Raw genomic sequence first — 57,671 nt, 5'->3', positions numbered from 1 at the left:
GCGCAGACTTATTATTTAGGGGTTCTGGCGCCGCAGGGCGAGGCAGTAGCTCAGCAGCGTTGGCAGCCGTGGTTAGATGAGCTAAATAGCACTTTGCCACAGGATACTATTGTATTGGTACCGCTTGCGCTGGAGAATTGGCAACAACAGATAGAGGCCAAACAATTTGCGTTAGTGTTAGGGCCGCAGATACAAGTCATCAAGATGGATACCGCAGGCTGGCGCTGGCTCGCGACTTTACAAAGTAATGTCAGCGCTGCTAAGCCTAGTGAGTTTCAAATCTCAGATATCAATCAATCCGACTTTCAAACCGCCGCGCAATACAAGTTATATAAGCAGCTCAAAAACGACTTGGCGCTGTTAGAGCAACAAAAAACCAATAAGGCTATCGGTCAGCCTAATGCTATGGAGCAGATTGCTAGTACGCTATGGGTCAATAAAGACAGTGATATTCAGCAGCTAGGTGATTTGGAGCGGCGCAAAATAGTCGCCGTGGCCCCTGATGCCTTTGGCGGTTATCTGCTGATAGCCCATCTGCTCAAACAAAACTCGCTAACCCCAAGCGATTATCAAACGCAGTTTGTCGGTTATCCCATTGAGCTGACTTTGAGTACGCTTGCCAGCGGCGCGGTCGATGCCGCCATTGCTCCTTTGTGCCTGATGGAGGAGATGGCAAGTCAAGGTAAGATTGATCAAGCTCAGTTTCGGCTTATTCATCCAATCACTACTGACTCAAGCTGTCAGTCTTCTACTAAGATCTATCCTAACTGGACGCTCGCGGCGACTGATCAAGCGCCAAACGCTCTTATTAATCAGATCAATCAGCAGTTATTTTCAGATCATGCTAATGATAGCTCTAATTCATCCTTAAGTTGGTTATCCCCTGAATCGAGCGTTGACGCCGAGCGTATCTTATATGAGATGAATGAGCATCCCGCGCAAAAAACGCTAGGCAGCTATATTATTGAGTGGATACGATCGCATCGCTGGTGGATGAGTATCATCGTGCTGATTATACTGGTATCGACTATCAATTATGCTTGGATGAGCTGGCTGGCTTGGCGTCGGCAACAGCAGCTATTGATTCAAAACCGCCTTATTCGTGATTATGATCGGCAGCTGCGTCATTCTGAGCGTTTTGCAGTAATCGGAGAGATGAGTGGAGCGATTGCCCATGAGATCAATCAGCCGCTAGCCACTATTCAAAATTACGCGCAGGGTTTGCTGATTCGTAGTGAAAATTTAGTGCAGGGTGGCGATAACAGTCACGAGGACCGTACGGATAAACAACAACTAGATAAACAAACTACCCAAAAAGCCCTCAAGCAAATTGTGAATGAGACTCAGCGAGTAGCGGCTATTATTAGCAATATCCGGCGCTGGGCTGGGCGTCCAGCAGCAGATGAAGTCAGTGTTGATATTGCGGCGACTTATAAGCAGTGTATTTACTTTATGGGGGAGCGCGCAGTCGATATTAGCTTTTGGCTAGCTTCTGATTATCAAAAGCTGCAACTGCCTAATTTGCTGCTTGATCAGCTGCTCATTAATGCCATGCTCAACGCGCAGCAGCAGGGCGCTCAGCATATTATCTTACGCTGTAGCCAGGAGCAGTATCAAGGTAAAGATTGGCTAGCAATAAGCATTATAGATGATGCGGGAGGGTTTGAGCAGAAGCGTTTGAGCGCTAATCAAGCCGCTTTAGCGAATGGGCCTAAATACAGCGAGAGATCCACTAAGCTCGAGGGTATGGGCTTAGGGCTGATGATTTGTCAGCGCTTATGCAAGTCATTGGATGGCATGATGCAGTTGAGTAATATTGAGGTGCCAGAAGAGCTTGCTATCATAAAGGATTTGCCCATGAGCTATCAATTAAGGCTTAAGCATACGCTTGATAGCAAAAACCAGCTGATCCAAACTCAAAGCTATTATCCTCTTAAAGAAAAAGTAGGCGCAAAAGTCACTCTATATCTGCCTTTGTCTTTAGCCGATGATAAGTTAACTAAAAATTAGCTATAATAAAAGAGCTAAAAAGAGACCGCGCGATTTAGATAACGGTTTAATTATAAAAAGTATAGCAAGGTAGCCTATGACTTGTGCCAAGATAAATACTGAGCCACTGCTTATCCATATCATTGATGATGAAGAAAGCGTGCGCACCTCCTGTGAGTTTTTACTCAGTAGTTTGGGCTTATCGAGCCAAACTTGGGCCAGCGCCGTAGATTTTTTGGCAGCCGTAGATATTTATCGCCCTGCGGTGGTGATTAGTGATTTGAATTTACCTCATATGACAGGGCAAGCGCTACAAGCTCATTTGAATGAGCATAAAAGTCCAATAGCGCTGATTGCTTTGACGGGTAATGGCGAGATTAGCGACGCGGTTAAGATGCTAAAACAGGGGGCGGTAGATTATCTAGAAAAGCCCATTAGTAGTCAGCGCTTGCAACAAGCTATCCGCTCCGCTAAGCAGCTAACTAATAAGCGCGCTAAACTTTATGATATTGCTAAGTTATATGAGCAGCTCACGGATAAAGAGAAGGAGGTCGCTGGCGAGCTGATGCAAGGCAAGCTAAATAAAGTCATAGCCGATCATTTAGAGGTGTCAATGCGTACCGTAGAGGTGCATCGCTCGCAAGTTATGAAAAAAATGCAGGCTCAGCATATCAGTGAGCTGATTCAAAAGTTGGCTTTATTAGAAGAGTAACTAGATTAGAAAGCAGTTAAAGTGTTAAGGCTAATTGGCAAAAACGCCTACTATTAAGTAGGCGCTTATAAGGTTAACAATAATAAAAAATAACTCAAACAAGCAGTTAGCTCAAAATCAAGCTATCATCATCGATCTTTTCGCCGCGCGTCTGCTCAAACATATCGAGTAGATCATGCACCGTCATACCTTGACGTTTCTCTCCTGCGACATCTAGTACCACTTGACCTTGATGCAGCATCACCGTACGCGTGCCATGGGCGAGGGCTTGCTGCATAGAGTGCGTCACCATCATCGTCGTCAGCTGATTATCAGTAACGATTTTGTCCGTAAGCTCTAAGACAAAAGCGGCGGTCTTAGGATCAAGGGCAGCGGTATGCTCATCGAGCAATAAAATCTTTGAAGGCTGCAAGGAAGCCATCAGCAAGCTGACCGCTTGGCGTTGTCCCCCTGATAACAGCCCCATTCTATCCGTAAGACGATTCTCTAAGCCTAGTTTCAAAACCGCTAACTTCTCTTTAAACAGCTCGCGATTATTATTATTTAGCGCAAAGCTCAAACCACGTTTACCGCCGCGTTTAAAGGCCAAAGCCATGTTCTCTTCGATGGTCAGCGCTTCACAAGTACCTGCCATCGGATCTTGAAACACGCGCGCGACCCAATGCGCCCGCTCATGCGCGCTCTTTTTGGTGACATCGATACCGTTCAATAAAATAGAGCCGCTATCAACCCGAGTGGTGCCACTAACGGCATTTAAAAAAGTCGATTTGCCCGCGCCATTGGTACCAATCACCGTCACAAACTCGCCATCAGCGATATTGAGATTGATACCGCGCAGCGCTGGGTTCTCGATAGGCGTACCCGGATTAAAAGTTAAGCGTAAATCTCGAGCTTGCATCATAATCATTATTCCTTATGCTTATAAGCGGTTATTTGCCAGCGGTTAGACTTTAAGCTTACGACTCAAAATTCTATTTTTGGCTTTGGGCAGGACTAAAGCGATCACGACCAGCAGCGCGGTAATTAAGTTGAGATCTTGCGGGCCAAAGCCGATACTTCTGAGAGTATCGCTCGATAGCGCCACTTGAATAAATAGCTTATAGAGCACCGCGCCGAGGATAACTGCTAAGGTGATCAGCCAAATACGCTTAGCCGGAATGATAGTCTCGCCGATGATGACCGCCGCTAGACCGATGACGATAGTACCGATACCGATAGAGATATCCGCGCCGCCCTGAGTCTGTACAAACAGCGCGCCCGCTAAAGCGATCAAACCGTTGGAGATCGCCATACCGATGATCGTCATCTTCGAGGTATTAATCCCTTGCGCTTGCGCCATGCGCAAATTAGATCCGGTCGCGCGCATCGATAGACCGGACTCAGTACTATAAAACCAGTCCAAAAACAGCTTCGCCAGTAACACCACCACACCAATAATGACGCAGCGCATCCAAAAGCCATTGTCATTGGTAACTAATGAGCTAAAGACCGTTGTTTCGCCTAATAGCGGCAAATTCGGTGCGCCCATGATACGCAAGTTGACCGAATACAGTGCGACCATTACCAAAATACTAGCCAGCAGCTGCAAGATACCAAGCTTGACATGGAGCCAAGCGGTGACGATACCAGCGACTGAGCCTGCTAGCATACCAAATGCGCAGGCTAACCAAGGATTGATACCAGCGACAATGGAGATACCAGCAATAGCGCCGCCTAAAGGAAAGCTACCATCAGCGGTTAGATCCGGAAAGTCTAAGGTTCGAAAGGAGATCAGTACCCCAAGGGCGACTAAACCGTAGATTAGACCACTCTCAAGCGCACCAAAAAAAGCAATTAAGGACATAAGCAAATCAATAAGTCATAACCAAGCGCTATAAGACAGTCATAGCAGCCAAGAGGTGAATTTAACAGATTAGGCAATCTGCAGTTAGGGTAAACCAAAAGACGTTATAACCAACAATTATCATAAATGACTATGGCAAAATTCGATATAAACTTCAATAAACAATAACAGCTACAGATTATAAGATAGATTTTATCAAGCTAAAACGACAAGCCCAGTCTATAAAAAGATAGCTGGGCTATTTATTAGAGCGTATTATAACGTCAAATTAAGCAAAAATGCGGCTAGATACTGAGGAGTTAATAATAAATTTATACTCTGTAGTATCTATAAATAATAAAAGCTATTCTACCACTTCTTTAGCTTTATCAATAACCGCTTGTGGCAAAGTAATCCCTTGCTCTTGAGCGTTTTTGGGGCTGACGTATAGGTTTAGATTTTGCGGGGTGTATACAGGAATAGCGCCTGGGTTTTCACCATTTAAGATACGCACAACGATTTTACCGGTCTCGCGTCCTAAGCTGTAATAATCAACCCCTAAAGCAGCAATAGCACCACGCTCAACTGAGCTGGTATCAGAGGCGATTAATGGGATTTTGCTTTCTTTAGCCACTTGATAAAGCGCTTCATAAGCAGAAACGACGTTATTGTCGGTTGAGGTATAGATCATATCGACCTTACCCTCAAGACTACGAGCAGCCATAGCAATATCGTTACTGCGCGCTGCTGGCGCTTCTAGGACATTGATGCCCATTGGCGATAGTTTTTCTTTGAGGTTTTTGAGGGTGATAGTCGAGTTGACCTCGCCTGGGCTATAGACATAACCGACGTTCTTTAGGCTTGGGATGATTTGGCGCATCAGCTCGATTTGCGGCTCATAAGGAAGCGCGTCAGAACCCCCAGTGACGTTAGTACCAGAGCCATCAAGCTTGGAGACGAGCTTGGCTTCTACCGGATCCGTTACCGCTGAGAATACTAGCGGGATACTGCTAGTGGCGGCGGCGACAGACTGCGCTGATGGGGTACCAATAGCGACGATTACATCAGCATTATCAGCGACGAATTGCTTGGCGATCTGACCGGCGGTCGCGGTGTTGCCTTGCGCGCTTTGGAAGTTCAGCGTCAAGTTTTCACCTTCTTTAAAGCCTGCATCGTTTAGCTCATCGATGACGCCTTTACGCACATCGTCAAGCGCAGGATGCTCAACGATAGCAGTGATTGAGACCGCTTTCATCTCTGTGGCGACTTCACCACCAGCCGCGCCATCAATGGTATCTGGGTTATCGGTTGGCGCTTGATTACAGCCAGTCAAAATAGCAGTACAAACGCCGCCTAGCATCAAGGCTTTGGTAAAATTAAAACGGCTAGCACGGTTTTGGTATAACATGGGTCTTACTCCTAAAGATATAAATGTATCCATACAACTATTAAGGGTGAATAGAGGATTAGGTCGGTAGTCATTAGCAGATTGGCTGCTAATCTCCAGCTTTAATTTGCTACTAATATTATTAATTAAATTAATTGCTGACTTGTTTATCGCCTAGATAAATAAGCACTTTAGCTTTTGCTATAAACACTATTTCTTATCGACATCATCGACATTGATAGCGTCCTTGAGCAGATCAGCGGATAAGCTTACGCCTTGAGCTTGCGCGTGTTTAGGACTGACATATAGCGTCAAGTCGTTCATGACTTGCGGCTTAATCGTGTTAACTGCTTCATCATTGAGTACGCGATAAACCATCTTGCCTGTTACCCGGCCAAAGTCATAATCGTTAACCCCAAGTGCGGCAGTTGCCCCGCGTCTGACACTAAATTCATCAGAGGCAATCACCGGTATTTTGAGCTCGTTCGCTGCGCTTGCCATCGCCTCAAACGCAGAAACCACGTTATTATCAAGCGAGGTATAGATAACATCGGCGCGGCCACCAAGGCTACGAGTCGCCATCGCTACATCGGTTGGACGATTGGCCGTCAAATCTAGTATCTCAAGTCCACGCGCAGGAGCCGCTTGCTTTAATTGGTTGAGCACCGTAACCGAGTTGGCTTCACCAGGGCTGTAGACATAGCCAATAGTCTTAGCATTTGGCGCAATTTTTTGGATAAGATCTAGCTGCGGCTCAATAGGCAGTTGACTTGATAGGCCGGTAACATTTGACTGAAAAGGTACGTTTTTGTCATCGATAAGCTTTGCCGCTAAAGGATCTGAGATGGCCGTATAAATCACAGGCACCGTCGTCGTTGAGGATACTATCGACTGCGCAGATGGGGTAGAGATGGCCACGATGGCATCAGGCAGGTCGCCTGCGAACTGCTTGGCAATCTGTCCAGCGGTAGCTAAGTTACCTTGCGCGCTTTGAAAGTTAACGGTTAGATTTTCGCCTTCCACATAACCGTTATCCGCAAGCTCTTCTAATAGACCTCGTCTGATCTCATCTAATGAGGGGTGCTCAACAATCTGAGTAATGGCGAGGGTTTTTGCAGGTTTATCTGTGGTTACCACAGCATCGTCTGTCGCGGTTTCAGTCGCCGAATTTGAGCAACCTACTAGACCGAACATACTGATGGCACTGACAGCTGCAGTACAGAGACTCAAGCGTAAAGTGGAGGCAATAGTCATTATAAATTTAACTCTCAGATTAGAAGGGATATAAATCAACACGCTCTATATTATGACAGTAATGTAACTAATCGCAATAAAAAATTACACGTTATAAGTCACGCTAACAAATAAGCTTTCAAACCTTATGAGAGTAAACCATTCTTGCATAAAAAAGATGCCACGCTAGGCATCCTTTTTATCATCTACCCTTTATAAGACATTAAATACAGCACTAAGCTAATAAAATCTAAGTTACTAAAATCTAAGTTACTAAAACCTAGCCAAGCAAATCGCCCACTACACAGCTATCAGGCAAGGTAACCACCGTTAGCTGCGTTTTTGAATGACCAGTTGAGAGTACCATCCCTTCTGAGAGGCCAAACTTCATTTTACGCGGCGCAAGATTAGTGACGCAGATGACTTTTTTGTTCATTAATTGCTCAGGCTCATAAAACTTGCGAATACCGCTAAAGACATTACGCGGCTTGTCTTCGCCGACATCGAGCGTGAACTGGAGCAGTTTGTCCGCGCCTTCGACATAATCACAGGCTAGGACATGCGCCACTTTCATCTCAACTTTGGCAAAGTCTTCAATACCAATATAATCGGTTTGCTCAGCGCTATCGTCAGCTTCACTAGTCGTGGTAGCTTCTTCGCTTTGCGTAGCTTCTTGAGCGTCGCCTAGTGATGCTTTTGAGGCTTCAACCATCGCCTCGATATCTTTTTGTTCGATACGCTGCATGAGCGGTTTGAACTTATTGATCTGATGACCTAATAGCCACTCATTGCGGCTATGGAAGCTCAAATCATCAATATTCAAAAACGCTTTGGCATTGGCCGTCAGCTCAGGCAGCACTGGCGCTAGATAAACCATTAATTGACGGAAGATATTAATAGCCACGGAGCAGACTTCTTGCACCTCTTGCTCAGTGCCCTCTAGTTTTGCTAATGTCCAAGGCTTTTTCTCATCGATATACTCATTGGCTTTGTCCGCGCACTGCATGATCAGGCGCATAGCCCGCGCAAATTCACGGTTCTCATAAGCGGCGGCAATCTCATCACCGGTTTTGGTAATGTCTTCTAACAGCTTAGGCTCAGCGCAAATCTCAGTCAGCATACCATCGTATTTTTTGACGATAAACCCAGCACTGCGACTGGCAATATTGACCACTTTACCGACTAAGTCTGAGTTGACCTTTTGCATAAAGTCTTCAAGATCAAGATTGATATCTTCAACTTTATCCGACAGCTTACTAGCAAAGTAATAGCGCAGATACTCAGGATGCAAGTGTTCCGCGTAAGTTTCAGCCTTAATAAAAGTACCGCGCGACTTACTCATCTTCTCGCCATTGACCATCAAAAAGCCGTGCGCAAACACGCCAGTAGGGGTGCGAAACTCACTACCGGCGAGCATCGCTGGCCAAAACAGCGCGTGAAAATAAACGATGTCTTTACCAATGAAGTGATAAACCTCGGTTTTATGCTCATTCTCCTGCGCCCAATAATGATCAAAATCTAGCGCGTTGTCCGTACCCGCAAGCTTATCGCAAAGGTTTTGAAAGCTTGCCATATAGCCGACAGGCGCATCTAGCCAGACATAAAAGTACTTGTCAGGCTCGCCCTCAGGGGTATCTGGGATCTTAAAACCAAAGTAGGGCGCATCCCTTGAGATATCCCAGCTGGCAAGACCGGCATCAAACCATTCTTGCAATTTATTAGCGACCGAAGGCTGCAAACGATTGTCGCTACGAGTCCAGTCTTTTAAGAATTGCTCAAACTCAGGTAAATCAAAAAAGTAATGTTTAGAGACTTTGAGTACTGGCGCGGCGTCCGATAAGGTGGAGCGTGGGTTTTTCAGCTCTGTGGCATCATAAGTAGTGCCGCAAACCTCGCAGTTGTCGCCGTACTGATCGGCAGAGCCGCACTCAGGACACTCGCCTTTGACAAATCTATCGGCCAAAAATAGCTGCTTTTCAGGATCAAATAATTGCTCGACATCGCGCGTTGAGATGTGACCGGCGTTATTGAGACGGCGATAAATCAGCTCTGAGTAATGCTTGTTTTCTGGCGAGTGCGTGCTGTGATAATTATCAAATTCAATCAAGAATTTGGCGAAGTCGGCTTCGTGAGAGGCTTTAACCGAAGCGATCTGCTCCTCAGGAGTAATGCCATTAGCCTCAGCTTTTAGCATGATAGCCGTGCCGTGGGCATCATCAGCGCAAACGTAAGTGACTTTATGGCCTTGCGCCTTCATTGCCCGCGCCCAAATATCGGTCTGAATATACTCTACAAGATGCCCCAAATGGATATAGCCATTAGCATAGGGCAGGGCACTGGTTACTAAAATCTCACGCACTCTTATCACCTTTGTTTTTAATATAAATCGATTGGTTGTCTTTTAAAACAAGCTGTATTAGGGCTAATTTATAAAATAAGACAACTAGATACTTTAAGCTAAAAAATTGTGTCTATGATACCGCAAATTATGCAAATATGTGATAGTGCTTAGTAATTATCTCGATAATGATTACTTATATAGCGCTTTATAATCCACAAAAACCCACTTAGTGATGGACTAAATGGGTCTTGATTATGGTGAGCTCTCTTAACGTTTATTTAAAGTTAAAAAGAGCCAAATAGCGTGCCTAAGATAATAATAGAGATGACCGCACACAGTGGAAAAATTATAGTGACCATCGCTAAATTCAAATAAGACTGTTTGTGAGTTAAGCCGCAAATCGCTAGCAAAGTGATGACCGCGCCGCTATGCGGGAGCGTATCAAGGCCACCGGCCGCCATGACGGCCACACGGTGCATCAATTCTGGATCAATACCAGCCTCGACCGCCATCCGCAGATAATCCTCTCCTAGTGTCGATAGCGCAATACTCAAACCGCCAGAGGAGGAACCGGTAATACCCGCTAAAGTGGTCATCGCCACCGCTTCTGATATTAGCGGATTATTAGGGCTCAAATTAAGAATGCTATCACGAATAATAAGAAAACCTGCCAGTAAAGCAATAACCGCGCCATAACCCACCTCTGAGGCGGTATTGAAAATCGGTAACATCGAATCGTAAGTACCACGGTTGATGGTCTTTTGCAGATTCGTCCAGTGACCTAGACGCAATAAAATCAATACTAAACAAGCAATCACTAGCGAGATGATGATCGACCACAGTCCTAGCGAGCCTGCCACGTTGAGATCAGGGAACTGAGTTTGTAGACCATCAAAATTCCTTGAAGGAAATATCACATAGGTCAATAAAGCGTTAAGCGCAATTACTAATACTAACGGAATCATCGCCACTATAAAGGACGTCTGATGAGTATTACGCGCCTCAACAGTAGTGGCTAGATTACTTTGCGCCACCTTAGTTTGGGCGCTATCGACTGCTGGATCGTTAGTTGACACGGCGGTGTTCGCTGATTTTTTGGCATCGATACCACCAACGCCGACATCTTCATCATCATGCTGACCATAGCCTTCGCCCGCTGCATTGGCTTTGTTAGCGCGCGACTGTAGCCACCACCAGCCCAGCATAAACATGATGGTGCCGCCGATGATACCTAAGATAGGCGCGGCAAAAACGTTAGTATTGTAATAAGGAATGGGAATAGCGTTCTGAATCGCTGGCGTACCAGGCAAGGCAGTCATAGTAAAGGTAAAGGAGCCTAACGCAATCGCTGCAGGGATTAAGCGTTTGGGAATATCAGCAGCTTTGAATAAGTCTTTGGCAATAGGATAGATGGCAAAAGCCACAACAAAGAGCGAGACGCCGCCATAAGTCAAAATAGCGCAGACTAAGATAACGGCAAGGATAGCTTTGCTAGCGCCTAGCCTTCGAACCACCGTATCAGCGATCGCGGTAGCAGCACCAGAGTCGGCCATCAAGCGGCCAAACAGCGCTCCTAATAAAAATATCGGGAAGAATTTGAGTAAAAAGCCACTCAATGCGCCCATAAACACATCAGTGTAAGCAGGAATACTGCTCAAAAAATCACCGGATAATAACACTGCTAAAGTAGCCATGATCGGCGCTAAGATTAGCACCGAATAGCCACGATAAGCGAAGAACATCAGTAATAGCAGCGTGATAACAATAGCAAAAGTGCTAAACATAAGAGCCTCTCCTTGGCATAAACTAGATTGTGAGTTGTCATGACTCACAGTGATAAAGTGCAGAATAAAACCATTAGCATACAGATAACAAATAAGTTATCTTGATACAAGATGTATTGTTTTAATCAATAAATCTTACCACAAGCGAATAATAGTGTGTTATATTTTTTAGAAAATACTAAACAGGGAGTTCGTTATGAGTCGATCAAAAATATATGCTAGTAGTGATGAGGCGCTAAAAGATATCGTGCAAGACGGTCAAACCTTTGCGATAGGCGGCTTTGGTCTATGCGGTATTCCTGAGGCTTTGATTGCCGCGCTACGTGATAGCGGCGTCAAAGATATCACCTGTATAAGTAATAATGCTGGCGTCGATGATTTTGGTTTAGGGCTGCTGCTACAAACGCGGCAAATCAAAAAAATGATCTCCTCCTATGTCGGCGAAAATAAAGAATTTGAGCGTCAATACCTAGCAGGCGAGCTTGAGGTGGAGCTGACTCCGCAAGGAACGCTAGCGGAGAAGCTACGTGCAGGCGGTGCCGGTATCCCAGCCTTTTATACCGCAACCGGCGTCGGCACCTTAGTCGCTGAGGGCAAAGAGACCCGCGACTTTGACGGTCGTAGCTATATCCTTGAGCACTCGTTAACCGCTGATGTAGCACTGATTAAAGCGCAAAAGGCTGATAAAGCCGGCAACCTGATCTTTAATAAAACCGCGCGCAATTTCAATCCAGACTGTGCGATGGCTGGCAAAGTGACTATTGCTGAGGTCGAAGAGATTGTCGAGATTGGCGCGCTTGATCCCGATGAGATCCATCTGCCAGGTATCTTTGTGCAGCGTATCATCTTAAATGCCGATCCTGAAAAACGGATTGAAAAAACCACTACTAAAGCTACCTCAGCAAGCTGATACGGCTTTGCAGAAAACTAATTAAATAAGCGACAAGCTCAATTAAAACTATTGGCTAAGGCGCTTTGATGCTTTATTTAACTAACAGTATTAAGCGAAGAGTATTTAGCGAAGATTCTAAATCAGATAAAAAGGAAGAATCAACATGGCATGGACAAGAGAACAAATGGCGCAGCGCGCTGCCCAAGAGCTAGAAGATGGCTACTACGTCAATCTTGGCATTGGCTTGCCCACTTTAGTGGCCAACTATATCCCTGAGGGTATCGATGTTTGGCTTCAGTCCGAAAACGGTCTATTAGGTATCGGCGAGTTTCCTACAGCAGATAATGTCGATGCAGACTTGATCAATGCAGGCAAGCAAACCGTTACTGCTAGCGCCGGCGCTAGCTATTTTGGTAGCTCGGACTCATTTGCGATGATACGCGGCGGGCATGTCAACCTTGCCATACTAGGCGCGATGGAAGTCTCAGAGCAGGGCGATTTGGCCAATTGGATGATACCCAAAAAGATGGTCAAAGGTATGGGCGGGGCGATGGATTTGGTCGCTGGGGTTCAGCGCGTGATTGTACTGATGGAGCAAGTCAACAAGCATGGCGATCCCAAAATATTGGCAGAGTGTCAGTTGCCCCTAACAGGTAAAGGCGTGGTCGATCGTATCATTACCGAGCTTGCGGTGTTAGATGTCACTGATAAGGGGCTAAAACTGGTTGAATTAGCTGAAGGAATAAGCTTTGAGGAGCTACAAAAAAAGACTCCCGTCACTATCATTCAGTAAATGACTGATGACTATGAACTAACGGTATAGCAGCCCATAAATAATTCAGCTAAAACAATAAAGGATAGGTTATGGCGACACAATTACAACAGGATTTAAGCGGCAAAGTCGCGCTAGTGACTGGCTCTGCTAGTGGCATCGGTCAAGATATCGCTGAGACTTATGCCAAGGCGGGCGCCGCTGTCGGTATCGCCGATATCAATCTAGATGCCGCGCAGCAAACCGTCGACACCATAAAAAAAGCAGGCGGCAAGGCATTAGCTATCGTGATGGATGTCACCTCAGAGGCGGCGGTCAATGCAGGCATACAAAAGCTAGTCGATAGCTTTGGCGGTATCGATATCTTAGTCTCTAACGCCGGTATTCAGATTATCGATCCGATAGATAAAATGGCTTTTACAGACTGGAAAAAAATGCTGGCCATTCATTTAGACGGCGCGTTTTTGACGACGAAAGCCGCTATCAAGCATATGTATCAAGACGATAAGGGCGGTACCGTTATCTACATGGGCTCAGTGCACTCGCATGAAGCTTCTCTTTATAAAGCGCCTTATGTTACGGCCAAACATGGTTTGTTAGGGCTTTGCCGAGTATTAGCAAAAGAGGGCGCTGAGCACAATGTGCGCTCACATGTGATCTGTCCGGGGTTTGTCAAAACGCCATTGGTTGAAAAGCAAATCCCGCAGCAAGCGGCTGAAAAAGGCATTAGTGAGGAGTCGGTGGTCAATGACATTATGCTAGTCAACACTGTGGACAAAGAGTTTACCGATGTAGATGACATTGCACAGTTGGCGCTATTTTTGGCGGCATTCCCAACTAACGTATTCACCGGTCAATCTATCGTTGCTAGTCACGGCTGGTTTATGAACTAATAAACTTAAGGTAAGCTATAAATTGACACTCGTTTACTTGCTAATAAAAAGCGAATCTATTAGCATCTAATAGCTATTAATTACCGCTCCTGTTACTAGATAGCAGGAGCTTTTTTTCGATGCTTAATGTCTCGCTTTGAGTGGTAGGAGTAAAACTATGCATAATGAAGCTTTTGCGTTGAGATTAAGCAACGCCATTGAACAACAAGACTTTGAGCAAGCAGCGAGTCAAATCGAAACGCTACGCCCCATTGACACCGCTGATATTTTGGCGCTCATCAATCCCACTTTAGCATGGCAACTACTGCAGCGCCTGCCCAATCGCTCAACGATATTTTCTTATTTTGATGTTGACGCCCAGGTCGCTATGGCGCTCAAATTACCGCGAGAGCAGATGGCAAAGCTAGTCGGCGAGATGCCTGCCGATGAGCGCACCGACCTTTATAAAAGCTTAGATCAAGAGCAGCGCGATGCTTTATTGCCAGCTTTAGCACAAGCGCAGCGTGAAGATATCCGTCGCCTTGCCGCTTATGAAGAGCGTACCGCAGGCGCTTTGATGACCTCAGACTACGCTACCCTAAGCGCGCAGATGACCGTCAATCAAGCCTTAGAGGCACTGCGACTAGAAGCCCCTGATGCTGAGACTATTTATCATGCTTATGTCATCGATGCGGCGCGTAAATTACAAGGAGTTGTGTCACTGCGAGTACTGATTTTGGCCGCACCCGAGCAGCTTATTAGTGATTTGATGGTCAATGATCCTGTCTCTTGTAATGTCAATGACGATCAAGAAGACGTTGCCAAAATGGTGGCACGTTACGACTTGATTGCTCTACCTATTATCGATGAGATGGGCGCTCTAGTCGGTATCGTCACTCACGATGACGCGATGGATGTGGCGAGTGATGAGGCCACCGATGACTTTCATAAGTCGGGCGGGGTCTCAACGATGGTGGGGCGTTTAAAAGACGCAAGCATTACCGTGCTCTATCGTAAGCGCGTGTTTTGGCTAGTATTTTTGATCTTTGGTAATTTGCTTTCAGGCTTTAGTATTGCTAACTTTGAAGAGGTGATTGCCGCCAATTTAGTTTTAGTATTCTTCTTACCTTTACTCGTTGATAGTGGTGGTAACGCCGGCTCGCAGTCCGCAACTTTAATGGTGCGAGCACTAGCTACCGGCGATGTCGTGATGCGCGACTGGTTCTCACTATTAGGCCGAGAAGCCCTAGTTGCCTTACTATTAGGCGCTACTATGGCGGTAGCTGTCGCTGCTATTGGTTATGTTCGCGGAGATGCTATAGTCGCCTTAGTACTAGCGCTAAGTATGGTGTCGGTAGTGCTGATTGGCAGTGTGATTGGTATGAGCTTGCCCTTTATCCTTAATAAACTAGGCTTTGACCCTGCTACCGCTAGTGCGCCTTTGATAACCTCGATAAGTGATGCCTCAGGCGTGCTTATTTATTTATTTATTGCCTCAAAGTTTTTGGCGATAAGCTAAGCCAAACGTTTGACTGATAAGTATCCCTATCCTTACTGTAGCCAACACTAATAAATTATTAATAGAGCCATGATGACGTTATAATAAGTATAGAGAGTTATAAATAAATACGTATAAATAGACACTCATAAATCGATACTTATAAAAAAGATAAAGGCTATTATGTTTAATTTTATGAAGAAAAAAGATAAACCTGAGACAGCGCAGCAGCAAGCTGAGCGCGATAGTGCGGTAGATAAAGTGCTGCTTGGTTATCATGTAGGCGAGACTAGTATTGCTACTATGGTCACCGGTCTTGAGCGACAAGGTGATGAGCTGACTTTGGACTTGCGCCTGCCGCATGGTAGTGATCCTGAGATCATTCAGCAAGAGCTTGGCTCAATGCTACACGTGCACGGTATCAAAACCATCCATATGAATGTGCGCTTGCCTGCTCCTACTAAAGCCGATAGCTCTAGTTTGCCTAAATCCGCTGCCAAAACTATGCCAAAAGCAATGCCGAAAACGATCGATGCTATGGCTAATAAATCAAGTACTCCTACTGTCTCAAAACCCGCTAGCGCCAAGGCAGAAGCACCTATTACTAAGGCCGCTCCTACTCAAGCCTCACTAGCGCCGCATCCGCGTATCCGCCATATCATTGTAGTAGCTTCTGGTAAAGGCGGTGTGGGTAAATCAACGACTACCGTCAATATTGCCTTAGCTTTGCAGCAATTAGGTAATCGTGTAGGTGTGCTCGATGCTGATATCTATGGTCCTAGCATGCCAACGATGCTAGGGGTTAGTGATGTCAAACCCGAGCTTGAAAACGAGCAGTTTGTGCCGGTAGATGCGCGTGGTTTGGCGATGCTGTCTATTGGTAGCTTGCTCGATGGCGATAATACCCCAGTCGCTTGGCGCGGACCTAAAGCCACTGGCGCACTGATGCAGCTATTTAATCAGACTATGTGGCCACCCCTCGATTATTTAGTGATTGATATGCCGCCCGGTACCGGCGATATTCAGCTGACTCTCGCCCAGCGTATCCCAGTTACTGGCGCAGTCATTGTCACCACCCCGCAGCACATTGCACTGCTAGATGCACAAAAAGGCATTGAGATGTTTAATAAGACCAATATTCCCGTGTTGGGCGTGGTTGAAAATATGGCACTACATACTTGTAGTAATTGTCAGCATACCGAAGCAATCTTTGGTACAGGAGGCGGCGAGAGTATCGCTAAGCAATATCAAGTGCCACTATTAGGGCAGCTGCCGTTAGCTAGTGGTATTCGCGCGCAAGTGGATAAAGGCGAGCCTAGCGTATTAGCCAATGACGAGTTTGCTTCTTATTATATAAATATTGCCAAAAACATCGAAGCGAATATTGATAAATTTGCCAAACCTGTCGATGACAAGCGCATTTTTTGAAATGATAATCGTTTTTGAAAGTATAAAAGGTAAGGATCACCAGTGAGCTTAATCCCCTATAACGAGTACTTAGAAACACTACCTAAGCAGTATAAATTATTGAAGATAATGCGTCCGCCCGTATATGAAATTGAGATATCAAATAATCAGCTGAGTACAACGGCTTACTATAAAGATGGTAGTGATAAAAACTATGAACTTAAAGCTAAGTTTAGTAATAGACGTTTAGTAATTGCTGATTTCTTATTAGCTGTAGAGGCTTTAACTGATTTATTGCTTAAATTTCCTAAGCATTCATTTGCTCTGAACGGTTTTGCAATAGTCAATGTGACTGAAGAGCTAGCGGATGGTTTGACTGCAATAGAAATAAAAGTCATTAGAGAAGCGTTTTGGGCAGCGTCAAACAAAGCCAAAAGAAGAGTAATCAGTAGTAAGGTTCACTATCAGGGACAACCGATCCATCAGTAGTTAGCAAGTCAGATAAATGATAAAGGCACCAATGAGCCTGATAAAAACAATTTTTTATATCTGCTATAAAACCTATAAATCAACGTCTGAGTTCCGTATAATCACCAGTATTAAAATCTCTCACAAATATATAAATTACATATTGTACTCAATAATTAAGGATAACAATGTCTATTAAGTCCGACCGCTGGATTCGTGAACAAGCCCGAAACCATGGCATGATTGAGCCATTTGAGGCCGGTCAAGTACGCTTCAACGAGGCAGGCGAGCGCCTAATCAGCTATGGCACTTCAAGCTACGGCTATGATGTGCGCTGTGCTCCTGAATTCAAAGTGTTTACTAACGTGCATTCAGTCGTCGTAGACCCCAAAAACTTCGATGAAAAGAGCTTTATTGACATCATTGGTGACGAATGTATTATCCCGCCCAACTCTTTTGCGCTTGCACGTACTGTTGAGTATTTTCGCATCCCGCGTGATGTCTTGACCATTTGCTTAGGTAAATCAACTTATGCACGCTGCGGTATTATCGTTAATGTCACCCCATTAGAGCCAGAGTGGGAAGGGCATGTAACGCTTGAGTTTAGTAATACCACTAATCTGCCAGCGCGTATTTATGCGGGTGAAGGGGTAGCACAAATGCTGTTCTTCCAAAGCGACGCCGATGATGTCTGCGAGACCAGCTACAAAGATCGCGGCGGTAAGTATCAGGGTCAGCGCGGCGTAACTTTGCCTAGAACCTAATGGTACTCAATAGATAACAAGATTAGTTTTTAACTCGCTTGGTTTTTGTAGGTTGTGGCTTTAGCCCAGCTCAATATCTTGCAAAGTTACTATGCTTGGCTAAATCAACAGCCTACGCCAACATAGTTAAGTAGCGATATTTAGTAAATGAGATTTGCAGTATAAAAAAAGCTAGGCATATTCATTATGCCTAGCTTTTTTGTATCAATTATAATATAGATTACTTTAGCACCTTTAAGCCTGCTTTATTATCGCGTTTTGGTCTCGCTGCCGCTTTGGGCTTAGACGGTGTAGCGCTGCTCTCTGATGCAGGCGTATAGTTGTCATATTCATTTGGATCAAAAAACATGCCTTGCTGATTCTCTTTTGCATAAATCCCTAATACCGCTTTTAGAGGCACCCAAATCTCTTGTGAGACGCCGCCGAAGCGCGCACTAAAGTTAATATAGTCATTCTCCATGCTCATATTGCCAGTAGCGCGGCTAGCGATATTGAGGACGATACGACCATCTTGCACATGTTCAGTTGGAATTTGTACATTATCAGCGGTAGCATCCACCATCAAATAAGGGGTAAGCTGATTGTCCTCTATCCATTGGTAAATAGCGCGTATCATATAAGGACGAGTTGGGGTAGTAGCTACAGGGTTATCATTCATGTCTATTCCTCTACTAGTTTTCTTATTTGGTAAAATAGCTCAAATCAGGATCTTATTTGCTTAGCGCACACTGGCTTTGAAACTTTTGCGCTCAAAAATCCGCTCTTTGTAGTCGAATAAAGGACGACTAATAGCGCGGGGTAGCTCAATCTGCATCTCTTCTAATCGCCATAATAACGGCGCTAGTAGTACATCACACCAGCCAAAGTCGTCACTCATAAAATAAGACTTATGCGCGAATAGCGGCGATATCGTAATCAGCGAATCTGCCAATTGCTTTTTGGCCAAAGCCGCCTGCGCTTTATTGAAGCTATCAGGATGAGTTAGCAGACGTCTTCCTAATACTAACCAATCACGCTGAATACGCCAAGCCAATTGCCGAAACTGCGCGCGCTCTTGCGGCGTCTCTGGCAGCAGTTTATTGGCATGATAACGCTCTTCTAAATACTCAAAAATCACGTTGATCTCATACAGCGCAATTTCACGCTGCTGTAGTACTGGCAAAGTATGATAGGGATTGAGTTCCGTAAGATCCTCAGGACGCTCAGAATGCAGACGCGACAGATAATACTCTAACTTTTTTTCTTCCAATAATAGACGGACAACATGACTATCGTAGCCATCATCAGCATAGAGTATTAGCTGACTACTTGGAATGTCATTAGCATCAATCATGGGAGCCTAATATTAGTTATTAAGGCTGTCATCGTAAACAAACTCATCTTGTTAATCAAGGTAGCATACGTAAATGCTCAATAAAAAAAAGCACTACCGAAGTAATGCTTTTTATATCAATCTGTTATATCTAGCTGCTAGTTATTTAACGTCTTTCCAGAACTCTTTATTGAGCAAATAAACTGGAATTAGTAGTACTAGTAAGAATAAGATAACTAAAGCACCGATGACGCGGCGATCATGGCGGACCGGCTCACCCATCCAAGCCATAAAGTTGACCAAATCGCCTACTTCAGATTCAAACTCTTCTTGGCTGACGCTTTCTTGTAGATTATGCAGTACATGAGGCATAGCAGCGTTGGCTAGTACTAAGTTGTTAGCACCCCAAGGACGGCTAGGATCTTCATAGAATGACAATAGGTAAGTATAAACCCAGTCATCACCGCGTAAACGAGTGACTAGCGATAAGTCAGGAGGCGCTGCACCAAACCACGAAGCCTGCAATTCAGGATCAATCTCAGCATCAATATGATCACCTATCTGATCAGTGGTGACCATCAGATACTTCTCGACAAGCTCTGGCGGAATCTCCAAATCTTTAGCGATACGCGAATGACGAACATACTTGGCTGAGTGACACCCAGCGCAGTAGTTCATAAACATCTTCGCCCCGTTTTGTAGCGAGCCTTTATTGGTAAAGTCGACAGGAGCATCGCTACAAGCTAGATGTTCTTCTACGCCTTCAGCATTGACGAAAGTGCCACAACCACCGCCGCCAGCTGCCATTGCTGTACCAGCAGTCAAGGTCAATACTGCACCTAAGCTCAAACCAGTTAATGATTTTGTTAGGGTTCTCATTAGTGACCTCCGGTAACGCGTTCTGGTGGCTGTTTACACGTTTCTATAGCAGTGTAAAACGGCATTAGTAAGAAGAATAAGAAATACAAAATAGTAAAGATACGAGCCATTATAGTAGCGGTAGGAGTAGCAGGAGTAGCACCTAAATAGCCCAATACCACAAAACTAATAGCAAACACCGTCAATGCAATCTTCGATAAGATACCTTTGTAACGCATTGAGCGTACCGGCGATCTATCCAGCCAAGGAATCAAGAAGAGCACCGCAATAGCACCGCCCATAGCAATAACACCGCCAAGCTTATTTGGTACCGCGCGTAAGATGGCATAAAAAGGAGTGTAATACCATACTGGCGCAATGTGTTCTGGTGTCTTCAGTGAGTTTGCCGCTTCAAAGTTTGGTGGCTCAAGGAAATAACCGCCGCCCTCTGGGAAGAAGAATACCACTGCAAAGAATAGAATAAAGAACACCACAATACCGACCATATCATGCACAGTGTAGTACGGATGGAATTCGATACCATCTAAAGGTACGCCATTCTTATCTTTTAGCTTCTTAATATCGATACCATCAGGGTTGTTTGAACCCACATGGTGCAAGGCTACTAAATGCATAAATACTAAGCCCACTAATACTAGCGGAATAGCAACGACATGAAGTGCAAAGAAGCGGTTAAGGGTAATGCCTGAGATGATGTAATCACCACGTACCCATTCTGCGAGGCCATCACCGATGACCGGTAGAGCAGCAGGTAAGTTCAAGATAACCTGAGCACCCCAAAATGACATGTTGCCCCAAGGTAGCAAGTAACCAAAGAACCCTTCTGCCATCAAGGCTAGGTAGATACCCATACCGATGAGCCATAATAGCTCGCGCGGTTTTTGGTATGAGCCATATAATAAGGCTCTAAACATATGCAAATAGACGACCACGAAGAACGCTGAAGCACCTGTTGAGTGCATATAGCGAATGAGCCAGCCGCCTTTTACGTCGCGCATGATGTATTCAACTGACGCAAATGCTCCTTCGGCACTTGGGTTGTACATCATGGTTAGCCAAATACCGGTCACTAACTGGTTGACCAATACCACCATCGACAACACACCAAAAAAATACCAAAAGTTAAAGTTTTTTGGCGCATAGTACTTAGACATATGGTATTCATAGGTTTCGGTCGCTGGAAAACGCGCGTCCACCCAATGCATGATTTTTTTGCCCATACTCATATTAAGCCTCCCCAACCGTCAAGATGGTACCATCCAAACTATATTCTGGGATGGGTAAATTCGTCGGTGCAGGGACGCCGCTATAGACGCGACCTGCTAAGTCATATTTAGAACCATGGCAAGGGCAGAAAAATCCACCATACCAGTCATTTCCACCCAAGTCAGCAGCGCCAACATCAGGGCGATAATTTGGTGCGCAGCCTAAGTGAGTGCAGACGCCTTCAACGACTAACAAACTTGGCTCTCTAGAACGAACTTGATTTTTAGCATATTCTGGTTGTAGAGATGCACTAGAATCAGGATCTGCTAATAAAGGCTCAACAGGCTCTAAAGTGCTAACCATCTCTTCGGTACGTTTAACCACAAAGATAGGCTTACCGCGATACTTCACGACAATCATTTGCCCTTCTTCGATAGAACCGATATCTTGAGTAACCGCAGCACCAGCAGCTTCAGCTTTGGCACTTGGGGTCCAAGAGCGAACAAAAGGGGTGGCTACCGCCGCTACTCCAGCTGCACCAATTACGGCAGTTGAAGCGATCAAAACTCTACGACGTTGTACATTAACGCCTTCGGCTTGGCTCATTAATACTTCCTCCAGGTGAATGAAATGGGATTATCCCACACTGGGTTTGTGACTTAGAAATATGAAACATCTAGAATTTGATAAAAATTTGCACTATCAAGAGACAAGCCACATCAGCTATGCCTAATTTTGCTAATTGTTACTATTCTAAGCTATTTTGGTTAAAAAATAAATTAGTACGCCAAAAATAACGCAACCTTATAAGGGCATTATTATTAGTTATACGCTATTGAAAGTGCTAAATTACCATAATAAACATAGCGGCTACTGACCTCTCAAAGACGGTAATCTCAATCAGAATTATGACCAGATCACCTTATCAATTATAAGGGTATTTATTCATAAGCGATGATACTCGAAAACACTATAATGTTCACTAACTTTCAGCAACTTTATCCAAACGATTGCAATAAATAGCGGTAACAAGTTGACAGTGGCCCCCTAAAAATAGCTCATTGCAAAAACTACTTCTCTTCACTACTAAATAAATCGGTAATCTATAAAATAATGCTAATCTTGCTCAAGAGCTTCCCAGCGCTCAAGCTTAGCCATCATCTCATCCTCAATGACTAACAAGCGCTCGCTTGCGGCTGTTGCGGCCTCGACGTCTTCACTGAACCAGGTGCCATCAGCTAGCTTATCTTGTAGCTGAGTTTGCTCTGCTTCTAGTGCTTCAATCTGTTTTGGTAGTAAATCAAGCTCACGCTGTTCATTAAAGCTCAGCTTTTTGGCAACTTTATTGGGCTTAACAGCTGGTACAGGTTTTTGATTGGCTTTATTAGCGCTAGTAGTATTGGTTTTTGCCGCTTGCGCCTGCATGCGATTTTTTTGAATTAAATACTCTTGATAACCGCCGACATACTCATTAACGATACCTTTGCCGTCCTCATCTTTATCAAATACCCAAGTTGAGGTCACTACGTTATCCATAAACGAGCGATCATGGCTAATAAGTAAGATCGTGCCATTAAAGCTTGCAACCGACTCTTCTAATAATTCAAGCGTGGCCATATCTAAATCGTTGGTAGGCTCATCAAGCACTAATATATTGGCAGGTTTTAGTAGTTGCTTAGCCAACAACACGCGATTGCGCTCGCCGCCCGATAAGGCTTTTACCGGCGTACGCGCACGCTCTGGCGCAAATAAGAAATCTTGCAAGTAGCTCATAATATGTGTTTTACGGCCACCTACTTCAATAAAGTCAGAACCTTCCGAGACGTTTTGCGCGACAGTCGCTTCTAGATCTAACTGATCACGTAGCTGATCAAAAAAGGCGATTTGCAAATTAGTGCCTAGCTCAACGCTGCCGGTTTTGGTCACTTCATCATCGGACATATCGAGTAGGGCTTTGATAAGGGTGGTTTTGCCAACACCATTGGGGCCGATGATACCTATCTTATCACCACGCATGATGGTAGTGCTAAAGTTATCGACTAGTACATTGCCATCGTATTCCAGATGCAGGTTTTTGACTTTGCAGACCAATTTACCGCTTTTTTCGCCTTCACCCATAGTGATATTGACATTGCCGACTTGTTCGCGGCGAGCACGGCGCTCTTCACGTAAAGCTTTTAGCTCACGCACGCGGCCTTCATTACGAGTCCGGCGCGCTTTAATCCCTTGACGAATCCAGACCTCTTCCTGCGCTAGCTTTTTATCAAAGTTAGCATTGTTTTTCTCTTCAGCGAGCAGTTGCTGCTCTTTTAATTCTTGATAGCGCGCGTAGCCCCTAGCGCCTTGGGTCACATCATAGCTGGTCAACAGCCCGCGATCTAACTCAACAATACGCGTCGCCAGCTTATCTACAAAGGCTCTATCATGGGTGACAAACAAGAGCGTTAATCCTTGCCAGTCCAATAAGAAACGCTCTAACCACTCAATGCTATCGACATCTAGATGGTTGGTAGGCTCATCAAGTAATAATACATCAGGCTTGGTCACTAAGGCTCTAGCTAGTAACACTCGGCGCTTACGACCACCCGATAGTGAAGATAAATCGTCGTCAGGATCAAGCCCCATAGTAGTAATCAAACGGGTAGCTTCACGCTCCAAATCCCAGCCATGTACCGCATCGATGTCATGCTGCAAAGCTGCCATGCGCTCGCAAGCGTCCATATCGCCATCCGCGCACATATTGGTCTGCTTATTATAAGCAATCAGCAAATCTGCAGTATGACGGCTACCGCCCATGACGATATCGAGTATACGACCGCTAGTCTCTGGCACATCTTGCTCAAGCATAGCCACGCGGACGCTACTATTAATAATAACCTCGCCACTATCCGGCTGCAAAGAGCCATTTATCAGTTTGAATAAAGTGGATTTGCCCTCACCATTACGGCCAATCAGACAGACGCGTTCGCCTGCCTCAATGCTGAAATCAACACCGTCGAGTACAGGAGCTACGCCAAAAGCGAGATGGATATTTTTTAGATGAATCAGTGCCATAGAGTGTCTTAAGCTTATATATAGTAAAGTAGGATAGATGATAAAATAGAGCTTGGCGAACTGATAATCTACCAGCCACGCCAAATTGTCAGCATTATAACATGACCCTAGTTAACTTTAGTGGCTGTAGCGCTTATTTATCACTATGAGGGTATTATTAACTTTTGATTACAGGATATTGATTATGCAAAAACCTTTGCGCCAGCCAGTAGCGAGCGTAGAAAACGACTCGCTAACATCGGCTGAGCTAAAAGCTGAAATGATTGAGCTACAGATGAGTATGGCGCATCTGGAGCTGACCGTAGAGCGCCTTGATCAAGTGATTACTCGTCAAGATAAAGATCTGCAAACTATGCAACGACAGCTGCAACTTATCTATAATCAAGTTGAAAATCAACAGGGCGAAAACGGCATTGCTCCCTTTGATGTCATGGCTGATAAGCCTCCTCATTACTAATTTTGTATGGGTTAAGGATAGACATATCTGTTTTAAAGAATGTAAGCTTGTCACTAATTTGTGACGGCTTAGTAACTTAATAATCGTTTTTTATGGTTGTCTTCCTCTTTGAAAGTCATTAGTATCTTGGCTTCAATCCCACTTACTCATTGATGTTTAATCCCTTTAAGGTTAGTGAGTAAGACAATAAAACAGTTAGGATGTTTGGAGAGATTTAATGCGTAACCCTTTTAGTTTAAAGACTATTAGCGTAGCGATAGCTGCTTTTTCAGTAGCTAGCGTAGCTAGTGCAGCGGGCCTTGATCGTTCAGGACAAGATATCACTGCATTTTTGCAGGATGGTTTATATGCCGAAGCGGTTTATACCTATATCGACGCCGATGTAACTGGTAAGGACAGATCAGGTAACAAAATTGACGATATTGCTGAGTCTTATGACTTCTTTCGCTATGGCGTAAAAGCAGATGTTAATGATACCTTTAGTTTTGGTATCCTCTATGATGAGCCATTTGGCGCAGCGGCTGATTATGTTGGTAATAATAATTTTGTTGCTCAAGGTAATGTTGATAACTCTACGCAGTATTTGACTCAGGGTAATTATACTTCTTTTGATGATTTAAGATCCGACTTCGTTGATGCTCGTAATAATGCATTGACAGAAGCTAGAAACGCACAAAATTTTGCACAGCAAGCAGGTCAGGCCCAGCAAAATGGCAACCTTGCTGAAGCAGGTAGATTGGCAGCATTAGCAAAAGCTGCAGAAGCGGATGCATTAGAATTCAAAGCCGAAGCTGAAAAACTTGGCGCCCCTTTAAATGCGGTAAATTCTGAGCTTAATACTAAAGGTGAAGGTACAAACGTCGAAGTCCGTACGGAAAGTATTAGTGCTATTCTTGGTGCCAAATTCGGCGCTAATAAAGAGTTCCAAATCTATGGTGGTCCAGTTGCTCAGCAAGTACAGGCTGATGTAAAACTAAGAGGTCTTGCTTATGGTTTAGCAAATGGTTATACCGCTCATATCAGCTCTGATAAAGATATCGGTTGGCTAGCTGGTCTCTCTTATAGCAAACCTGACATTGCCTTAAAGGCTGCCTTAACTTATCGATCTGAGATCGATCACACACTTCCTATTTATGAGCAATATCCAGTCGCAGGAATAAGTAAAGGCGGTGATATCGATATTACTACGCCCAAATCTGTCAACTTTGATTTCCAAACGGGTATTAATCCAACTACTCTAGCCACGGCTAAAGTACGCTGGGTACCTTGGGGCGATTTTGCTATTGTTCCACCTGTTTATAATCAAGTTAGTAAAAATTTAACCCAAGACGATATAGGCTTGCCGTTAGTGAGCTATGACGATGATCAATGGTTAGTAGAGCTAGGTCTAGCCAAACGTCTTTCTCCTGCCCTAGCGGTTTCTGGTAATATTGGTTGGGATAGTGGCGCTGGTAACCCGGTGACGTCACTGGGTCCTATCGAAGGCTATTATAGTGCTGGTCTTGGCGCAAAGTATAACGTCACTGATAACTGGGCTATCTCAGCTGGTGGCAAGTATCTATGGTTCGGCGATGCCAAAGGTCAACTACCAACCAAACAAGCAGTCGCTGATTTTGAAGATAATAATGGCTATGTGTTAGGTGTGAAACTCTCTTATCAAGCAGCGCAGTAACAATTATCAATTATCAAGAATCTCTTTATAAAACTTAATTTTTTGAAGACACTTATCTAAGATTTAATAGTTTGTAACATAATATATTTAAAGAAAAGCGACTTTTTATAAGTCGCTTTTTTTGTGAACGTAATAAAACCAAGTCAAAAAAACAATTAAAATAAGAGCTTACAAAGCAAGAATTACATTTTGTACTGTTCAGTCATATTTAGGAAATAAAGTACTTTAAATGTTGTTTTAGTGTCAAAAACACATTACTATTCAATCTAGGACACCGTTTACATATTTGGTAACACGACAATTATGCTAATGGTTAAACAATGAGGATGTTTGGAGATACAAAATGCGCCCTACCTTTCACTTAAAATCCCTTGCGGTAGCCGTCGCTGCTTTTTCAGTAGCCAGCGTAGCTAGTGCTGCTGGTCTTGATCGTTCAGGTCAAGATGTCACTGCTTTTTTCCAAGATGGTCTGTATGCTGAGACGGTCTATACCTATATTGATGCTGACGTCACTGGTAAAGACAGTGCTAACATGAATCCTAATAATAATACCTATGTTGAAGGCCGTAATACTGGCGATATTGCAGAAGATTATGATTTCTTTCGTTATGGTGTAAAAGCAGATATCAACGATACTTTTAGTGTAGGTATCTTATATGATGAGCCTTTTGGCGCAGCTGCTGAATATACAGGCGATAACAACTTTGTCTCTAAAGGAGATTTAAATAATTCTATCTTACAATTGACTAATAACCGATATAATGGTTTAACTCTGCGTAATGAAATCGTTGCCCAAACTGCAATCGCACAAAGTCCTACGAGTACAGCTGCTGAAAGAGCTGCTGCTGTAGCAACGATTACATCATTAAGTACAATTGGAGCAATCGCACAAGCTGAAGCTGGTAATGCCGGAGAGAGCACTAATGTAGAAGTACGTAGCCAAAGCTTAACAGGCTTACTTGGGGTGAAGCTTGGTGCTAATAAAAACTTCCAAATTTATGGTGGTCCAGTAGCTCAGCGTATTGAGGCGGATACTAAACTACGTGGCCTAGCCTATGGGCCTGCTACTGGATATACTTCAACTAGCAATCCTGATATGGATTATGGTTGGATCGCTGGTCTATCATTTAGTAAGCCTGAAATCGCTCTAAAAGCCGCTTTAACTTATCGCTCTGAGATTGATCACGACATTACTATAGCGGAAACTTATCCTCTTCTAGGTATTAGAACTAGAGCAGCTGCTATTGAAGCAGGAGCTAGTAGTGCACAGGCAGATGCTTTAGCGTTTAGAGCAGCTAATCGAACCAGTAATTATGAAGTCACTACTCCTAAGTCAGTTAACTTTGATTTCCAAACCGGTGTCAATCCAACGACTTTAGCGACGGCAAAAGTTCGCTGGGTACCATGGGGTGATTTCGCTATTACTCCGCCTCTATACAATGAGGCTAGTAAGCTCAATCCTGCTTATGGTCCTGACGGTCTAAACTTAGTAGATTACAAAGATGACCAGTGGCAAGTAGAATTAGGTCTAGCCAAACGCTTAGCTCCTGCATTAGCCGTGAGTGGTACAGTAGGCTGGGATAGCGGTGCAGGTGACCCAACCACTTCACTAGGTCCTATCGATGGCTATTATAGCGTGGGCTTGGGTGCTAAATATAATGTTACTGAAAACTGGGCAGTATCTGCTGGTGGTAAATACCTATGGTTCGGTGATGCTAAAGGTCAATTGCCTACCGGTAAGCTTGTTGGCGACTTCCAAGACAATGACGGCTTTATCTTAGGCGCGAAGATCTCTTATCAAGCCAAACAAGGTTTCTAAGAATAGTAGAGTCAACTTAACTGCTCATAAAAAACGATCCTTCGGGGTCGTTTTTTTATGGCTATTATTTGAGGAGTAGAAAGCCTGAAGAGCAAAAGAGCTCTTTGAGTATTTTTCGAGAGTCTATATAGGATTATTCTTTATCATACATAGCACTAAACTCAAGCCATAACCTGTCTCAAAGACTCTAACGCCTTGCCTTGTAGTAATGGTTCAAGCAATATAAGCGGCTTAGATGTCAATAAAAAACCTCGCTACTATGACAGTAACGAGGTTTATAGTTATGACTTATAAACGATAAGCTTACTTATGAAGGTTGAGCTCCATCTCTTTAAACTTCGCAGAGACTGAGGGCCTAGGACCACCGGTCATAGTACTGACTACAAAGATAGCAATAGTGCTTAATACAAAGCCTGGAACGATAGCATATAACCAGCTATTTAGTGCCATACCGTTCATCTCAAATGGACCATAAATCCATAAGATGACCGTCAATGCACCAACGACCATACCAGCGACTGCGCCATTTCGGTTCATACCGCGCCATACTAAGCTAAAGATAACTAGAGGACCAAAGGCGGCACCAAAACCGGCCCAAGCATTAGACACTAAGGTCAATACCGAGCTATCAGGATCAGAAGCTAACATAATAGAGACTATAGCTACTAGTATCACTGAGAGTCGGCCTACGAGTACTTGACGAGACTCTGGGGCTTCTTTATCCAAAAACAGCTTATACACATCTTTGGTCAGCGAACTTGAGACTACCAATAGCTGTGAGGAGATGGTACTCATAATAGCGGCCAAAATAGCGGCTAATAAGAAACCTGAAACCAGTGGGGTAAATAAGAACTGAGTAAATACTAAGAAGATAGTCTCAGGGTCATCCAAGGTCATAGCCGTCTTTTGTACATAAGCGCGACCGGCAAAACCAGTCATCAATGAGCCCACCAAGCTGACCACCATCCAGCTCATACCGATATTCCGGGCAGTAGGGACATCCTTAACAGAACGTATCGCCATAAAACGCACGATAATATGAGGCTGACCAAAATAACCTAGTCCCCAAGCCATTAAGGATACGATACCAAGGAAAGTCATACCGCTAAAGACATTAAGTAAGCTTGGATCGATGTTTCGAACTGAATCAGCGACGACCGATACGCCACCAAGATCGGTAAAAGCAACTACGGGCACAATGATTAGTGCAAAAAGCATAATCACGCCTTGCACAAAGTCAGTCATAGAGACTGCTAAAAAACCACCAAATAACGTATAAGCGACAACCACGCCAGCGGTGACCCAAAGACCCGTACCATAAGAGAGGTTTAGTGAGCTCTCAAACAGCTTGCCACCACCTACTAAACTTGCAGCGGTATAGACAGTAAAGAAAATAATAATAACAATCGCTGAGAAAACCCGCAGCATATGCGACTTATCCTCAAAACGATTGGCGAAATAATCAGGTAGCGTAATAGCGTTGCCAGCCACTTCGGTATAGACACGAAGGCGCGGCGCGACAATAATATAGTTTAATAAAGCGCCCAATGTCAGACCCAAGGCAATCCAAATACTAACGACACCATCAGCATACATGTAACCTGGTAGACCAAGGAGCAACCAACCGGACATATCTGAGGCACCAGCGGACAGTGCGGTTACAGCAGGGCCTAAACTACGACCACCAAGCATATAACCTTCAGTATCATTGGCCTGCTTAAAATAAGCATAAACTCCAATGCCGATCATCACTAAAAAATAAGCGCCAAGCGATATGAGGACGCCACTCGAAACTCCATTCATAACAAAATCCTTAACCAACAAAGTTGGCTGTTATTATAATTCGCTATAGAAACTCGGTAAAAAGTGACATCTAAAAACAATAAAAGCCATTAGAGATATCGTAATGGCTTGGCACTTATAGCAAGTGAACACTTTTGAATTTATAGGATTGATATAATCACAGTTGATTATTAGTTAACATTAACAGATGAAAAATAATTTCAGTGGAGGATATCAATCATTTAAAACCGTCAGTTTTACCATACTTTTATAACCACAAAGATAAAGCTTATTTATCAAAACTGGCTAAACAGATATTCTCATTAGTAATGCTACTATAGATGTCACTGTAAATATCACTAGAGTAACTATACGTTAAACATTCTTACTCGATGATTATAACGTATCGCTTTATCAATTACTAATGCTAACTAAAATTAGCGAAATAGAAACTACAAAAGTCAAGCTGTTTTTGAGTTATAAAAAAACGCGACCATCAAGATCGCGTTCTGTAATAAAAACTCTAGCTACAAATAAGCTCTTAATCGATAGGAGCCAGTAGCTCAAGCAGCGCCTCGACACTACTAGAGCGAGTAAGTTTAGGATTAATAACCACACCTAGATAGCGTTGTAGCTCAATATTATCAGCCATATTAATACGCTCTAAATCTTGACTTATCAAGGTCTGCGGAAGTACCGACCAGCCAAGTCCTACCGAGACTAGCATACGAATAGACTCAAGCGGATTGGTGCTCATCGTGGCATAAGGTTTTAGATTGTGCTTGGCAAATTCGGCTAAGGTTATCTGGCTAGTAAAGGTGTTAGCAGAAGGCAGGATAGCCGGATAATGGGCTAACTGCTCCAAAGTAACGTTAGTCTTTTTGGCTAAAGGCGATAGAGTACCGGTCATAAAGTACAGCGGATCTGACCATAGAGTATGATACGTTAGACGTTTATCGTAGACTGGCGGCAGGGTCAAAAAAGCGAGAGATAAGTTGCCATCGAGCACCGCTTTGTGCGCCTCTTCTGAGTCGACAAAATGCACTTCTAACTGCACCGCAGGATAATTTTGGATAAAATGTTTGAGCACTGGGGCTAAATGATGCAGACCAATATGATGACTGGTACCTATTACTAGCTTACCGGAGACTACTTGTTCTGAGTGCTGCAGGTTTATCTTAAAATTATCATAATCATCAAGCCAGCGTCTAGCGTGCGGTAGCATCTCATTAGCCGCTTGAGTGGGCACGATACCGCGCCCTACGGTATCAAATAAGGTGATATTAAACTCATCTTCTAGGTTTTTGATACGCTTACTAACGGCAGGCTGAGTAATAAAAAGCTTTTCTGCTGCCCCTGAGATACTGCCTGTTTGCATAACGGTCACAAACGTCGTCAAATTGGTGGTATTCAAACCGGTATCCTTAGCTATATCGTCAGCTATAATTAAAAGTTGGCTTACCCAATCATAATTTATTAGAAATAAAAGTTTGGGAATGGATAAAAATCATCAATTATTATTATAGGATTTGGCTGTTATAATCACAAGACGTCAGTGACCTTTTTGACACTTTTATTTTGTTATTTCGACTAATTCTACATTTTAGCAAATAAATAGTTATTAGTAATAAAGTCAATAAAATTATTGGTTCAGCTTATAGGGTATAATTATTACTAAGATAAAATGACGATTAAAGTAAAACGACTACTAAGATAAATGAATCTGTAAGCAAAGATTAGCAACCACAAAGGATAGCAACATGGCAGCTCAAACTTTATATGACAAACTTTGGAATGCTCACGAAGTCACCAAACGCGATGATGGCTCAAGCCTTATCTATATCGACCGTCATCTATTACATGAAGTGACTAGTCCGCAGGCTTTTGAAGGCCTAGAGCTTGCTAATAGAGCGCCATGGCGTTTGTCTGCCAACATCGCAAGCCCTGATCATAACGTGCCAACGGTGACCAAAGAGCGTCTAGAAGGCGTAGAGGGCATCAAGGATAAAGTCTCGCGCTTGCAGGTTGTCACCTTAGATGATAACTGTGCTAAGTTCGATATTGCCGAGTTTACTATCAATGATGCGCGCCAAGGTATCTTGCACGTGGTAGGGCCTGAGCAAGGGTTAGTGTTGCCGGGCATGACGGTGGTTTGCGGTGATTCGCATACCGCTACTCACGGCGCATTAGGCTGCCTAGCGCATGGTATTGGCACATCCGAGGTGGAGCATGTGCTAGCTACTCAATGCTTGATTACCAAAAAAATGAAAAATATGCAGATCCGTGTTAACGGTAAGCTTGGCGTGGGCGTGACGCCAAAAGATGTGGTGCTGGCAATCATTGCCAAGATAGGTACTGCTGGCGGTAATGGTCATGCTATCGAGTTTGCTGGGCAAGTGTTTGAAGAGATGAGTATGGAAGGCCGGATGACGGTCTGTAATATGGCAATCGAAGCTGGCGCGCGCGTCGGTATGGTGGCTGTTGATGACACTACTATTGATTATGTCAAAGGCCGTCCTTATGCCCCAACTGATGAGCAATGGAAGCAAGCAGAGGCTTACTGGCGTACTCTTTATTCTGATGCTGATGCGGTGTTTGATACCATCGTTGAGATGGATGGCAGCCAGATTGCGCCGCAAGTGTCTTGGGGCACCTCGCCTGAGATGGTTGTCGATATTACTCAGTCCGTACCAACACCTGAGCAAGCGGTAGACGCCACTCAGCAAGAAGGCTGGATGCGCGCCTATAACTACATGGGGTTAGAGGCAGGTCAGCCGATTACCGATATTCAGCTGGATCGAATCTTTATAGGCTCTTGTACCAACTCACGTATCGAGGATTTGCGTGATGCCGCGGCGGTCATAAAAGGTCGCAAAGTCGCTGATACGGTCAAAGAAGCTATTGTGGTAGCAGGCTCTGGTCAAGTCAAATTGCAGGCCGAAGAGGAAGGTTTAGATAAGCTGTTTACCGAAGCAGGTTTTGAGTGGCGCGAGCCTGGCTGCTCGATGTGCTTGGCGATGAACGCTGATAAGCTTGAGCCTGGAGAGCACTGCGCCTCGACTTCTAACCGCAACTTTGAGGGTCGTCAAGGCAATGGTGGACGTACGCATTTAGTCAGCCCAGCGATGGCGGCGGCCGCGGCATTGGCCGGACGTTTTGTAGATGTACGTACTTTTTAGAAGAGAGTTTTAGGTACCAAACTTAATCTTCTAAAATTTAATAATAATAGGAAACACTATGCAAGCTTATAATATTCAAACGGGCATTGTTTGCCCTTTAGATCGCTCAAACGTTGATACCGATCAGATTATCCCTAAGCAGTTTTTAAAATCTATTAAGCGCACCGGTTTTGGCGTCAACTTATTTGATGATTGGCGCTATTTGGATGAGGGCGTGCCTTCTTTGGATGGCGGCCAAGATAATAGTCAGCGTCCGATTAATCCAGATTTTGTATTAAACCAGCCTCGTTATGAGGGCGCGACTATCTTGCTAGCACGCAAGAACTTTGGCTGCGGCTCTAGTCGTGAGCATGCGCCGTGGGCATTATCAGAGTATGGCTTTCGTACTCTAATCGCACCAAGCTTTGCTGATATTTTTTATAATAACTGCTTCAAAAACGGCATGCTGCCTATTATCTTGGATGAAGAGATTGTCGATAAATTAATGCAAGCAACTTTTGCTAATGAGGGCTATCAGCTGACCGCTGATTTGGAGCGTCAAGTGGTCATCACGCCAACAGGAGAAGAGTACGCGTTTGAAGTCGATGAGTTTCGTAAGCACTGCTTATTAAATGGCCTTGATGATATAGGCTTGACCTTACAGCAAAGCGAGGCGATTAAAGCTTATGAGCATAAGATGATGCAAAAGACGCCTTGGATATTCAATGAGGTACAAGCATAGCTTAATAAATTTAAGCAAGAATTAATAATAACCACACAATTGGTAAACCCGTATTGAGTTATAGCAGCGAGATAGCTATTATAAAAGCAACTTTATCCCTTACAAAAGTAGTCGCTACTATGAAAAAAATAGCTTTTGCCAGTTGTGTAAGCTCCGTTATTGCGATGAGTTTATTATTATCGAGCTGTCAGCTTTTTAGCGGTTATCAGCAAATACAAAAGGCTGATAGCGCTGATAAGTGGTCAACAAAGATGTATCCGGTGGCAGGTGAGACGAACATTGCTTGTATAGGAACTTATCACTGTGAGATTACTCGCATTGATAAAAAAGCAGTCATTTCTGCAGAAACGCATCAACCAGTTGATAAAGCTATCGTTGTAAAGATGCCCAATAAAAAAGATACCCCGCTACTAGATGAGAAATCCATCAAACTAGTAGCGTTATCAGCGTCTGGTATTGCTGGGTTGACTAACTACTATGCACGGGTTAAGCCGATTAAGCGTGAAGTACAAGTCAATTTTTATCCTGAGAATAATCTAAACTACGTTGAGCGCTTCACCATCATTCATGAGTTCGTCGCTGGAACTTATCAGCTGCGTGCTTACCGGATGCAGCCCAAAAAAGCCAATAGTAGTTTATTGGCTAATGCTTCGCCAAACCCGTTATGCGTTGAGCTGATACAAGATGGCAAGATCGAGCGTCGTTTTTGTAAGCAGGTTGATGTTGAGCGTCAAGGCGAGTTTGTAGAAACGGGACTATTTGATAGAGTCGCTACGACTTAACTAGAGCTCATTGCGTAACGCATCTAGCACGCCTTAATACAATCTGACAATGATGAAGCGCAAAGCTTATGTTAGTTTTGCGCTGAGAGCTGATATATTTATTCTTTTTAGCATTTAGCATTAACGATCAGCTAGTCATAGCTTTTAACTAGCGCTTATTTATAAAAACTATTCACAGACAAGGAACAGTATGGCCACTATATTGACATTAGCAGGCGACGGCATTGGCCCTGAGATTATGGAGCAAGCCATTGCCGTACTTAAAGCCACTAATGATAAGTTTGACTTAGGTTTGACACTTGAGTCAGGGCTTATTGGCGGCGTAGCTATCGATGCTACTGGTGAGCCTCTACCCGAGGAGACTTTGAGTCGTGCGCGCGCCGCTGATGCGGTATTGCTAGGCGCAGTCGGTGGCCCTAAATGGGACGCTATTGAGCGTAGTAAACGCCCTGAGCGTGGTCTATTAAAGATCCGTAGTGAGCTGGGACTGTTTGCAAACTTGCGGGTGGCAAAGCTTTATCCGCAGCTGGCAAACGCCTCTAGTATCAAAGCTGAGATCATTACAGGTCTAGATTTGCTTATCGTTCGTGAGCTGACAGGCGGTATCTATTTTGGCGAGCCACGCGGCATTCGTACTTTGGATAATGGCGAGCAGCAAGGCTATAACACTATGGTTTATAGCACCAGCGAGATTGAGCGTATCGGCAAAGTAGCCTTTGAGATGGCACAGACCCGCGCGCAAAGCACCGGTCAGCCTGCCAAGGTTTGTTCGGTAGATAAGGCTAATGTGCTAGAAGTCACTGAGCTTTGGAAGCAGACAATGATCAAAATGCAAGAGGCGGAGTATAGCGATGTCAATTTATCGCATATGTACGCCGATAACGCTTGCATGCAGCTCATTCGTGATCCGAAGCAGTTTGATGTGATGGTTACGGGCAATATGTTCGGTGATATTTTATCGGATGAGGCGGCTATGCTTACAGGCTCTATCGGTATGTTGCCATCGGCCAGCTTAGATGCCAATGGCAAAGGTATGTACGAACCTTGTCACGGCTCTGCTCCTGATATCGCCGGTCAAGATAAAGCCAATCCACTGGCGACCATTTTATCTGTAGCTATGATGCTGCGTTATACCTTCAAACAAGAAGCCGCCGCGCAGGCTATAGAGCAAGCGGTTAGCGAAGTGCTCGATGATGGTCTACGCACCCTTGATATCTTAGATAAAAACGAAACTGGTCTGATACAAGTGGGCTGTCGTCAGATGGGCGAGGCGGTATTAGCCAAACTAATGTAATAAGGTTTTAATAATAAATACCCATCCCATAAGTCGTTTAACGATTTATGGGATTTTTTATGGTTAATATTTGTCCGCGCTGTTTGGCAAAATTTATAGCATAGTTACAGGGATTTTACATAGATACCGCAGGAGTAGCGGGTTATTAACATAATGGCCTTATATGTTGACCGGGGGCTATGGCATTATTATTAAGGTGTTTGATTGCATAAATAAAAAGAACTTTATGACCTTTGAGGAAAAGATATGTATACCTTAACTAAAATATCCAGTGCTATTATGGCAACTGGGCTGTGTAGTTTATTAGTTATCACTCCAGCTATAGCGGCTAATGATGATATAAGCCCAGTAACTAATGGCGTTAGTCAAAAAATAAATACTGCCAAAACCGATAATACTGCGACTGCAAAATCCTTGAATAAGCTGCTACCCACTATTAAATATAACACTGAAGGCTTAGATAAATCGGCTGAGCAGATTAATAGTGCTGAGTGGCAACAGGGCAAAAAAATAGATCGGGTAGTAGGAACGCGCCTACAAGCATTATTAAACTGGCATCAAAATGGTGTGGGTCCAGTAGACGGCTATTGGGGCAAAAATACTCGTAAAGCCATGCAAGCTTTTCAAAAAGCTAAAGGTCTGACAGTCACCGATAATTTGAATACTGAGACTTGGAATGCCTTGACCGCAAGCGAAAAACTAACGCGCCAACCGGTGTTGGTTCGTTACAAGTTAACGGCTGATGATGTGAATATCAAAACCACTACTATTCCTGCTGGCGCTGAAGCCAAATCTAAGCTTGAAGGGATGTATTATGAGAGCGTCATTGAGGCATTAGCTGAGAAATTCCATATCAGTGAGAGCTACCTAAAATCACTAAATCCAAAAGCAAGCTTTAGTGCTGGCGAGACTATTACCGTTTATAATCCTGGTAATCCTAATACTAAGCCTGTAAGCCGAGTCGTCGCTGATAAAGCTACTGAGACTTTATATGCTTATGATGATCAAAATAAGCTAATAGCCAGTTATCCTACTACGGTGGGTAGTACTGCTACGCCTTCGCCAACCGGCACTCATAAAGTCAAAGTAAAAGTGAATGAGCCTAATTATACTTATACCGGTGATAATGGTGAGAAGTTAATTATTCCGCCAGGCCCTAATAATCCGGTCGGCGTGGTTTGGATTGGTCTAACCAAACCATCATATGGTATCCATGGTTCACCTGATCCGGCTCGCATTAGCCGTCAAGCTTCAGCCGGCTGTGTACGCCTAACCAATTGGGATGCTTTAGCATTATTAGGGGCGATTGAAGATGATGCTACGGTAGAATTTAAATAATCAACCATCGAGACTAAGCTAACTGCTGATTAGTAGACATAAAAATACCGCTAATAAGTAGCGGTATTTTTGTATTAAAGGCTTAAGCTTTTATTATTAGTATTCTAAAGTTTAGACCACTGCGGCTTTAGTCTATTAAATGTCAATACGGTTGACTTAGAATATCGCTTAGATAAGTAGCACTAAATAAATCGTCTAAACGGCTCGCCAAAACATGTTAATACTTTGTCAATTTAATGATTTGCTAGGTGAATAACTTATTACCTCAACAAAAAAGGATTAGTTTTTACCGCGGTAAGTGATACGACCTTTAGTTAAGTCATAAGGAGTCATCTCGACCTTGACTTTATCCCCAGTCAAAATACGAATGTAATGCTTACGCATTTTACCTGAGATATGCGCAATGATTTCGTGTCCGTTCTCTAAACGAACTTTGAATAGAGTATTTGGCAAGGTATCGATGACTTCGCCTTCAAACTCAATAATATCGTCTTTTTTAGCCATAATTTTATATCAATCAGTGAAAAATAAGCACATATTATACGTAAGTTTAAGTATTAAAGCAATATGAAAGCTGGTTTTTGCTTGACAGCTTGTAGCTGTTATGTATGCTAGCTCGTTGATTCTTAATTACTAAACGGTGCATAATTTAGGCTATACATCTCTAATCCGGCAAATTGAGCCAAACCGGGGTTAAAGGCTCTTTCGGTAGTAGCGACTCGTAAACCTCAGGATAATAAGCCTTAATAAAGTATAACCCGTCACCTGAAGCGGTAGGCGGCGCGATAGTTCGATCTTTTTGAGCCAAAATATGCAAAAAGTCATCAGGCTGTCGCTCATGACGCCCAATAGCCAATAGCGTCCCCATCAAGTTACGCACCATATGATGCAAAAAACCATCGGCTTGGATATCAAAAACAATAAAAGCACCATGGGCGAAAAGCTTGGCGTGGCTTACTTTACGTATGGGCTGATTAGACTGACAAGCAGCGGCGCGAAAGCTCGTAAAATCATGAGTGCCAACTATATGAGCGGCGGCCTTTTGCATCGCGGTCAAATCCAAAGGCTCACGAATATGAGTCACTTGATGATTGAGAATAGCCGGACGCGTAGCTTGATTAAGAGTGATATAGCGATAGCGCCGAGCAATCGCCTTAAAGCGAGCATGAAAATCATCAGGCATCGGTTGTATCCAGCGCAGCGCGATATCATCAGGCAATAAGCTGTTAATACCTCTGAGCCAATTTAGGGTCGGTCGGTACGCCTGAGTAACAAAATGCGCCATCATATTACTAGCGTGTACCCCAGAGTCTGTACGCCCTGCAGCGATGACTTCTACCGTCTCATCTGCCACTTTGCTGATAGCGTCTTCTAGCACTTGCTGAACACCCAAAACCTCTTTTTGTCGTTGCCAACCGTAATAATTAGTTCCCAAAAACTCAATAGCGATGGCTAAAGTATAAGTTGGCTTAGGGGTGGATTGTTTTTGCTTAGCAGCTAATAAAGAATCAGTCATATTGGGTAGGGCGCTTAGGTTTTGAGAGGTTATGGCTTTTAGTTTTATTTTTAGTTAAATATAGCATTATCAATCTAACGGCTACGACTAGTGGAGGTGCTTGCTTGATTGACGGTATACGTCCAGCGTTGACGCCTACGAGCGGGAGTATCATAGCGTAATAGTAGCCATAAAAGACGCGCATAGATAGCAGCAATAGTTAGGCGACCACCTGCGATGACTTGATAATTATATTGCCAACTACCAGCGGCATAACTGTCGCTGACTCCGCCAAACGCACATTGACTAGCGCAAACTACCATATGACCTTGCTTATAAGCGGCTTGTAGTGTCTCGGCAAGCAGTGGCGAATAAGGCACATTGCCACTGCCAAATCCTAACAATATGATACCGCAAGGAGGCTTTGAGAGTAGCGCTTGTAGCTGTGTGCTGAGCACGTCAGCATCATTAGGTAGACAATATAAAGCATGGACGATAGCTTGCTCACGGCGAGCTTGCAGCGCTGATAAAAAGCTTTGTTGATCATCAAGCCAGTGCTGCCGGCGAGTCTCTGCCAGTTTATCTATATAGCTATTATCAGGGTAGGCGGCGCGAGAGTGCCCAGTAAAGGCCATAAAGTCATGACTGTGAATTTTTTGTACCGTCTGCGCCGGCCATGACTCGCCGCCAAAACATATCTTTACTCCAGACTGTCCGCCTGCTGCTAAGCGCAAAGATCCGCGCAAATTATCCCAAGCATCGCTATGACTATCGACCTTATAAGAGTGCAGATCTTCACTATCGAGTAAGGGGCGCATACTACCAGTGACGATAATACAAATATCGGAGCCGGCAAAAGCTTCTGCCAAAAACGCACCCAAATAGCTTAAGGTATCAGTACCAGTAATTAGTACAAACTGGCGCTTACCTGAAGCGTAGGCAGACAGCAGCAGTGTATAAAAGTGCACAAAGTCGCTGGGCGTCAGCTGACTACTGTCTTTGATCAGCGTATTGTCCAGCCAAGCAATAGCAGGCAAAAAAGCCGCGTCATCATGACCAGTAAGAAGCTGCTGCAAAGTAGGTAAGAAGACATCAGCCGCTAAAGGCGCTAAGGGTCGTCCATAGCTACCAAAAGTACCGCCCGCATAAATCAGCTGTATAGGCTGCGAGAGTGAGGCTGATAAAGAGGAAGGTGAGGCCATGTTAAGCTCGCAAGGTATTGATATTATGATTAATAATAACTATCAACACTCTTAAAGTATTGACAGCTATTACTAACACTATGTATTGACACTATAAAAGTCGTGATCATTTTAGATAGCGGCGGTTAATCTATAGCTGATTAACCGGTGATTTCTTAATTTAGACTATACCTAAGCGGTACGCTGTAACAGTGCTTGCGCTTGGGATTGTTGCTCACTGTTGCCTTGATGAACTACCTCATTCAATAAGCGTTTGGCGCTATCGTATTCCCCTAATTCTAAATACTTAGCGGCTAGGTCTAGCGTCACTTGATTATTATCTAAGTCGTTAACGAAGTCAAAATCAGCGGCAAACTGGCTGGCAAAATCTGTGGTAGCCTTTGGTTCGTCAGCTGTCACAGGCGCATCAGCGCTCACTGTGTTATCTGCTACAAGATCGTCAGCTAAGCTGATGTCATCAATCAAACCAAAGTCATCATCGATAGGCGTATTGTCATCGAACAATAAAACATCATTATCAGCGATTTGGTCTACATCAGGACTTGGCTCGCTATCTTCCTCTTCCAAATCTAGTTCAAAATCAAAGTCAGATGAGTCGCTCGGCAGAGCTGTCTCATCACTAGCTAAAGCTTTATCATCGGTAGGAGTATCAAAACCACTCTGAGCCGCTAAGTCATCAAAGTCGAGCACAAAATCTTCTTCGAAGTCTTTTTCAAAAGCGCTTTTAGCTGGTGTGTGTTTTTGCTCAAAGGTTGGTTTATTAGACTCTACAGGAGAGCTGGCAGTGGTTGGCTCATCAAAACTCAGAGCAAAGTCGTCACTAATATTTTCAGTAGTTACAAAGCTGTTAGTATCAGGCTCAAAAGCTAAAGAAGTATCCTCTAGCGCCAAGGGCTGATTTTCTAAGCCATCATTTACCGTCAAAGAGTCATCGCTGTCAAAGCTAACATCGTCCAGACTCAACTCATTTAAGGAATGATCAATAGGGCCGGGATTAATAGTCTCATCAAAACCATCAGCTGCAAAAATATCAAAATCGTCAGCCTCACTCTGTGCTGTCTCATTCTCTAAGTCATCAAGTGTGAGATCAAAGCTATTATCTACTGGCTGAGACGTAGCTGAGGCATCGGCGCTCAGAGACTCATTAATAAAAGAATGCTCATCAGAGTCAGCTTGTAAGGAGTGTTCGAGCTCTACTGAGCTAAGATCCGCGCTTATGGCTGGCTGTGAACTAGAGTCATGAACACTACTTTGAAGGTGGCTATGTACCTCATCTGGCAAGGTTGATACATCGAAATCTAGAGCTTCATAACCCTCTTTATTGGCATTAGGCTTATCAGCGCTCTTTTCTTTATCAGTACGGGCCAATATCTGAGTAGTTTGAGTATGCTCTTGGTCTATGAGCGACTTTAGCTCATTAGCTTGAGCGATAGTAGCGGCATCACTATGAGCGCTAATAGCGTCATAAGTTCTATAAAAGTTATCTGATTGCTTAGTAAGCGCATAGATATTGAGCAGCTTGAGAGATAAGCTAGCATCATGCGGTTTTTTAATCAATCCACGCTCCAATGCCTCGATAGCTTTATCATAGCGCTGCTGATCTAAGAAGCGCTCTGCTATGGTTAGACTATCAAATTTAGTAGCCGCTGCAGAACTGTTAACAGTATCCTCAGGAGCAGGCGTATGCTTGACTCGCTTTTCGCTGGTCTCACCGATAGCTCTAGCTGGTGGTTGCGCTTTTTGCCTACGCAGTATCAGCACCGCTATTAGTAAAATGATAACTAATCCTGCAACGATATATAGCATATTATCCATAATAATTCCTACAACTATTCGTGCTGACCGGAGCGAGTGTATAGCAAGTCTGGCCGGTCAGCTAGGCGGTTATTGATTGCGTAATTTTTTTAGACGTTCTTCAAGCTCAGCTAGTTTTTGGTTTTGTAATTGTAATTTTTGTGTATAGCTACCCAAAGTATTGCTGGTAGATATGACTCGCTGTGCTTGGGTGGCAGTGCTTTTACGAGATGACTTTAGCGATGCTAAGATATTAGTATCTAAACCACTGCCAGTCGCTGTGGTTGCCTTCGTTTGGGTGCCATCCGCTTCGCCCTTACCACCCGGCGCTACAACTGAAAACCGCGCTTGCGGTAAGGTCTGGGTGGTTGTTGCTTTATTAGCCGGCTTTGAGGGTTTGGTAGTAGCTTTTGCTGTGGCTGATTCTGCTTTATCTAAAGTCTCTAATTTGGATTGGCGTTTAGTTTTAGCCATAGCGTCTTTGCGTTGTAAAGAGCGCTCACGCTGCGCTGCTATCGCTGCCTGTATACTACTTTGTGAAGGCACGACTTCATAGTTTGGTAGACTCAACTGCGCATTGGCTTTGAGCTGACCGGCGTCTTGATTAATAAAAGCATCTGGATTTTGAGCCTTTATCTGCCGCATTACTACTGAGATATCTAGATTGTTTTGTTTAGCGATTTGCTGCGAGATAATCCATAAATTATCATTACGCTGCACGGTGTAAGTCACGCTTTGTTCTTGGGTACTTTGTAATAAACTATCATCCGCTTCTATGTTACTAGCTGCTGGATTAGTAGTTTTGACATCATTAGCTGCACTACTAGTCAAAGCTGGCTGTGAATCAGCTGTTGACTCTTTGGCTAGGCTATTAGCTTTTTGAGTAGCTGCCGCTTCGCTCTTTACTCTCTCGCTGTTGGCAGCACTTAATTTGGCAGCACTTAATAAAGCAATACTGTCATCAAATTTTAGCGCTAGAGTAGGGCTCTTTGTGCTATCGACTTTATTGATAGGGCTATTGTGGACAGTGATTTGCCGAGTCACTTCTATGTTTAAAGTGTCATTATCTAAAGTGCTAGCGTTATTTAAAAAGTCCTTGTTTGCAGGAGGCGTATTTAAAGCTTTGTGGTTTTCGGCGCTACTTTGCAGCTGATTTTGATTAAGCAGGCTTTGTTGTCTATCAGCCGCTGAGCTTGCCGCAATATCAACACTTGGAGTGTCTGCTAAACCTTTATTAGTAGTATTAGCTGGCGCGGACGGCACAACCGCGGCGTTAGTAGCTAGCGCACTTTGGTTAATGTTGTTTGAGCGCTCATCATCAGCCCGGCTAGTAACGCGATTAGTCGCTGCTATAGTTAGAGTGCTAGTAGTCAGAGTGCTAGTGTCGACTGCTGCTGCATTATGACCGGTAGCTAAGCGGTTATTACTTATGCTACTGCTACTTTGGTTAGTGCGCGGCGCTGTAGTGGTTTGAGTAATAGCCGTTTGTGCAAATGGCAAATTCGGAGCGCTATCTACGCTCATAGTTGGCAGATTTTGACTAAGGTTTGACTTTAAACGGTTGCTAGCTAAAGAGGCGGTTTGCGGTAAGCTTTGTTCAAATAAAGGCGGCGGAGTACCGCGTTTAACCGCTAAAGGTTTGGCATTAGTAGACGATATGACCGGTAAGTTTGGTTTGATGGCAGTGGCTATTACTCGATTTTGTGGTTTGATAGGCACACTAGTACTAAGCGGCATCAGCAAGGTCTTTGGAATGACATTACGCTTGCCTTTATCATTGATAGCGAGCACTACATCGGCAAAGGGCTTGGAGACAGGCTGCGAGGTACTGATTACCACTTGACCGGTAGTTGCCGAGGTAGGCACAAAACTCACTGACATAGAGTCCGTTGGCGACAAGCCTAATTGCTGATAGAGCACAGGACTAGCTAAGCTTGCAGAGAAGTCTGCGGTCTCAATATCAGAAACACTGATAATAGCAACTAGGGGCTCATGCTGCGATGAGGTAATAGTCGTTTTACCAAGCGTCGCCGCGGCAGCGCTTGGTAGTGTTACTACAGCGCCCATAGCACATAACATAGCTGCAGATACTGCGTAGTACAGCTGAGTAGGTCGATGAGATAAGTGCCAAGTCATGCGCTGCCCTTTAAGTAGCCATTTAGATATATAGCAATCTATAGTTTAGTCATATTAACTTAATTATTGCATTAAGCAAACGCAAAATGTGGTAATGCCTAGCGCATAAAATATAGATAGTAAGCGATAAATAAAAAGTATCTGCAGTTTTAGGGTAGCGCCTTATTGATAAGCTTTATCCAAAAGCATCGCATCGCCATAACTAAAAAACCGATACTGCTGCTCAATAGCGTGCTGATAAGCTTGCTCAATCGTAGACTTGCCAGCAAAGGCTGCTACTAGCATTAATAAGGTCGATTTTGGCAAATGAAAATTAGTCAATAAACGATCAATTACCCCAAATTTAAAGCCTGGATAAATAAAAATCTCAGTATCGCCAGACCAACTCGCTAGCGGCTGTCCATCGATTGCAGTCTGCTGATAAGCGCTCTCAAGCACTCGAGTCACGGTGGTGCCGACAGCGATCACTTGCTTGCCATTAGCATGGGTTTGATTGATCAGATCGGCGGTCGCTTGCGGTAGATGCGCGTATTCGCTATGCATCTTATGCTCAAGCAAGTTGTCCGCTTTAACCGGGGCAAAGGTTCCAGCGCCGACATGCAACGTCACAAAAGCAGTATTGATGCCTTTGTCCGCGAGCATAGCCAATACTTTTTCATCGAAATGCAGACTTGCCGTAGGAGCAGCGACGCTAGCAAGTTTTGCCGGATCATGAAAAACGGTCTGATAGCGAGTGTTGTCAGTTGCATCAGCATGCCGCTCAAAATAAGGCGGTATCGGCAGCTCGCCATAGCGCTCTAAGTCTGGCAAGAGGGGCGCGGCAAACGCTAATATAAATAAATTGTCTTCACGACCTATCATCAGCGCGTTCATTTGCGCGCCGGCAAAGGAGAGCTGCTGTCCTATTTTTGGCGCTTTACTGGCCTTGATATGGCATAGCGCTAGATGCGGATAAGTCGCTGCTTGCTCGCGCCAAGGCTCAAGCTTGTCAGCCGTCATATCCTCGTGCTGCACTAAGCGCTCGATTAAAACCTCAACTTTACCGCCGGTGTCTTTTTGTCCAAATAAGCGTGCCTTCATCACCTTGGTATCATTAAATACAATCAAATCGCCTGTATTGAGCAGCGAGGGTAAATCAGTAAATAAATGATCGATAGGCTTAGATGGTTTATTATTTAAGCTTGCTGGCAAGTACAGTAGCTTGGAGGCTGAGCGCTCCTCAAGCGGATAACGGGCAATAAGAGAATCAGGCAACTCATAATCATAATCGTCAACGCTTAAATAGTTATCAACACTTAAATAGGCGTCTGTATTTGTCTCATCGACAGGTGCGTGGTTAGGAGCCATAGTAGAATTTATATCAGTCATTATGAAATCATTTATAAGAGAAAATTTTGGCACAATTGTAGCAGAAAGCCTGGCAAGATAGTAACTTAAGAGTCGCTCTAACACTAAGCGCCGTGGCTCTTGTACTCATTAAAAATCAAATAAATTGAGCTGCGGTAGCTGTTGTGTGGCAGGCTCTAAAGTAGAATAAGTGACGCCTACTAGACGGATGGGCAAAGTACGCGGGATATCAGCAAACAGTTTATCGAGCCAGTAGTGCGCGGACTCAGCGCTAGTAAAGGCGGTGGATAAAGTATGTGAGCGCGTGATTTGGCTAAAGTCGGCGTATTTAACTTTTAGAGTAATGGTATAAGCGATAAGCTGCTTTTTTTGTAATTGCGTAAAAGCGTCATCGTTTTGCTCATAAATCTGCACTAGTAAAGGCGCATCAGCCCTTAGATTATCGCGAAAAGTGGTCTCAGAACCGACTGATTTATGTTGGCGCTGCGCTTTTACCGGACGCAAATCCTTGCCGTGAGCGATGTCATGATAAAACTGACCCCGTTTACCAAATTCATTTACTAGTAGCGTAGCTTCGGTACGACGCAAATCAGCACCATTCTTGATACCTAAAGCATGCATACGTTTGGCCGTCGCTTTACCAATGCCATGAAAGCGCTCAATCGGTAAGCTACTAATAAAAGCCTCAGCCTCATCTGGAGTGATAATAGCAGTACCATTGGGCTTATTAAGATCAGAGGCTATTTTGGCTAGCATTTTATTAAATGAGACCCCAGCGGAGGCGGTAAGACCCGTCTGCTCCAGTATTTGCGCGCGTAGCCAGTTGGCCATCAAAGTCGCTGAGCCCTTATGAGCGTTAAGTCCCGTGACATCGAGATAAGCTTCGTCTAGAGATAGAGGCTCTACTAGCGGCGTCAAGCGGTGCATAATCTTACGAATATCGGCACTAACCGCGCGATAAACCTCAAAGCGCGGGCGCACAAATAACACATCCGGACAACGCTTACGCGCCTCATAACAAGACATCGCTGAGCGTACACCAAATTTGCGTACCTCGTAGCTAGCCGCCGCGACCACCCCGCGACCACTAGGATCGCCGCCGACCACTAATGGCCTGCCTCGTAGCTCAGGAAAATCACGTTGCTCGACACTAGCATAAAAAGCATCCATATCTAGATGAATGATTTTGCGCTGAGAGGGGGAGGAGGCTGCAGTCATAGCTGCTATTTTACCTCAATATAAGGTTGTTTTGCGGATAATCATTTTAGAGAAAATTGCTTTTTTATCATAAGATTACCGTTCATACTATCAATAGTAGCTTTTATATGCCATTGATATAGGTATTAGGGCGTGTCTTCAATTCATCTTACAATGAACGATAGTACACGCCAGATAAAGCATTGACTTAAAATTACGCGCTAACTTCTCATAGCGAGTGGCGATACTACGAAAGTGTTTAAGCCTTGCAAACATATTTTCAACAAGATGACGCAGTTTGTACAAATAGCTATCAAACTCTGGATTAGGCTGTTTGGCATTCTTCCTTTTAGGAACGACAGGTATCATATTATGGCTTCGAGCTTTGTCTCTGATACACTCTGAGTCATAGCCTTTATCAGCGATAAAGTAATCTGCCTGTCCAATCATCTCAATCAATTCACCTGCAATTTGACTGTCGTGGACGTCACCCCCAGTGATTTTAAAATGGAGCGGATATCCATCGGCATCACAGGATAGGTGTATCTTTGTAGTTGCTCCGCCACGGCTTTGTCCAATTGCTCGCTCTTCACCACGCCGAGCTCCACTTGCATGCTGATGACAGCGAACATAGCTTCCGTCTGTGAATACCCATTCCGTATCAACTTCTGCTCAAAGGCTAAAAAAAATCCGCCCACAAGCCAGTTTTCGACCAGCGGTTGAAACGACTATAGGCTGTTTTCCACGAACATAATTCTTCAGGTATGTCTCGCCAAGGCGCCCCTGTGCGTAGTTTCCACAGTATGGCTTCCATGATCTCTCGGCTGTTTTGAGTTTGATAGCAGCCGTACTTTATCATCGTCGATTGCAATTGATCCCAAAGCGTATCTGTTAATGCTTTTCTTGCCATAACTTGTATTTCTCGCATCGACTCAATAGATGCGGTATTGTAACTATTATTTAGGGCTTATCCAATTGAAGACACGCCCTAGTACATTTGTACTATTATCAATATAAAGTCAGTTAGCTATAGTTGATATCTGTACGGTAAAGTCAAATCGAGCCATTGGCTAGTCTAAATAACCACTTAACCAAAATAAGTTTAGCCTAGATCTACTAAAGCATTTACTATAAAAATAGTAACTATTAATTACTTAATGACAAGGAAATTGATGATGAGTCATTTAATTACAGGAAGCGAGCTGACTAGAGTTATGCTTATGAATGGAGCAACACAAATATGGTGCGCGGTAGATGATGAGAGCGATGAGCAAGCGATGATGGATCATTACGGTAATGATTTTACCGCTCATATTGTCTCGTTTTATGACGGACAGTTCTATTGTAATAATGGTAGAGCTTGGGCATTTGCAGTACCTATTAAGATAAGTGCTATCGAACAAGAATTGATGGAGTCCTAAAAACTAGGATTATCAAACCTTATTATCAGCTTTAATAGTAACTATATTTTGCATCTTGCATTAAGCTTTGAGCCACTAATAGTTTTTGGTAGTAATAAAAGGTCTTATGATGTGAGTAGGGACAGGCTAATCTGCCAATTTAGCTTGCGGTTAGAGTAGAGCATATATCTAAAAGCAACTGAATAAGCGATAATGCCCGCTATAGATTCTGTGACGACATAATCGGCGATACACGCCAGAATAATAGCCACAGATATTGATACCGCAAATTTATATCATAAGGCAGCTGTGCATGACTAATAACAATCCCTTTAACTTGATTCCTCTGACCGCCACTGGCAGAAACGAAGTCGATAATGTCAATCTATATGCTCCTGAAGATATGATCACTATCTATGAGCAGCAGTTTTTGACCGAAGTGCCCGACGACAAGCTCACCGAGTTTTTGCCGGCCCTAAAAGCCTTTTATGATATCGATGATAATACCTTAGATATTAGCGCCGTTATTTTTGACGCTATTGGCGATGCAGCCATCATCTATAACCATAAAATAACAGCAGGCGACTATCAGCTACTAAGCCGCTTAGTCACAGAGCCGATGTCAGAGCAGGACAGTTTGCAAACCAGCGATGAGCACCAGCAAGAGGACAGCCAAGCTTACACCATAGACTGTTTGCGCACTTTTTATATCAATGATATCGAGATGCCTTATCGCTTTAATTTATTTATTCAAGGCGATGGCTATTCGACTTTGTCCGAAAAGACTAACGTGCTTGAGAAGCTATACTGGTTCGTCCATGATGGTTTTGACGAGCACCTATTGGGCAATCCTGACGATGTCATAAGCTTAGAGACTATCAATGCTGAGCTGGTCAAATTAGGCGTCAGAGAGATGGATTTGACTACTATTTATGCTGTCGTCAATTATATCGAAGATCATATTATCGATGATGAGATGGCGGATGTGCTCAATCAGAGGATTGATGAGGCGGAGTAGGACTGTATAATAGACGCTAAAATATCGGCGTTATTATCGTTTGATAATTTTCGCTCTTTATGTCAGGGCTTGCTTGAGCAAAAGCTTTGCCGCATAAACCGCGTTATTTGTACGAGTCTTATCGAAGTCATGAACAACCACTGATTTAAGTGGCGATTTTTACTTATGCCGATGAAGTGTTTATTCATCAGTATTAAATGAGATATCAACCAAAAGCTATTTGAAAGCTATTAAAAAACGACTATAAATGGTTATTTTCTAAATTTGCCAAAAAGGCTGCAAACCCTTCTGTAGCCCTTGCTTGCAAGCGGCTACTGGTGGTTACTCGCACCTTATTACTCCAAGTGATAGGGTAGCCTTGGCTTTGAAAATTTTGCACCAGCTCAACATCTTCATGACAAGCTAGCGGCACAAAGCCGCCAACGGCAACATAGGCCTCACTACTAAAGCTAAGGTTAGCGCCATGAATATGACGATGACCCATAGTGTCTTGATAATGAGCCTCATAAGCTTGCTGGGTCTGAGTGCTCAAATGCGCCCAATTATCAACGTTTACCACCCCGCAAATCATTGCAGTCGGCTGCTGCTTAAGATAAGCCATTTGCTGCGTGAGCCAATCTACAGCGACTATCGAGTCCGCATCGGTGCAGGCAAGCCAAGTAGCGCCGCCTGCGATAGCATGACGACACCCTAAGTCTCGCACCCGTCCCACGCAGCGGTAATCACAGCTCAAATATTCAACCTTGGCGCTCTTGACTAAACTCAGTGTCTCATCGGTACAGCTGTCAAGGACTATTAAAGGGTAAGCGCTGATAGTCGAGGGCAATTGCTCAATAGCGAGCTGCACCGACGTTAGACAAGCCCTAATAGTCGACGCCTCGTTATGCGCCGGAATCACAATGGCGATGGTGGTAGCCTTGTCGATATCATTGCCGGGTTTATTGGCTCTCATACGCTGACCTATTTTATATGAGTTGTTCTTGCATGGCGATGGTCTGCGCTGAGCGCTGCCAAACGTCTAATAAAAAATCACTGTCGACCAGTTGGCTTTGATGGGTAAAAGCCGAATTTTTATTAAACGCCTGCTGCAAATGCTGGTGTACGCTTTCGCCAGTCATCACAAAGCCTTCAATCTCATAGCGCCAATGACAGCAAAGTAGGGTGCCACTTAAAGCAAGGCTTTGCTCAATCCAAGAGATAACTTGATCAATATCAGCTAGAGGTAAATAATATAAAATCTCACTAATAACTATTAAGTCATAAGACTGGTTATTATTGATCGGGGTCTCCGCTAAAACTTGAGGAATCACCCCTTGTACCACTTTGATGTTGGAGTGGTTTACTAAGCGTTGTTTGGCGAGCTGCACCGCTTTTTGATTACCATCTATACTCAAGAGGCTCTGGCAGCGACCAGCCAACAATTCACTAAATACGCCATTCCCACAGCCTAATTCAACGCCATTAATATAATTCGCTTGCGGCAATGCTGCTAAACACATATCACGCTTGCGCTTCTCATACCAGCGCGTTTGATACTGCCAAGGATCACCATTACCTTGATATAAGGCATCAAAATAAGCCTCTGGATAGCCATCAGCCTGACTATCAAAAGTGGTTAGATCAGAAGCGCTTAAGTCAGTAGCGCTGAAACCAGCATCGACTGGCAAAGTAGAGTTAGGCATTTGGCTCATATAGATACACCTCCCAAGGTTGGCTGATTCTAGCGATAGTTTGCGCGGATAAAATAGGTGGATTGCCGGTACTCTCATCGCTCTCGATTTGGCTTTTAAAACAAGTAATCGCCGCGGTTTTACGCTGTAATTGCTGCGTATCTAAAGTTACTCTAACAGCATGCTGCCAAGGAATACGGCTGTCAGCAGGCTCAGCCCAGTGCCATGCCCAGATCAATACCTGATAACAAGCCAATTGCTGTTGTCTAGCAAATGCAGCGACGACTTGCCCCGTCGCTTCGTGATCAGGATGACCGTCGTGTATAAAGGGCGTCACCAAAATATCATTCGGCTGAATGATAGTGGTCAGTTTGTTATGCAGCTTTGCCTGCTGATTGAATACCTCGCCATCGCTCAAATCTAAGTGGATAGTTGTGACCTGCTGCTCCACGCCTAGCACCTTTAGCGCTGCTAGACTCTCTTGTGGGCGGATAATGTTGAGCTTATCTTGAGAATAAATTTGTGAGTGGGGATGACTTTGGGTGCCGTTGGTGACGTGAACCAGCAAAATATCATTACCATTAGCCGCCAGCTGCTGTAGTAGACCGCCGCAACCTAATATTTCATCGTCAGGATGCGGCGCAAAAAGACACACTCGCTGCTGTGCAGGGAAGCGAGTAGCGACATCTAACCGCGCCATATTTTGTAGTCCTGCCCAATTCTGCCAAGCCTTTTGACTGGTGCCTTGCCCTTTAATGATACGGTCACCAACGATCGGGTGGCTATTTTGTTCCACCTTATCATCTAAAACCTCATTACTCAAAGTTATAACTGCCATAGATCCTCCTGCCTAATCAGAGGGTTTTTTGATAACGGGCCGATAGACTCACTAGCCAGCTCGCCAATCTTTTGTAAATCAAAAGCGCCATGACTTTGGCGAATAAACACAGGCAAATCGGCTGCCAATCTGGCAAAGTGCGCATTACTACAAAACGGCGCAGCCCCCAAAGCTTGTCCCATGACTTCTATGACTTTCCGCGCCAGTTGCTCGGTGTTCGCTCTTAGCTGACGAATCACCAGCTCATGACTAACCTTTGGCTGAGTATCTATTAGCTTGGCAACATAATAAAAATACTGCTGATTGACTGCCAAAGCGGTACTGATTTGGCCTAAATACATCGCTTTATAAGCGTGCGGTTTTTGCTGATAAGCGCTTATCAAGTAGCTCGCTAGCTTTGCGCTAGCGCCATACCAGCAAGCCGCAACGCCCGCTGCGCCATGCCAAAATCCCGCGCGATCTAAATAGGCACTCGCCGCTCCCACTGGTCGGGCCGCTACTTCATTAAATTGAATAGTAGCGGTATCAGTCGCCTGCATGCCTACCGCTTGCCATGCACTATTGTCAATCGCAATGCCTTGCTGGTGCATATTTATGATAAGCAGACAGGACCTAGCTTGCTCATCGCGATAAGTGAGTAAGCCATTATCGACACTATTTGCTCCCGAGCACCACGCTTTGGTGCCGCGCGCTTTGCCTTGACTATAACGTATCGGATCGGGATGACCTTCTGCCGCCCAAACTGCCCATAACCCCTTAGCAGCCTGCTCATAGCCTAGCTCATGTAAGATACTCAAAGCATCTAGATGCGATTCGAACCATTTAGCAATCGTCAAATCAAGACCAGCAACATAAGCCAAAATCTGCCAGCGAATTAAAGTGTTCGATAAAGCGTTATCGGCATTCGCATTATAACTTGCCGGATGCGGAATCTTAGCGCTATAAGATACTAAGCAGCTTAGGATTTTATGACGTAAGTCATCACTTAAACTAAAAGTGCTCATAGCTTGAGTATCAGCGTGTAAGATGTCTTCTATACTGGTTTTGATCGCTAATAATAAAGGGTTTTTTGTCTCTAGCAGTAGCATGAGAGTCTCCAAGTGTTCATTGTGATTCAGGTAGTGGGCTTTGCTGCGCTCCCAAGCTTTGGGTCTGGTTCTGATAAGGGCTGGGGTTGTATAAATCCTCTAAAAACCGTTGTTGCCAAGCTTGCAGGTTATCTGTTTGTAGCCCTTGTAGCAGTTTTTGATAGCGAGCTTGGCGCTCAACTAGGGGCATGGTTAGAGCTACCCTTAACCCTTGAATCATACTCTCGATTTGCAGCGGATCGATAATGAGCGCCTCTTGCATTTGCTCAGCGGCTCCTGCATAACGTGAGAGTAACAACACGCCAGGATTGTCAGGATTTTGCGCGGCAATATACTCTTTGGCGACCAAGTTCATGCCATCTTTAAGCGAGTTCACCCAGCCCACATCGCTTTGCGAAAATAAGCCCATCAACGCCTTGTGATCTAGTACCTGCTCGCTATAGTCAATCGCTTGCCAATCAACTGCTTTATTAGCGCTAACCGTGTCCGCTTTAAGGCTATTAGGCGTACATGCATGAGGTGAAAATTGCTGATTCACCTCAGTGATAGCCCGTCTCACTTTATCGTAGAGGCGCTGATAAGCTGGCAAGTCTAAACGACTAGGACAGGCAGTTTGTAGCAGTTGTAGCTGGTTTTTATAGTGAGGATAGTGCTGCAAAAAAGCGCGATACGCCGAAAAACGCTTTAATAAGCCTTTGGAGTAATCGATTCGATCTACCGCGATGATCTGCTGAGTAGCAGGCTTGATAGTTTGCTTATTGGCTTTGATAGATGATGTTGAAGACGACCACAAATGAGCGACCTGTTGCTGTATCTTTGACACATTGACGCCGATGGGATAAGCCTTAACAATGAGCGAATGCTGAGCTCTTACCTCTAAACGGATCAACAGCTCGTTAACCGCTGATCGATAGGCATCAATAAAATCATCTTTTGTAGAGTAAGTATTGATAGGTAAATCAGCTAAAAGACGGTTTGGTAATAAGCGCTCTTTTAAATAATGTTGCAAAACCGCCAGACAGTTGGTCTTATCGTGCTCAGTCTGGGTGCCAAGCACATCATAATGACTAAGGTGAGCAATCAGCTCAGCGCTTTGCTCAAGCAGTTGCCAAAAGCTTAGGGGCGCAAAGGGAATATGTAAAAACAAGCCTATACGATTGCTGATTCCAAGCTTTCGGCAATAATAAGCCACGCTCAAAAAATGATAATCATGCACCCAAATCACATCATCAGGCTCAATGATCTGTTTGATTTGCTGCGCAAAAAGCCGGTTCACCTCTTGGTAGCCTAGATAGTCATCAGCCGCCTGGCTTATTAGTTCAGGGCGTTCATGCAATAGCAGCCACAGCACATTATTGGCAAATCCACAGTAAAATTGCTGATATTGCGCATGGGTAAAAGGGGTGGTCATATAAGTTAGACACTTGGTGGTAGGTGACGGCTTAGTATTTGTTAAAGTTGCATTATTATAAATACTAAAGTCATTGTCAGTACCGTCATTATGGCCCTTTACAACCTTGCCATTCCAGCCCATCCAAATCACTGAGCTTCCTTGTAAAATATCTTGCAGCGCTACTGCAAGCCCGCCTGCCATAGGCTGATTGTCAGGTAGGGTTACCCGGTTAGATAAGACAATTAAGCGGTTCATAGCATTGGCCTCCTATTGTCTTTGTCAGTGAAAAGTGAGCGTCTGCTGGTTTAAACGATGGTGCAGAAGAGGTTTGGCAAAATCTTAAAAAGCTGCTGAGTAAAGTAGTAACCTCAGCAATGTCATTAACCCGATAATGGGCGCAACTAGTCTCATCTCCTACCTTAATGCCCATGCCTTTTATTATGTTATGCTGTTTTACTATCGAGCTGTACGCCTGTTGAACAGCTATAAATCCTGCTTCGTCAGTGCTATCATCACCAATAAAAATAGGACAAAGAGTATCATTAGCGCTCATCTGTTGTAATAAGCTAATAATTGCAGAGCCTTTATCGGCACCTTTGGGCACTATTTCCCAAACGTATTTGCCAGGCTTTAATACCCAGTTAGGATAGTGCTCGAGGGTCTTTGTCATAATGTTATAGGCTACGTCCGCCAAAGTAGGGTCTTCTCGAAAATGCAGCGCGATAGAGTAAGGTTTATTCTCTACGCTAAGCTCATTATAAGGCTGGCTAGATTGAGCAATAGCTTGCTTTATGACAGCCAGCTCAGCGCTATTGACGCCGGCAACATTGACAGTATTGTCGCTTTTCTCGATGTTATTAAGGCCCTTGCCAAGAGCAATCTCTAACCCATGGGTTGCGGCAAACGGCAGATCTAAAGGGGACAGCATTTGCCTAGCTTCAACAAGGCTACGCCCGGTGACGATAGCAACTTTGACGCCGCAGCTTTGTATTTGCTGTAAAATTTGCAGCGTTGATTTAGGAATAAAACTGTTTTTAGGGTCTAAGGTAAACTCCGCCAAGGTGCCATCTATATCCAAAAACAAAGCATAGTTTTGCTGATAAGATAAATAATCAGTAAAGTGTTGGGGCGGGATATATCTAGGTGATGAGCTCACATCAATACTTCTTCCTAAAGTCACATCTACTTCCTTAATGTATAGAATAACCTGCTGTTGGTTTAGACTACTTTAGAGGAAGTTTGCCATAAACTTAATGATCCTTCGTTAGTGATGATACTCAGTTCGTTATCACTTTTGTAACTTATAAATTACTGATTTTAAAGAAGATAGCTATAATAGCTAATCATTGTTTAAATGAATTAAAAAGCGAGAAGGTAAGAGGATGGGATTTTACGACAGTGAAAAAAGGGCAGGCGCTAGAGAGGGCTGAGTAAGACGCTGGCAAGAGTATAATTATGTTAAGCACAAAAAAACCTCCCAAGTAGGAGGCTAATTTTTCTAAATGATCATCCAATCAAACTGACTTTAAGGGTGTATCAAATTGTACACTTAAGTGTACACGCTAGTTATAAAATAATATTGATCCATATAAAATCGCAGACAAAAAAATACCGCTAAGCTGGATGGCTAGCGGTATTCTCTTTTATTGCTGTTACAATTGGTACCGGTGGTCGGACTCGAACCGACACGCTTTTAAAGGCAACGGATTTTGAATCCTTTGGCTATCTCAAATAACTAGATATACTTAACGATAATAAGCAATGAGTAGAGATAAAATATATTTATAAACAATGACTTAGGGTTAAATTAACTATATTTAGCTATAACTAAAAAGATGTAACAATATTTTTCAAGTATCAAATAAGTATCAAAATTACTTTTAAAAATTGGTTTGTTTAACTAGTTTTAGATCTCGTCGTTAATTTTAATATGATGAAACGCATTTATGTAACGGACTTCGATTCAGTTAAGAGTACCAAAAAAGTTATCAGCAGATTGTACAAAATATTAAATTATATAGATTGTAATAATTAAACTTTGACCCAACCGTTTATCCCTAATTATTACATTGAATGCGCAGCATATCGAATCAGCTGCGTACATTTATTTATTGCTTAGCCAATAAGCTCTCTAGTACATAATTCGGTGGTGTATCAGAAAGTATGCTGAGGTAATAAAGGAGAGTGACAGCCGAGGCAAGATGATATATTTGAGGTTATGAAGACACAAATAAATATCAGATGCCCCGACTGTCACAGTCCCAGTTTAAAGAAAAATGGCAAAAAAAGCTATGGTAAACAAAACTACCAATGTAAGGACTGCAAACGTCAGTTTATTGGCGATCATGCCTTAACTTACAACGGCTGTCACTCTAAAATAGAAGACCTCATACGGCTAATGACGGTTAGGGGGTGTGGCGTTAGAGACATTGCTCTGATAGCCTCAGTTAGCATTGGCAAAGTGCTCAGTACCATAGGTTCATCTATTCATAAGATTGCGCCTAAAAAGCGCTACTATGAACGCTTAGAGGTTGATGAGTTTTGGACTTACGTGTACCGTAAGAAACGTAAAGTCTGGCTGATTTATGCTTATGACCGTGCTACCAGTGAGATTGTGGCTTATGTCTGGGGCAAACGTGATTTGAGAACGGCTAAGAAGCTCAGAGCACGTCTAAATCAGCTCAAAGTCAGCTATGGTTCTATTAGCATGGATAACTGGGATAGTTTTTTAACCGCCTTTAAACTTGATCGCAAACAAGTCGGCAAGCAGCATACCGTAGGTATAGAAGGTAATAACTGTCGCTTGAGACACCGATTACGTCGAGCCGTTAGAAAAACCTGCTGCTTCTCGAAAAAGCTTGATAATCACTTTAAGGTATTCGATCTGGTGTTCTTCTATGTCAATTATGGCTACGTCTGATGCCAGCATACTTTTTAGAACACCACCCATAATTCTTTATCATACATTAGATACAAGCAGTCCTTAGTAGTCCAAATGCATTTAATATCACTGATCCTCTTCAGATTCGAGCGATTGTCATTAAACTATTGATTTAGCGCGTTTGGATAGTCGAGCTTATTATTTGCTTATGCCTCCTAAAGGTGCAGATGACCTTTTTTTAATATTTAGTATTCTTCATAAGTAGCTTTAAGGTCACGTTAAGACATTTCTTTACCAAGGATCCATATTAGTCCAAGCATAAACATAACCGAGAACCTCTAAGCTGTCTGTTTTGGATTTAGAAATTTTCTCATCTGGATATTCCTTGTTCTTACATTGTAGTAGCAGGCCACCATCAGACTGACTAAATAGTGCTCTTACCCCGTAAAAGCTATCCGTTCTTATCAAGTAAAACTTGCCGTTTTTTATAGTGCGTTTAGTTAAATCTACTGAGCACTGTGCACCAATAGTGATTCTCGGCTGCATGCTATGGTCTTCTTGATTATAGAATAGGGTCTTACTTAAGTTACTGTTCGTCCGTTCAGCAATTTCAGATTGCGACCTTAATGGTTGTTCTACATGTTTAAAATTTTCTATAAAAACACTTAAATTGGGATATTTCTTTATCTGTTCTAAGGTCGACCTATTTTCAATAAAATCATCCGCTCTTTCCTCCCATTCTAGCCACTCTTCATACCCTAACATTAACAACATCA

48 protein-coding genes and 1 pseudogene (1 of these 49 cut by a window edge) are annotated in these 57,671 nt (G+C 43.8%); 20 read left to right on the top strand and 29 right to left on the bottom strand.

Annotated features, from left to right (window positions below; all coding sequences use genetic code 11):
* Together M0N77_RS07525 and M0N77_RS07520 are read left to right on the top strand one after the other, a co-directional pair.
* Nucleotides 1-2,010: the 3' portion of a PhnD/SsuA/transferrin family substrate-binding protein gene (locus M0N77_RS07525; protein WP_353104612.1), read on the top strand. 123 nt of this gene lie to the left of the window's left edge; 2,010 of the gene's 2,133 nt are visible here — the last part of the coding sequence; its start codon lies beyond the left edge, outside the window; the stop codon is at nucleotides 2,008-2,010.
* A 76-nt stretch (nucleotides 2,011-2,086) separates the two neighbouring features.
* A complete protein-coding gene (locus M0N77_RS07520; RefSeq protein ID WP_353104611.1) occupies nucleotides 2,087-2,701 on the top strand; it encodes a response regulator in 615 nt (204 codons plus the stop codon).
* 106 nt (nucleotides 2,702-2,807) lie between these two features.
* Here M0N77_RS07520 and M0N77_RS07515 read toward each other — a convergent pair whose 3' ends face one another.
* From M0N77_RS07515 to M0N77_RS07490, 6 genes are all read right to left on the bottom strand, one after another.
* Complete coding sequence (locus tag M0N77_RS07515; RefSeq protein ID WP_353104610.1) at nucleotides 2,808-3,602, bottom strand: ABC transporter ATP-binding protein; 795 nt, start codon at nucleotides 3,600-3,602, stop codon at nucleotides 2,808-2,810.
* A 42-nt stretch (nucleotides 3,603-3,644) separates the two neighbouring features.
* Entirely contained in the window at nucleotides 3,645-4,544 is a 900-nt protein-coding gene (locus tag M0N77_RS07510) for an ABC transporter permease (protein ID WP_353104609.1), read from the bottom strand.
* A gap of 343 nt (nucleotides 4,545-4,887) precedes the next feature.
* Nucleotides 4,888-5,931 carry an ABC transporter substrate-binding protein gene (locus M0N77_RS07505; RefSeq protein WP_353104608.1) on the bottom strand — a complete coding sequence of 348 codons (1,044 nt, stop codon included), beginning with the start codon at nucleotides 5,929-5,931 and terminating at the stop codon, nucleotides 4,888-4,890.
* A gap of 189 nt (nucleotides 5,932-6,120) precedes the next feature.
* Complete coding sequence (locus M0N77_RS07500; protein WP_353104607.1) at nucleotides 6,121-7,164, bottom strand: ABC transporter substrate-binding protein; 1,044 nt, start codon at nucleotides 7,162-7,164, stop codon at nucleotides 6,121-6,123.
* A gap of 259 nt (nucleotides 7,165-7,423) precedes the next feature.
* Nucleotides 7,424-9,502, bottom strand: a complete 2,079-nt coding sequence (gene metG, locus M0N77_RS07495) for a methionine--tRNA ligase (protein WP_353104606.1) — start codon at nucleotides 9,500-9,502, stop codon at nucleotides 7,424-7,426.
* Nucleotides 9,503-9,768: 266 nt separating this feature from the next.
* On the bottom strand, nucleotides 9,769-11,268 hold the full coding sequence (locus M0N77_RS07490) for a GntP family permease (protein ID WP_353104605.1): 1,500 nt from the start codon (nucleotides 11,266-11,268) through the stop codon (nucleotides 9,769-9,771).
* A 196-nt stretch (nucleotides 11,269-11,464) separates the two neighbouring features.
* On the opposite strand from M0N77_RS07490, the gene M0N77_RS07485 reads away from it, so the two are divergent.
* The 7 genes from M0N77_RS07485 (at nucleotide 11,465) to dcd (ending at nucleotide 17,941) form a co-directional block, all read left to right on the top strand.
* The gene (locus tag M0N77_RS07485) at nucleotides 11,465-12,178 is read left to right on the top strand and encodes a CoA transferase subunit A (RefSeq protein WP_353104604.1); all 714 of its coding nucleotides are present in this window, start codon (nucleotides 11,465-11,467) and stop codon (nucleotides 12,176-12,178) included.
* Between the two features lie 145 nt (nucleotides 12,179-12,323).
* Nucleotides 12,324-12,953, top strand: coding sequence for a CoA transferase subunit B (locus M0N77_RS07480; protein WP_353104603.1), 630 nt, complete (start codon nucleotides 12,324-12,326; stop codon nucleotides 12,951-12,953).
* Nucleotides 12,954-13,024: 71 nt separating this feature from the next.
* Nucleotides 13,025-13,825, top strand: coding sequence for a 3-hydroxybutyrate dehydrogenase (locus M0N77_RS07475; protein WP_353104602.1), 801 nt, complete (start codon nucleotides 13,025-13,027; stop codon nucleotides 13,823-13,825).
* 157 nt (nucleotides 13,826-13,982) lie between these two features.
* Nucleotides 13,983-15,323: a magnesium transporter gene (mgtE, locus tag M0N77_RS07470; RefSeq protein ID WP_353104601.1), complete on the top strand. Its 1,341-nt coding sequence runs from the start codon at nucleotides 13,983-13,985 to the stop codon at nucleotides 15,321-15,323.
* Nucleotides 15,324-15,485: 162 nt separating this feature from the next.
* Nucleotides 15,486-16,730 carry an iron-sulfur cluster carrier protein ApbC gene (gene apbC, locus M0N77_RS07465; protein ID WP_353104600.1) on the top strand — a complete coding sequence of 415 codons (1,245 nt, stop codon included), beginning with the start codon at nucleotides 15,486-15,488 and terminating at the stop codon, nucleotides 16,728-16,730.
* 42 nt (nucleotides 16,731-16,772) lie between these two features.
* On the top strand, nucleotides 16,773-17,198 hold the full coding sequence (locus M0N77_RS07460; protein ID WP_353104599.1) for a hypothetical protein: 426 nt from the start codon (nucleotides 16,773-16,775) through the stop codon (nucleotides 17,196-17,198).
* A 167-nt stretch (nucleotides 17,199-17,365) separates the two neighbouring features.
* Complete coding sequence (gene dcd, locus M0N77_RS07455; RefSeq protein ID WP_353104598.1) at nucleotides 17,366-17,941, top strand: dCTP deaminase; 576 nt, start codon at nucleotides 17,366-17,368, stop codon at nucleotides 17,939-17,941.
* 220 nt (nucleotides 17,942-18,161) lie between these two features.
* Here dcd and M0N77_RS07450 read toward each other — a convergent pair whose 3' ends face one another.
* The 6 genes from M0N77_RS07450 to M0N77_RS07425 form a co-directional block, all read right to left on the bottom strand.
* Nucleotides 18,162-18,599, bottom strand: coding sequence for a ClpXP protease specificity-enhancing factor (locus M0N77_RS07450; RefSeq protein WP_353104597.1), 438 nt, complete (start codon nucleotides 18,597-18,599; stop codon nucleotides 18,162-18,164).
* A 60-nt stretch (nucleotides 18,600-18,659) separates the two neighbouring features.
* Nucleotides 18,660-19,274: a glutathione S-transferase N-terminal domain-containing protein gene (locus M0N77_RS07445; protein ID WP_353104596.1), complete on the bottom strand. Its 615-nt coding sequence runs from the start codon at nucleotides 19,272-19,274 to the stop codon at nucleotides 18,660-18,662.
* A gap of 141 nt (nucleotides 19,275-19,415) precedes the next feature.
* Complete coding sequence (locus M0N77_RS07440) at nucleotides 19,416-20,132, bottom strand: cytochrome c1 (RefSeq protein WP_353104595.1); 717 nt, start codon at nucleotides 20,130-20,132, stop codon at nucleotides 19,416-19,418.
* A complete protein-coding gene (locus M0N77_RS07435) occupies nucleotides 20,132-21,352 on the bottom strand; it encodes a cytochrome bc complex cytochrome b subunit (protein ID WP_371834224.1) in 1,221 nt (406 codons plus the stop codon). The genes M0N77_RS07440 and M0N77_RS07435 overlap by 1 nt, the downstream gene beginning before the upstream one ends.
* A 7-nt stretch (nucleotides 21,353-21,359) precedes the next feature.
* Nucleotides 21,360-21,944 carry a ubiquinol-cytochrome c reductase iron-sulfur subunit gene (gene petA / locus M0N77_RS07430; RefSeq protein ID WP_353104594.1) on the bottom strand — a complete coding sequence of 195 codons (585 nt, stop codon included), beginning with the start codon at nucleotides 21,942-21,944 and terminating at the stop codon, nucleotides 21,360-21,362.
* A 510-nt stretch (nucleotides 21,945-22,454) separates the two neighbouring features.
* A complete protein-coding gene (locus tag M0N77_RS07425) occupies nucleotides 22,455-24,392 on the bottom strand; it encodes an ATP-binding cassette domain-containing protein (protein ID WP_353104593.1) in 1,938 nt (645 codons plus the stop codon).
* A 184-nt stretch (nucleotides 24,393-24,576) separates the two neighbouring features.
* Between M0N77_RS07425 and M0N77_RS07420 the strand changes: the two genes are divergently transcribed.
* From M0N77_RS07420 to M0N77_RS07410, 3 genes are all read left to right on the top strand, one after another.
* On the top strand, nucleotides 24,577-24,849 hold the full coding sequence (locus M0N77_RS07420) for a SlyX family protein (protein ID WP_353104592.1): 273 nt from the start codon (nucleotides 24,577-24,579) through the stop codon (nucleotides 24,847-24,849).
* A gap of 217 nt (nucleotides 24,850-25,066) precedes the next feature.
* Complete coding sequence (locus M0N77_RS07415; protein ID WP_353104591.1) at nucleotides 25,067-26,521, top strand: hypothetical protein; 1,455 nt, start codon at nucleotides 25,067-25,069, stop codon at nucleotides 26,519-26,521.
* Nucleotides 26,522-26,864: 343 nt separating this feature from the next.
* Complete coding sequence (locus M0N77_RS07410) at nucleotides 26,865-28,340, top strand: hypothetical protein (RefSeq protein WP_353104590.1); 1,476 nt, start codon at nucleotides 26,865-26,867, stop codon at nucleotides 28,338-28,340.
* A 303-nt stretch (nucleotides 28,341-28,643) separates the two neighbouring features.
* Here M0N77_RS07410 and putP read toward each other — a convergent pair whose 3' ends face one another.
* On the bottom strand, nucleotides 28,644-30,143 hold the full coding sequence (gene putP / locus M0N77_RS07405; protein WP_353104589.1) for a sodium/proline symporter PutP: 1,500 nt from the start codon (nucleotides 30,141-30,143) through the stop codon (nucleotides 28,644-28,646).
* A gap of 520 nt (nucleotides 30,144-30,663) precedes the next feature.
* On the bottom strand, nucleotides 30,664-31,536 hold the full coding sequence (locus M0N77_RS07400; RefSeq protein WP_353104588.1) for a LysR family transcriptional regulator: 873 nt from the start codon (nucleotides 31,534-31,536) through the stop codon (nucleotides 30,664-30,666).
* Nucleotides 31,537-31,882: 346 nt separating this feature from the next.
* On the opposite strand from M0N77_RS07400, the gene leuC reads away from it, so the two are divergent.
* From leuC to M0N77_RS07375, 5 genes are all read left to right on the top strand, one after another.
* Nucleotides 31,883-33,301 (top strand): 3-isopropylmalate dehydratase large subunit, encoded by a 1,419-nt coding sequence (gene leuC / locus M0N77_RS07395; protein WP_353104587.1) that lies wholly within the window; start codon nucleotides 31,883-31,885, stop codon nucleotides 33,299-33,301.
* 58 nt (nucleotides 33,302-33,359) lie between these two features.
* On the top strand, nucleotides 33,360-34,022 hold the full coding sequence (gene leuD / locus M0N77_RS07390) for a 3-isopropylmalate dehydratase small subunit (RefSeq protein ID WP_353104586.1): 663 nt from the start codon (nucleotides 33,360-33,362) through the stop codon (nucleotides 34,020-34,022).
* A 119-nt stretch (nucleotides 34,023-34,141) separates the two neighbouring features.
* A complete protein-coding gene (locus tag M0N77_RS07385) occupies nucleotides 34,142-34,804 on the top strand; it encodes a hypothetical protein (protein WP_353104585.1) in 663 nt (220 codons plus the stop codon).
* Nucleotides 34,805-34,994: 190 nt separating this feature from the next.
* On the top strand, nucleotides 34,995-36,098 hold the full coding sequence (gene leuB / locus M0N77_RS07380) for a 3-isopropylmalate dehydrogenase (RefSeq protein ID WP_353104584.1): 1,104 nt from the start codon (nucleotides 34,995-34,997) through the stop codon (nucleotides 36,096-36,098).
* A gap of 246 nt (nucleotides 36,099-36,344) precedes the next feature.
* Nucleotides 36,345-37,436 (top strand): L,D-transpeptidase family protein, encoded by a 1,092-nt coding sequence (locus tag M0N77_RS07375; RefSeq protein WP_353104583.1) that lies wholly within the window; start codon nucleotides 36,345-36,347, stop codon nucleotides 37,434-37,436.
* Between the two features lie 279 nt (nucleotides 37,437-37,715).
* Here the strand turns inward: M0N77_RS07375 and infA are convergent, their stop codons facing one another.
* The 8 genes and pseudogenes from infA to M0N77_RS07335 all read right to left on the bottom strand — a co-directional run bounded on the left by infA (nucleotide 37,716) and on the right by M0N77_RS07335 (nucleotide 47,517).
* Nucleotides 37,716-37,940, bottom strand: coding sequence for a translation initiation factor IF-1 (gene infA / locus M0N77_RS07370; protein ID WP_019671605.1), 225 nt, complete (start codon nucleotides 37,938-37,940; stop codon nucleotides 37,716-37,718).
* A 160-nt stretch (nucleotides 37,941-38,100) separates the two neighbouring features.
* Nucleotides 38,101-38,952 carry a tRNA pseudouridine(38-40) synthase TruA gene (gene truA, locus M0N77_RS07365; RefSeq protein WP_353104582.1) on the bottom strand — a complete coding sequence of 284 codons (852 nt, stop codon included), beginning with the start codon at nucleotides 38,950-38,952 and terminating at the stop codon, nucleotides 38,101-38,103.
* A gap of 74 nt (nucleotides 38,953-39,026) precedes the next feature.
* On the bottom strand, nucleotides 39,027-40,133 hold the full coding sequence (locus tag M0N77_RS07360) for an asparaginase (protein ID WP_353104581.1): 1,107 nt from the start codon (nucleotides 40,131-40,133) through the stop codon (nucleotides 39,027-39,029).
* Between the two features lie 171 nt (nucleotides 40,134-40,304).
* Entirely contained in the window at nucleotides 40,305-41,948 is a 1,644-nt protein-coding gene (locus M0N77_RS07355; protein WP_353104580.1) for a FimV/HubP family polar landmark protein, read from the bottom strand.
* 69 nt (nucleotides 41,949-42,017) lie between these two features.
* Entirely contained in the window at nucleotides 42,018-44,063 is a 2,046-nt protein-coding gene (locus M0N77_RS07350; protein ID WP_353104579.1) for a peptigoglycan-binding protein LysM, read from the bottom strand.
* 162 nt (nucleotides 44,064-44,225) lie between these two features.
* Nucleotides 44,226-45,410 carry a tRNA preQ1(34) S-adenosylmethionine ribosyltransferase-isomerase QueA gene (queA, locus tag M0N77_RS07345; protein WP_353105593.1) on the bottom strand — a complete coding sequence of 395 codons (1,185 nt, stop codon included), beginning with the start codon at nucleotides 45,408-45,410 and terminating at the stop codon, nucleotides 44,226-44,228.
* 129 nt (nucleotides 45,411-45,539) lie between these two features.
* A complete protein-coding gene (gene dinB, locus M0N77_RS07340; protein ID WP_353104578.1) occupies nucleotides 45,540-46,628 on the bottom strand; it encodes a DNA polymerase IV in 1,089 nt (362 codons plus the stop codon).
* Nucleotides 46,629-46,766: 138 nt separating this feature from the next.
* A pseudogene (locus tag M0N77_RS07335) lies at nucleotides 46,767-47,517 on the bottom strand (IS5 family transposase).
* A gap of 265 nt (nucleotides 47,518-47,782) precedes the next feature.
* On the opposite strand from M0N77_RS07335, the gene M0N77_RS07330 reads away from it, so the two are divergent.
* Nucleotides 47,783-48,028: a hypothetical protein gene (locus M0N77_RS07330; RefSeq protein WP_353104577.1), complete on the top strand. Its 246-nt coding sequence runs from the start codon at nucleotides 47,783-47,785 to the stop codon at nucleotides 48,026-48,028.
* A gap of 292 nt (nucleotides 48,029-48,320) precedes the next feature.
* Nucleotides 48,321-49,025 carry a hypothetical protein gene (locus M0N77_RS07325; RefSeq protein ID WP_353104576.1) on the top strand — a complete coding sequence of 235 codons (705 nt, stop codon included), beginning with the start codon at nucleotides 48,321-48,323 and terminating at the stop codon, nucleotides 49,023-49,025.
* 241 nt (nucleotides 49,026-49,266) lie between these two features.
* Here the strand turns inward: M0N77_RS07325 and M0N77_RS07320 are convergent, their stop codons facing one another.
* Genes M0N77_RS07320 through otsB form a run of 6 tightly spaced genes read right to left on the bottom strand, consistent with a single transcriptional unit; the run spans nucleotide 49,267 to nucleotide 55,194 of the window.
* On the bottom strand, nucleotides 49,267-49,977 hold the full coding sequence (locus M0N77_RS07320) for a glycosyltransferase family 2 protein (RefSeq protein WP_353104575.1): 711 nt from the start codon (nucleotides 49,975-49,977) through the stop codon (nucleotides 49,267-49,269).
* Between the two features lie 13 nt (nucleotides 49,978-49,990).
* Nucleotides 49,991-50,716 (bottom strand): SAM-dependent methyltransferase, encoded by a 726-nt coding sequence (locus tag M0N77_RS07315; RefSeq protein WP_353104574.1) that lies wholly within the window; start codon nucleotides 50,714-50,716, stop codon nucleotides 49,991-49,993.
* Entirely contained in the window at nucleotides 50,700-51,533 is an 834-nt protein-coding gene (locus tag M0N77_RS07310) for a PIG-L deacetylase family protein (protein WP_353104573.1), read from the bottom strand. The genes M0N77_RS07315 and M0N77_RS07310 overlap by 17 nt, the downstream gene beginning before the upstream one ends.
* Nucleotides 51,521-52,621 (bottom strand): acyl-CoA dehydrogenase, encoded by a 1,101-nt coding sequence (locus M0N77_RS07305; protein ID WP_353104572.1) that lies wholly within the window; start codon nucleotides 52,619-52,621, stop codon nucleotides 51,521-51,523. The genes M0N77_RS07310 and M0N77_RS07305 overlap by 13 nt, the downstream gene beginning before the upstream one ends.
* Nucleotides 52,622-52,637: 16 nt before the next feature.
* Nucleotides 52,638-54,269, bottom strand: a complete 1,632-nt coding sequence (locus M0N77_RS07300; protein WP_353104571.1) for a trehalose-6-phosphate synthase — start codon at nucleotides 54,267-54,269, stop codon at nucleotides 52,638-52,640.
* The gene (gene otsB, locus M0N77_RS07295) at nucleotides 54,244-55,194 is read right to left on the bottom strand and encodes a trehalose-phosphatase (protein ID WP_353104570.1); all 951 of its coding nucleotides are present in this window, start codon (nucleotides 55,192-55,194) and stop codon (nucleotides 54,244-54,246) included. Before otsB ends, M0N77_RS07300 begins: the two co-directional genes overlap by 26 nt.
* Nucleotides 55,195-56,232: 1,038 nt before the next feature.
* Between otsB and M0N77_RS07290 the strand changes: the two genes are divergently transcribed.
* Nucleotides 56,233-56,934 carry an IS1 family transposase gene (locus M0N77_RS07290; RefSeq protein WP_353104569.1) on the top strand — a complete coding sequence of 234 codons (702 nt, stop codon included), beginning with the start codon at nucleotides 56,233-56,235 and terminating at the stop codon, nucleotides 56,932-56,934.
* Between the two features lie 252 nt (nucleotides 56,935-57,186).
* Here M0N77_RS07290 and M0N77_RS07285 read toward each other — a convergent pair whose 3' ends face one another.
* Complete coding sequence (locus M0N77_RS07285) at nucleotides 57,187-57,660, bottom strand: S24 family peptidase (RefSeq protein ID WP_353104568.1); 474 nt, start codon at nucleotides 57,658-57,660, stop codon at nucleotides 57,187-57,189.
* Nucleotides 57,661-57,671: the final 11 nt, after the last annotated feature.

This window comes from Psychrobacter sp. AH5 (assembly GCF_040371085.1).
Lineage (GTDB): Bacteria > Pseudomonadota > Gammaproteobacteria > Pseudomonadales > Moraxellaceae > Psychrobacter.
The sequence above is the reverse complement of the archived record's forward strand: the minus strand, read 5'-3'. Positions and strand labels throughout refer to the sequence as shown.

Coding starts and splice junctions, on each gene's coding strand:
- M0N77_RS07520 (WP_353104611.1), top strand. CDS start 2,087: ATGACTTGTGCCAAGATAAATACTGAGCCACTGCTTATCCATATCATT.
- M0N77_RS07515 (WP_353104610.1), bottom strand. CDS start 3,602: ATGATGCAAGCTCGAGATTTACGCTTAACTTTTAATCCGGGTACGCCT.
- M0N77_RS07510 (WP_353104609.1), bottom strand. CDS start 4,544: ATGTCCTTAATTGCTTTTTTTGGTGCGCTTGAGAGTGGTCTAATCTAC.
- M0N77_RS07505 (WP_353104608.1), bottom strand. CDS start 5,931: ATGTTATACCAAAACCGTGCTAGCCGTTTTAATTTTACCAAAGCCTTG.
- M0N77_RS07500 (WP_353104607.1), bottom strand. CDS start 7,164: ATGACTATTGCCTCCACTTTACGCTTGAGTCTCTGTACTGCAGCTGTC.
- M0N77_RS07490 (WP_353104605.1), bottom strand. CDS start 11,268: ATGTTTAGCACTTTTGCTATTGTTATCACGCTGCTATTACTGATGTTC.
- M0N77_RS07485 (WP_353104604.1), top strand. CDS start 11,465: ATGAGTCGATCAAAAATATATGCTAGTAGTGATGAGGCGCTAAAAGAT.
- M0N77_RS07480 (WP_353104603.1), top strand. CDS start 12,324: ATGGCATGGACAAGAGAACAAATGGCGCAGCGCGCTGCCCAAGAGCTA.
- M0N77_RS07475 (WP_353104602.1), top strand. CDS start 13,025: ATGGCGACACAATTACAACAGGATTTAAGCGGCAAAGTCGCGCTAGTG.
- mgtE (WP_353104601.1), top strand. CDS start 13,983: ATGCATAATGAAGCTTTTGCGTTGAGATTAAGCAACGCCATTGAACAA.
- apbC (WP_353104600.1), top strand. CDS start 15,486: ATGTTTAATTTTATGAAGAAAAAAGATAAACCTGAGACAGCGCAGCAG.
- dcd (WP_353104598.1), top strand. CDS start 17,366: ATGTCTATTAAGTCCGACCGCTGGATTCGTGAACAAGCCCGAAACCAT.
- M0N77_RS07450 (WP_353104597.1), bottom strand. CDS start 18,599: ATGAATGATAACCCTGTAGCTACTACCCCAACTCGTCCTTATATGATA.
- M0N77_RS07445 (WP_353104596.1), bottom strand. CDS start 19,274: ATGATTGATGCTAATGACATTCCAAGTAGTCAGCTAATACTCTATGCT.
- M0N77_RS07440 (WP_353104595.1), bottom strand. CDS start 20,132: ATGAGAACCCTAACAAAATCATTAACTGGTTTGAGCTTAGGTGCAGTA.
- M0N77_RS07435 (WP_371834224.1), bottom strand. CDS start 21,352: ATGGGCAAAAAAATCATGCATTGGGTGGACGCGCGTTTTCCAGCGACC.
- petA (WP_353104594.1), bottom strand. CDS start 21,944: ATGAGCCAAGCCGAAGGCGTTAATGTACAACGTCGTAGAGTTTTGATC.
- M0N77_RS07425 (WP_353104593.1), bottom strand. CDS start 24,392: ATGGCACTGATTCATCTAAAAAATATCCATCTCGCTTTTGGCGTAGCT.
- M0N77_RS07420 (WP_353104592.1), top strand. CDS start 24,577: ATGCAAAAACCTTTGCGCCAGCCAGTAGCGAGCGTAGAAAACGACTCG.
- M0N77_RS07415 (WP_353104591.1), top strand. CDS start 25,067: ATGCGTAACCCTTTTAGTTTAAAGACTATTAGCGTAGCGATAGCTGCT.
- M0N77_RS07410 (WP_353104590.1), top strand. CDS start 26,865: ATGCGCCCTACCTTTCACTTAAAATCCCTTGCGGTAGCCGTCGCTGCT.
- putP (WP_353104589.1), bottom strand. CDS start 30,143: ATGAATGGAGTTTCGAGTGGCGTCCTCATATCGCTTGGCGCTTATTTT.
- leuC (WP_353104587.1), top strand. CDS start 31,883: ATGGCAGCTCAAACTTTATATGACAAACTTTGGAATGCTCACGAAGTC.
- leuD (WP_353104586.1), top strand. CDS start 33,360: ATGCAAGCTTATAATATTCAAACGGGCATTGTTTGCCCTTTAGATCGC.
- M0N77_RS07385 (WP_353104585.1), top strand. CDS start 34,142: ATGAAAAAAATAGCTTTTGCCAGTTGTGTAAGCTCCGTTATTGCGATG.
- leuB (WP_353104584.1), top strand. CDS start 34,995: ATGGCCACTATATTGACATTAGCAGGCGACGGCATTGGCCCTGAGATT.
- M0N77_RS07375 (WP_353104583.1), top strand. CDS start 36,345: ATGTATACCTTAACTAAAATATCCAGTGCTATTATGGCAACTGGGCTG.
- infA (WP_019671605.1), bottom strand. CDS start 37,940: ATGGCTAAAAAAGACGATATTATTGAGTTTGAAGGCGAAGTCATCGAT.
- truA (WP_353104582.1), bottom strand. CDS start 38,952: ATGACTGATTCTTTATTAGCTGCTAAGCAAAAACAATCCACCCCTAAG.
- M0N77_RS07360 (WP_353104581.1), bottom strand. CDS start 40,133: ATGGCCTCACCTTCCTCTTTATCAGCCTCACTCTCGCAGCCTATACAG.
- M0N77_RS07355 (WP_353104580.1), bottom strand. CDS start 41,948: ATGGATAATATGCTATATATCGTTGCAGGATTAGTTATCATTTTACTA.
- M0N77_RS07350 (WP_353104579.1), bottom strand. CDS start 44,063: ATGACTTGGCACTTATCTCATCGACCTACTCAGCTGTACTACGCAGTA.
- queA (WP_353105593.1), bottom strand. CDS start 45,410: ATGGCTCCTAACCACGCACCTGTCGATGAGACAAATACAGACGCCTAT.
- dinB (WP_353104578.1), bottom strand. CDS start 46,628: ATGACTGCAGCCTCCTCCCCCTCTCAGCGCAAAATCATTCATCTAGAT.
- M0N77_RS07330 (WP_353104577.1), top strand. CDS start 47,783: ATGAGTCATTTAATTACAGGAAGCGAGCTGACTAGAGTTATGCTTATG.
- M0N77_RS07325 (WP_353104576.1), top strand. CDS start 48,321: ATGACTAATAACAATCCCTTTAACTTGATTCCTCTGACCGCCACTGGC.
- M0N77_RS07320 (WP_353104575.1), bottom strand. CDS start 49,977: ATGAGAGCCAATAAACCCGGCAATGATATCGACAAGGCTACCACCATC.
- M0N77_RS07315 (WP_353104574.1), bottom strand. CDS start 50,716: ATGAGCCAAATGCCTAACTCTACTTTGCCAGTCGATGCTGGTTTCAGC.
- M0N77_RS07310 (WP_353104573.1), bottom strand. CDS start 51,533: ATGGCAGTTATAACTTTGAGTAATGAGGTTTTAGATGATAAGGTGGAA.
- M0N77_RS07305 (WP_353104572.1), bottom strand. CDS start 52,621: ATGCTACTGCTAGAGACAAAAAACCCTTTATTATTAGCGATCAAAACC.
- M0N77_RS07300 (WP_353104571.1), bottom strand. CDS start 54,269: ATGAACCGCTTAATTGTCTTATCTAACCGGGTAACCCTACCTGACAAT.
- M0N77_RS07290 (WP_353104569.1), top strand. CDS start 56,233: ATGAAGACACAAATAAATATCAGATGCCCCGACTGTCACAGTCCCAGT.
- M0N77_RS07285 (WP_353104568.1), bottom strand. CDS start 57,660: ATGTTAGGGTATGAAGAGTGGCTAGAATGGGAGGAAAGAGCGGATGAT.